Raw genomic sequence first — 56909 nt, forward strand, 5'->3', positions numbered from 1 at the left:
TTGGTTGCGGTGGATCGTGATTCGAGCGGACATCGTGTGTACGGCCCGGAATCTATTCGCAGGCTGGTGTTTCTGACCCGCATGCGTATCTCGGGCATGGCGATTCGCGACTTGCAGCACTACGTCGAACTGGTCGACGCCGGTGAAGGGACAGTTCCGGAGAGGCTCGACATGCTGCTCGAGCACCGGGACACCGTTCGTCGGCAGATCAAGGAGCTCACGTTGTCTTTGGCTGCGACGGAGTACAAGATTGCGACGTACGGCGGGCGGACCGGGGAGCAGGAGTAGCGCGGGCTACTTCTTGTCCTGCGTTCGATCCAACCCGCCTTCCATGGATAGCGCCAACTGCTCGAGTGCCGCGAGAATTTTTCCGCGGTCCCGTCCGAGTTTGGTGAATAATTCACCGTGAGCGGCGAGTTCGCGAGGAAAGACGTCATCGACGACAGCGTTTCCCTGGATCGTCATCGTGATCAGTGCAGATCGCCTGTCTTCGGGATTTCTCGTGCGGGAGACAAGGCCTCGCTTCTCCAATCGTGCGAGTGCCTTGCTGACTCCGGCCCGAGACATACCGAGGCGTTCGGCGAGACGAATCGCGGTGACCGGTTCCTCGGCGTATCGAAGCGGCACAAGCAGTTCGACTTCCGAAACGGTGAGGTCCGCGGATCGGTACACCGGTTCGACGGCGAGTTCGAGAAGCGCCGTGATCCGCTTGAGTTGCGCGACAACTTCCATGGGCGACGTGTCGAGGTCAGGATTGTTTTCGGCCCAAAGGTTGCACGTACGGGAGCGGAGTGTTGGTTCGTTCACGATTCCTCAGTTTTGTTAACTGGTAAACAAATTTGCTAGATTGCCAGAATAGCTCACCGTCTGGGGTGGGACGAACTGCGGGACTGGGGGAGTGCATGAGGTTCGATGTGGTGATTGTCGGTGGCGGTGCGGCGGGGTTGAGTGCCGCGCTTGTTCTGGCTCGGGCTCGGCGGCGAGTGATGATCGTCGATGCTGGTAACCCGCGCAATGGTGTCTCCGAGCACCTGCACGGGTACCTGACGCGGGACGGTGAGAGTCCGACGCAATTACTTGCGGCCGGACGCAAGGAGGTTCTCGAGTACGGCGGCGAAATGACGACTGGCACCGCAATCGGAATCGAGCAAACGGAGGACGGTGGATTTCTTGTGCAAACCGACGCGACTGCGTCGCTGGAGGCACGGACTGTTCTGGTGGCGACGGGGTTACGTGACGAGCTGCCGAACATCGCTGGGCTGCAGGATCGCTGGGGAGTCGACGTTTTGCATTGTCCCTACTGTCACGGGTACGAGGTTCGTGATACGCCGATCGGTGTACTCGGTGGTGACAACAGACCCTTCACGATTCATCAGGCGTCGTTGGTGCGCCAATGGTCGGACGATGTTGTCTTCTTTCCGAATCGCATCGAGCTGACCGGCACCGAGCGGGATCGGCTGACTGTCAGCGGGATTCGCATCGTAGAAGGCGACGTGGCCGGGGTCTCGGTGGCAGACGGTCGATTGGACGGCGTCGAGCTGGCCTCCGGTCAGGTTGTTCCGCGGAGTGTGGTGTTTGTCGGTCCACGGTTTGTTCCTCGCGACGCTTTGCTGACTGACCTGGGATGTGACGCTGACGAAAATGGTTGGGTGGTAACTGATCCTGCGGGAAGTACCAGCACGCCTGGTGTGTGGGCCGCCGGGAACGTGTCGGACTCGCCTGCACAGTTGATCACCGCCGCCGCCGCTGGGTCGAAGGCTGCGATTGCACTGAATCACTATCTGCTCGAGCAGGATATCGTGCGAGCGGGCGCGACCGCGACCGAACTTCAGCCAAGTGTCACCGGAAGCAGCCCTCGCGGGGTCTCCTGAGCGATCTGTTCCAGCGCAGACTCCAACGTCGGAAATTGATACTGGAAGCCGCTGTCCGCGAGCACCCCTGGTGAAACCCAGCGGCTCTTGAGTACCAACTCGGCCTCGGTGCGGATGATCCGAGCGCCGAATTCCAGCATCCAACCGGGCGTGGGCACACCGTACCGTCGACCCAACCCTGCGCGCACCTGTCGCATCATGTCGGTGTTGGTTACCGGATACGGGGATGCGATATTGACGGGGCCTGAGATCTCCGGATGCTCGTAGATGTGGATGATCGAGCGAACGACATCGGAAATGTGTATCCAGCTGAACATTTGTCGTCCGTCGCCCATTCGTCCGCCGAAGCCCGTTCGGGCCAGGTTGACGAAAGGGTTGATTGCTCCGCCGCCGGCTCCGAGAACGATCGACATTCGTAGCGCTACTTTTCGAACCGGGGTTGGGGCGGAGAACAATTCGTGCTCCCACGCTCGCGCGACAGCGACGGAGAATCCCTTACCCAGTTCGCCGTTCTTCTCGTCCATCAGTCGATCCCGCGCGTCTCGGTAGATCGTGCCGGTACTGGCATTCGCCCAGAGCGAAGGTGGCTGCGGCGTACGGGCCAGTGCGCGACCCAACAGTGCGGTCGTTTCCACGCGGGAGGAGAAGATTTCGTCGGCATTGCGCTTGTTGTATCGGCAGCTCACAGAGCGTCCGGCGAGGTTGATCAGCAGATCCGCGCCGCTGAGTACGTCGGCAACACCTTGCTCGTCGGACCAGGTGGCATCGCTCGTTCCTCCCCGGCCGATCGTTCGTACGTCCACCCCGTTGGGTTCGAGCGCTCGAACGAGAGATTGCCCTATGTAGCCCGACGCGCCGGATACAACGACAGTCTTCATGATTTTGTGTTCCCCTCTGGAGAAACGACTTTGGTCATCAGGGCGGCGACGTCACCGACCAGGCCGCGGGCCACCGGTAGCCGGGCGAGGGCGAGTGTTTTCGCGATGATCGGGACCAGTCCGTCGACCAGGGAACGAGTGCGCGTTTGCCCCGGAGACGAGTCGGTGACCCAATGCAGCGTCACGCCCAGATAGCTGAGCCACAAGAGTGTGGGGAGCTGGGTCTCCAATGACGCCGGCGTCTTCTGCTTGGACGCCGCCAGTGCTTCGCGCATCAATTCGACGGCCATCGATCTCGCATCGCTCGACTCGGCCGAGAACGGGCTGGACGGCGATGCGGTTGGTAGGGCAACGTGCAGAAACGCGCCACCGAACCCGTGATATGGCCCCATGACATCGAGTCCGGTGTGCAGAACGGTCGCGAGATTTTCCGCGAGTGAGCCACCTTGCCGCAGGAGTGGAAGCGCACGCTCTCGGTGATCACGTTGGATGACGAGATACAGCTCGTGAACCAGTTCGTCCTTGCTGGCGAAGTAGTAGTAGGCATTCCCGAGGGAGACCTCCGCTTCGGTCGCGATCTTGCGCATGGTCGTCGCTGCGAAGCCTTCGTCGCGGAAGAGCCGCAAAGCTGTTGCCACCAGCTTTTCCCTGGTTTCGATCCCGCGACTGCTCATGGGGTCCCTTCCTTTGAACGTGTTCAAGTTCAGCATACGCCCAGAAGTTGAACACGTTCAAGAGACGATCTGTTGCGCGGAATATAATAAGCGCGCATACTAAATTCATGATTGAACTTGCGATCGGTTCGCCAGGCGGTCGGCGATGAACGCCTGGTTGGGGGTTGTCTCTGCCGAACATGTGCGTCACGCAGTGGATCTTGGGATCGCGCAGATCGGGCACGGGAAGAGGTTCGGATTGGCGCGGATGAAGGCGGGCGATGTGCTTGTCTACTATTCGCCGGTCAAGTCCATTGGTGATCGAGATCCGTTGCGCGAGTTCACAGCCCTCGGTGTGATCGAAGAGGGTGAGATCTGGCAGGCGGACGAGGGGTGCTTCAAGCCGTTTCGGCGTCGAGTGCGATACGAGCAGTTCACGCCCGTTCCTCTCGGCGACGTACGGAGTCGATTGGCATTGACCTCGACACCGAACTGGGGGTATCAGCTCCGCCGAGGCTTGATTCCGTTGGATGGCAACGACGTCGAGATTCTGCGCTCGGCAACGAGCTGACACACTGACGCTGTGGCGAAGAAGCTGGAAACCGACTTCGAGGATGCGGGCGACAGTCCGGGTCTGATGTTGTGGCGTGTCACCAATGCTTGGCAGGCCTCGATTCGCGCGGCGCTGCGGCCCTTCGACCTGACTCACGTGCAGTTCGTTCTGCTCGCCGCTCTGACCTGGCTGGACGCGGAAACGCCGATAATTCAACGCGATCTTGCCGAGTATGCGCGCACCGATCCGATGATGACGTCACAGGTGATACGGACCCTCGAATCCAAAGGGTTTGTCGAACGACGTCCACACCCGACCGATGCCCGGGCACGCTCACTGGCGGTGACCCAGACGGGTGCGGCCCTGGCAGGCAAGGCGAATCGCTCGGTGGAAGCGTCGGACCGGGAATTCTTTGCCGCTCTCGGGGATCGTCAGGCGGCCTTCGTTGCGATGCTCGGCGTGCTCGACCGAAAGTAGCGACCCCTAGTTTTCTGAGGACTACTCTGAAGTGTGCTGCAGCAGTGCATATTTGGCTTCCAGCCCGTCCAACAGGGATTCCAGCGCGAGTTCGAAACTGGCACCGTCGATTTCCGCAGCACGCTCGCGTAGCAGGTGTGCTCGCGTGAGGTGCGGGTAACGCTCGGCGTAGATCGCCGGATCGTCCACGAATCCGCCGGAGAACGTCGCTGTCGCAGCACCCATGACCACGTACTTGACGGAAGCGCCGATCAGCGTTGCCGTGCGCTGCGGCCATCCGGCCCGCACCAGGCCGCCATGGATGGCGTTGGCGCGGTCAAGGGCGATGGGCCTGACGCTCGGACCGTAGGCCAAGTAGGGAACGATGTTGGGATGCTTGCCCAGGGCCGCATGGTAGGACCGCGCCCACGTGCGCAGCGCACCGCGCCAATCGTCTGAGTCGAAGCCGCTCACGTCGACGGACTCCATGATGACGTTCGCGACGTCGTCGAGCAATTCGTCCTTGTTGGCGTAATGGCTGTACAGCGACGGTGCCTGCACGCCGAGGACAGTGGCGAGTTTGCGCATCGAGAAGTCGGTCAAACCGTGCTCGTCCACCAGTTTCAGGGCGGTGTCCCTGATGATCGGCTTGCTCAGTAGTGGAACCCGCGGTCGCGCCATCGCACAGAAACCTTTCGTCTGAGTACTGGACAACCTTACACTGTGAGTTTATTATCCAATTAACCTAACAGTGTTCGGGAACGTGGAGGATCAGATGACACGGGTGTTCGAGAACAAGTCAGATCTCCTGGGGGCGGTCGGTGAAACGCTGGGCTCGAGCGAGTGGGTCGAGGTCACCCGCGAGATGGTCCATCAATTCGCCGACGCGACCGGTGATCATCAGTGGATCCACGTCGACGACGAAAGGGCAAGGCGTGAATCACCTTTCGGTGGTCCGATTGCCCACGGGTATCTGACCCTCTCGCTCCTGCCGCTTCTGTCGAAGTCCGTGTACCGCATCGACGGGGCGAAGATGGTCATCAACTACGGGTCCGACAAGGTTCGATTCCCGAGTCCGGTGCCGGTCGGAGCCATGGTTCGAAACACTGCAGTGCTCTCCGCGATCGAAGAGTTGCCGAACGGTTCGCTGCAGAGTCAGATCACCAACACCGTCGAGATCGAAGGCGTGGACAAGCCCGCCGTTGTTGCGCAGACCGTCGCACGAATCTTTTTCTGAATTCCTGACATAAGAAAGCAGACTCCACATGAATCTCGAATTGACCGGTGAGGAAGTTGCGTTCCGCGAGGAGATGCGAAGGTTCTTCACCACGGAATTTTCGCCCGAACTTCGTGCACGTGCAGCAGGATTCGGAAAGCTGACGCGTGAAGATATCGTTTCGGGCCAACAGATTCTGAACGCTCACGGACTGGCGGTTCCGCACTGGCCGGTCGAATGGGGCGGCAAGGACTGGACTCCGGTACAGCGCCACATCTATTCCGAGGAAATGCAGTTGGCGTCGGTACCCAACCCGTTGCCGTTCAACGTGAGCATGGTTGGGCCCGTTATCGCGGCCTTCGGCTCGCAGGAGCAGAAGGAGAAGTTTCTCCCGGCGACGGCCAACGCCGATATCTGGTGGTGCCAGGGTTTTTCGGAACCAGAAGCAGGCTCGGATCTCGCTTCACTCAAGACGGCCGCTGTCCGTGACGGCGCGGATTACATCGTCAACGGTCAGAAGACGTGGACTACTCTCGCGCAGCACGCCGAGTGGATCTTCTGTCTGGTGCGGACAGATGCCAGTGCCCAGAAGCGTCAGGCAGGAATTTCGTTCCTGCTCATCGATCTGGCGACTCCGGGCATCACGGTTCGTCCCATCAAACTGATCGACGGCAGCGTCGAGGTCAACGAAGTGTTCTTCGACAACGTCCGCGTACCTGCGGAAAATCTTGTCGGCGAGGAGAACAAGGGCTGGGACTACGCCAAGTTCCTGCTCGGCAACGAACGCACGGGGGTCACACGGGTCGGGTTCTCCAAAACCCTTGTCGCCACGGCAAAAGAGAAGGCGCGGGAGGTTCGCGTCGGAACGGGCACCCTCCTCGAGGATCCGTTGTTCGCGGCTCGATTGGCCGAGTTGGAAAACGAATTGCTTGCACTGGATCTGACTCAACTGCGAGTTGTGGCGAGTTCGGCAGACGGAAAGCCGAATCCGGCGTCCTCGCTGCTCAAACTCCGCGGCTCCGAATTGCAGCAGGCGGCAACGGAATTGCTGATGGACGTTGCCGGGCCGGACTCACTGCCGGTAGATATCGCCGACATCGACTCGCCGGAGTGGGCGCAGCAGGCGGCGCCGCGCTACTTGAACTACCGGAAGGTTTCCATCTACAGCGGATCAAGTGAGGTGCAGCGCTCCATCATTGCCTCCTCGATCCTCGGATTGTGAGCATCTGACATGAATTTCGAACTCGACGACGAACAGACGATGCTTCGCGACACAACACGCGAATTACTCAGCCGCAGCTACGACGCGGAGAAGCGCAACGCCACCTCGGCCACCGACGAGGGATGGACTGCCTCGGTGTGGAAGCAGTTCGCAGAGCTCGGGCTGCTCGGCCTACCATTCGCGGAGGCCGATGGCGGGATGGGCGCTGGGCCGGTCGAGACCATGGTGGTGATGACCGAACTGGGCCGCGCGCTTGCACCCGAGCCGTATTTGGGTGGTGTTCTGATCCCCGGCGGTTTGATTGCTGCGATCGGTTCGGCAGATCAGCGGGCGCGACTCCTGCCGGTGCTCAGCGACGGAACCACTTTGTCGGCCTTTGCCCATCCGGAACCTGGCACGCGCTGGCCGGTCGCCACTGTCACGACCGCGGCCTCGCAGGCGGGATCGGGGTGGACGATCACCGGCGTCAAGAACCCGGTCCTGCAGGGCGACAGCGCGCACGTCGTGATCGTCAGCGCCGCACTTCCAGGCGGCGGCACCGGGCTCTTCCTGGTGGATGCAGAAGGTGCGGGTGTCACCCGGACTGCGTACGCCACCCACGACGGCCGTCGCGGTGCGCAGTTCACGTTCACCGATGCCGCGGCCGAACAACTTGGTGAGGGCGGCGATGTCACGGCGGCGATCGTCGAAGCAGAGGTCCGGGCGCAGGCAGCTCTGTGTGCCGAGGCCATCGGAATCATGGCCGAGGCGCTCCGACTGACGACGGATTATCTGAAGCAGCGCAAGCAGTTCGGTGTTCCGCTCGCGAAGTTCCAGACGCTGACGCATCGTGCGGCCGACATGTACGTCGCTCTCGAACTGGCGAGCAGCATGAGTCTGTACGCCACCATGGCCATCGCCGACGGGGTGATCGATCCGACCATCGCGTCGCGAGCGAAGCTGGCTGTCGGTCGCGCTGCGCATCAGATCGGTCAGGAAGCAATTCAGATGCACGGTGGTATCGGAATGACGGCCGAGTATCCGGTCGGGCACTACGTCTCGCGGCTGGTGGCCATCGAACACACTCTGGGCGCTTCGGACGATCACCTCAGGGTGCTGGCCGGCGGCGTCTCGAACTATTCGATGGTGAACGTCACCGAGTAGATCGGTGGGTGAAGATAACGGGAGGTCATGCGCAGGTCGCGTGGCCTCCCTTGTCTGTGCGGGGGCCGGCCCGCGGTATTCGAGGTCGAGTAAAATCCCTGTGATCAGTCCGAGAAGAGAAAGGGATCGAAGTGACCGCGCATACCGAGCAGCTCGAGTTCCAAGCAGAAACACGTCAGCTGCTGGATCTGATGGTTCATTCAATCTATACGAACAAGGACAGCTTCCTTCGTGAGTTGATCTCCAACGCTTCGGACGCGCTGGACAAACTCCGCCTCGAGTCGTACCAGGACAAAGACCTCGACGTCGACGTCTCCGATCTGCATATCGAGATCGACATCGACAAGGCGGCACGCACCCTGACCATCCGCGACAACGGCATCGGAATGTCGCGTGACGAGGTCGTCGACCTGATCGGCACGCTCGCCAAGTCCGGCACCGCCGAGGTGCGTCGTAAGCTCAAGGAAGCCAAGGATGCAGCGGCATCCGAAGAACTGATCGGTCAGTTCGGCATCGGCTTCTACTCCACGTTCATGGTGGCGGACAAGGTCACGTTGCTGACCCGTCGCGCCGGTGAAGATCACGCGACGCGCTGGGAGTCGACCGGCGAAGGCACGTACACGCTCGAGCATGTGAACGAGGCGCCGCAGGGCAGCTCCGTGACCCTGCACCTGATGCCCGAGGATTCCGAGAACGGCCTGCACGACTACACGTCGGAATGGAAGATCAAGGAACTGGTCAAGAAGTACTCCGACTTCATCGCGTGGCCCATCCGCATGGATGTCGCTCGTACGTCGACGCCGGCGGAGGGCGAAGAGCCCGAGGTCACCATCGAGACCGAGACGATCAACTCGATGAAGGCTCTGTGGACTCGCTCCAAGGACGAGGTGTCCGAGGACGAGTACAAGGAGTTCTACAAGCACGTCAGCCACGCCTGGGACGAGCCTCTCGAGGTCATCCCGATGAAGGCCGAAGGTACTTTCGAATACCAAGCGCTGCTGTTCATTCCGTCGACGGCGCCGTTCGATCTGTTCATGCGTGAGCGCAAGGCCGGCATCCACCTCTACGTCAAGCGCGTCTTCATCATGGACGACTGCGAAGAGTTGGTGCCCGATTACCTGCGCTTCGTCAAGGGTGTGGTCGACGCACAAGACCTCTCGCTCAACGTCTCTCGTGAAATTCTGCAGCAGGACCGGCAGATCGCTGCCATCCGTCGTCGTCTGACCAAGAAGGTCCTCTCGACCATCAAGGACATGAAGGCGAACGAGCCCGAGAAGTACTCGACCTTCTGGACGGAGTTCGGGCGCGCGCTCAAGGAAGGCCTGATGGCCGATGTCGACAACCGTAAGACCTTGCTCGACGTCTCGTCCTTCGCCTCGACCAACAGCGAAGAGGGCGTGACCACTCTCGCGGAGTACGTGGAGCGAATGAAGGACGGTCAGGAACAGATCTACTTCATGACCGGCGAATCTCGTCACCTCATCGAAAGCTCCCCGCACATGGAGGCTTTCAAGGCCAAGGGCCTCGAGGTTCTGGTTCTCACCGACCCCGTGGACGAGATGTGGGTCGACGCCGTCTCGGACTTCGACGGCAAGACCTTCCAGTCGATCGCCAAGGGCGAGGTCGACCTCGACACCGAGGACGAGAAGAAGGCGGCCGAGGCCGAGCGCGAAGAGAAGGAGAAGGAATTCGGCGAGTTGCTGACGTGGCTGACCGAAACCCTGTCCGACGACATCAAGGAAACGCGTCTGTCGACGCGACTGACCACGTCGGCCGCCTGCATCGTCGGCGACGCGTTCAGCATGTCTCCGACGCTCGAGAAGATGTACAAGGCTTCGGGTCAGCCTGTTCCGCACAGCAAGCGCATCCTCGAGCTCAACCCGGAGCACCCTCTTGTTTCGGGGCTGCGGGAGGCGCAGGCCGCCAACGACAATGCGGAGAACCTGACGGAGACGGCTCAGTTGCTCTACGGCATGGCGTTGCTTGCCGAGGGCGGCGAGCTCAGCGATCCGGCGCACTTCACGCGTCTGCTGGCCGATCGTTTGGCCCGCACGGTCTGATCTCGCGCAGTCCTATTTCGTCGTAGCTCGCTCGTACTCCCGGCACTCACCTTCATGGGTGGGTGCCGGGAGTTTTTTCTTGATCGTTTTCTATTGAGGACCGTTTCTGTCCGCAATGACTTCTAACGTAGTTCTCACAGACAAGAACCCACGAGCGAAGGAAAACATCATGAACGCACCGACTGCCACCGTCACCGGCGAGCGCGCGGATCTCCTCCAGAGCCTGCGTCAGCATCGCGAATTCCTGCTCTTCACCGTCAAGAACCTCACCGACGACCAGGCTGCTTCGAGGCCGACCGTGAGCGAACTGTGCCTCGGCGGATTGGTCAAGCATGTAGGTCAGGCAGAAAAGGGTTGGGTCGACTTCATTCTGCAAGGGCCGGCCGGACTTGGTGGTGACTTCGACCCGACCCAGTGGTCGGAAGAGATGCAGCAGGAACGGGCGAACGAATTTGCCATGGTCGAGGGTGAGACCTTGGCAAGCATCGTGTCCGAATACGAGGGGATCGCGGCGAGGACCGACGAGTTGGTGGCCTCGCTGGACAGCCTCGACATCTCGCATCCACTGCCGTCGGCGCCGTGGTTCGAAGTGGGAGCTCGCTGGTCAGCGCGGCGCGCACTGCTGCACATCATCGCCGAGACGGCCCAGCATGCGGGCCACGCGGACATGCTTCGTGAAGCCGTCGACGGATCCAAGACGATGGGTTGATCGACAGCTCGATCAACCGGGATGTTTACACATCACACAAATATGTAACACTAGTGTCTATGAGCACCGAAAAGTCTGCCTTGCAACCGCCGATGCAGTGGGACGCCTGGGGCGATCCGGCCAAGAAGCGTGAACTGTCGGACGCAGTCACATCACTGTTGACCGGATTTCTCGGTGTCTCCGCACCGACGCGATCGCGCCTCGCGATCGAAGACGTCCAGGTGGTTCCGTCCGCTATGGCTCAGTCGCACGTCGAAGCGCTGGCCGGGATGGTCGGGGCGGAGTACGTCAGCACCAAGGATTCGGATCGAATCCTTCGGGCCGGTGGCAAGAGCACCCCGGATCTGCTCCGCCGTCGTAGCGCCGAGCCGCAGGACGCACCGGACGTAGTCGTCACTCCAGGGACAGACGCAGAGGTCGAACAGGTTCTCCGATACTGCTCTGCCAACCGGATCGCAGTGGTCCCGTTCGGTGGTGGCACCAGCGTCGTCGGCGGGCTCGATCCCATTCGTGACGGGTTCGACGCAGTTCTATCTCTCGATCTGCGCAGGTTCGATCAGCTCGTCGGGTTGGACGAGGAATCGGGTATCGCGACGTTCGGCGGCGGAACCACCGGTCCACGCGCCGAGGAGCTTCTGCGTGAGCACGGCTTCTCGGTGGGGCACTTCCCGCAGAGCTTCCTGTTCGCCACTCTGGGCGGGTTCGCCGCCACCCGTTCTTCGGGGCAGGCGTCGGCTGGATACGGGCGCTTCGAGGACATGGTTCAGGGCCTCACCGTTGTCACCCCGAGTGGCGTGATCGAGACCGGGCGTGCGCCGGCATCCGCTGCAGGCCCCGATCTGGGTGAGCTTTTTGTCGGCTCCGAGGGCACGTTCGGCGTCATCACGCACGTGCGTGTAAGGGTTCACCGCCTGCCCGAAACCACCGTGCGCGAGGGATGGAGCTTCCCCGACTTCGCTACCGGCGCAGCCGCATTGCGTGAGCTGGTTCAGGAAGGATCGGCTCCGACCGTCCTGCGGTTGTCCGACGAGGCCGAGAGTGGCGTGAATCTGGCGACCACCGACAAGATCGGTGAGAATGCCTTCACCGGTGGTTGCCTCGGCATTACCACCTACGAGGGCACGGCTTCGCACACCGCTGAACGGATGGCGGAGGCCCGCGCAATTCTCACCGCTCACGGTGGAACTTCGCTCGGTGAGGAGCCCGGAAACAGTTGGGAGCACGGGCGATTCGATGCACCGTATCTGCGTGACGCTCTCCTCGATGTCGGTGCGCTGTGTGAAACCCTCGAGACGGCAACCACCTGGGGCAACCTCGCGAACCTGCGCTCCTCGGTCACCGAGGCACTGACGAAGGCTCTCGTCGAGCAGGGTACTCAGCCGCTCGTCATGTGCCACATTTCGCACACCTACAAGACCGGCGCTTCGCTGTACTTCACAGTGGTCAGCGCGCAGACCGAAGACCCGATCGCTCAGTGGCACAAGGCGAAGACTGCCGCGGGCGATGCGATCATTTCGGCCGGCGGCACGATCACCCATCATCATGCAGTCGGCGCTGATCATCGCCCGTGGATGAAGGACGAGATCGGCGAATTGGGCGCGAATATCCTTCGCGCAGTGAAGAATGCAGTGGACCCTGCCGGCATCCTCAATCCTGGAAAGCTGATTCCGTGACCGAAACCCGCAGTCAGATCGAGAAGGTTACCGTCCTGATCAATCCGATGGCGGGACATGGTCACGCGCCTGCGGCAGGACGCAAAGGTGTTGCGCGGCTGCGCGCTCGGGGCGTTGCCGTCACCGAGATCATCGGAACCGACGCCGACGACGCCAAGAAGTTGGCGCGTCGTGCGATCGAGGAAGGTACCGACGCACTCGTGGTTGTCGGCGGCGACGGTGCCATCAGTATCGGACTGCAGGCCGCCGCGTTGACCGACACACCCATCGGGCTCATCCCGGCAGGCACCGGCAACGATCACGCCCGTGAGTTCGGGATTCCCACAGGCGATCCCGAAGCAGCAGCCGATGTGATCGCAGATGGTGTCGTGCAGCAGTCAGATCTGGCGAAGATCACGCTGGCCGACGGTTCCGTCGTCTGGTCGGGAACTATCATCGCCAGTGGATTCGACTCGCTGGTCAGCGAGCGGGCCAATCGGATGTCCTGGCCCAAGGGGCCGATGCGCTACAACCTGGCGATGCTTGCCGAGTTGGCGAAGATGAAGCCGTTGCCGTACCGGATCGAACTCGACGACGAGGTCATCACGGTGGACGCGACGCTGGTCGCAGTCGGTAACGGGCGTTCGTACGGTGGCGGCATGCTCATCACCCCGGGCGCGTCGAAGTCGGATGGGTTGCTGGATCTGACCGTCGTCGGGCATGGTTCGAGGTTGCGTCTGGTGCGCCTGTTTCCGCGGGTGTACAAGGGAACTCACGTCTCCTTGGATGCGGTGCAGACCTACCGATCGAAGAAGGTGCGGTTGGTTTCCGAAGGCATCATCGCTTACGCGGACGGTGATCGGGTGGGGCCGTTGCCCATCACGATCGAAGCAGTTCCCATGGCGCTCAACATCTTGACGCAGACTCGGATCTGAGTCGGTTCTGTCGGTCACGCGCAGGTATGGGGCACACCTCCGTCGAACCGCGAGGCCAACTGAACAGCATTGAGGCCGACCAAGGCTGGTCTGGTGCCCAACGAATTTCGTTCCGCACCAGACCAGTCCGCCAGACCACACCCATACTGAGGGTGTGAGAACATGTTTCAGTCGGCGCTTGCCGACTCCAGACTTCCCCACCCGGCGCCTTCACTGGATGCTGTGTTGAGGCCGAACAAACCGATGGTGATGAGACCGGCGATCAGCGCCGCTACATTTGAAAAGTAGTCAGACGACATCGTATTGCACCTCAGCCTTTCTTAGGATAGCGCGGGGATCAACTCAGCGATTGGCCCCAACGAGCCCATCCATGAGTCGAATACCACCGCAAGGAGGTCGAGAACTACTGCCTGCAAAGACATTGCGCGGTTGTTCCTTTCACTGGGGGATGAACCCGAACGATAGGTTCAGAGGGGTCCGGATCAGAAGATCGAACATCATAGGGAGCATCTGCGTCACCGTCTGGCCCAACGATGACGTGGCCTCGGCAATAGATCCCATCACTGCGCTCCGCTCGAATAATTGTTGGACGACATCGCGTTCAGGCCGTCGATCGAACCGCCCAGCACGGGTGCTACCCCGGAAATGAAAGCACCCATCAGGGCGACGAATACTGCAAGCATTCAAAGGTCCTTTACGAGACGGTGAAATGGAAGTTGTATGCCGACAGCCATATCAAGTGCTTGTGAGCAAGGAAGGTCGAGGTGCCGATGTGGGTGGTGCCCGCATTGGACCAGGGGTTAGCGCTCGTGACGGTTGTCGGCGGAGTCGTAGTTGGTAGGGTGGCAGTGTTGAGCGTCAGTTCGACGTATCCACCGTTGTTGACAACGACATCGGACAAGCTCGAATTCGCATTGACACAGTACTTTCCGTTGGCGTCGGTCGCCGTGGATGTGCCGGTAAAGACCGGTACGGTCGGGGTTGCCGACGTCGGGTCATACAAGTTACCGGTGATCGTGACACCCGCGACTCCGGTGGAGCCGGAGCCTGAGGGCGGAGCCGAGTTCGAATTCCAGGTCCCTTTATAGACGTTGCCGCACAGTTGGTAGTTGGTTGTGGGTACCGAGTTTGCCGCTGCTGCGGATGCGGGCCCTGCGAATGCGAGGGTGGCGACTGAAGCCAGTGCTGCGGCCCCGAGTCCGATCTGCTTGATTTTCATACTGATTGATTCCTCACTGGTGAGATCTCGTGCGTATGTACATTTCCTCTGCCTGCCTGCCTGCCTGCCTGCCTGCCTGCCTGTCTGCCTGCCTGCGTGCGGGTCGGGTCGATGTCGTGACCTCAGTTGCACCCCTCAGCGCGTCTGAATCAGGCCATGAATTCGATAGGCCCGATTTGTGACAAGCAAGACGATAACCCGAAAAACTGAAACCTGTATCTGTTTTTTAGATTCGTCTTTTCGAGCTGGATGCTGCCGATTTGCCGCTCGACGGAAACGTGAAGGATTGCCAAAGATAGGCCGTTTGGACGAGCCTCGAACTGGAAGCCATATGGCAAACGTGATGAAATATCACCTATGTGAACAGGGATGTAATTCTCTGTTGGGCGCCCGTGTCGAGTTCGACGTCCAGAATCGACTGTAAGGTTTGCCTCCTGCGGAAAATTCTGTGAGCAGCATCGAATCATTGAAAATTGTTCAAGAGAACTGTTAGAAGACGCTTGAAGTATATGTAGGTATGGAGTTTCAGTATTTGGAGATTGGGCGAAAAGTCGTGGGCGGACCTGTCGGCCAGAAGCCTTCTGAGAATTCCGTGTCAGCTCTGAGAACTTAAACATCAAGGTTTGCTTCGTTCCGGAAATTTCCCGCATATCACTAACGCTTTTGACGGGTAATGGTATATCGATTCTTAATACTTTTGGAGGATGTGAAGAAAGTTTGGTTGCAACTTTTGGTGGGGTCAGCCCATTCCGCAGTGAATTTGCGGCAGCGATCGAGGATGCCCTGGAAGATGGGATGAAGCGCACAGCGGTTGCGCTGCCATTTATCTGGCGTGGTGCAGACGTGCCGATCGAAGAACATTCGAAGTTCCCACGGCGCTCAACATCTTGACGCACACTCGGATCTGAGTCGGTTCTGCCGGGCACTAGGTAGCAGTGGTGTAAGACTTCTCGGATGAACGAATCGAGGAAGTCGGTGCACCGCCGCACTGCGTGGACGTCGGAGCGGTGGCAGCTCACCACCGACATCCCCTTGACCGCTGCGGCCTGCCTGTTCTTGGTGGCGTACGCGTACCAAGTCCTGGCGCAACCGACTGGCTTCCCGCATCGCCTGACCGAATGGATCATGTGGGCCGCGTGGTTCGTATTTGCCGTCGACTACGCAGTTCGCCTGTGGTTGGCTCCTGCACGCGGTCGCTGGTTCGTCAGGCATCTCTTGGATTTGGCGATGGTGGTGCTACCCATGCTGCGTCCCTTGCGCCTCCTTCGATTGGTCACCCTGCTTGCAATAGTCCACCGCTCGAGCGGGCAAAGCTTGCGTGGACGAGTGGTTGTTTACGCCACCGGGGCTACGGCCTTGCTGATCGGTGTCGCGGCACTGGCCATGCTCGACGCCGAGCGGCACGCTGAGGGCGCCGCCATCACGTCGTACGGGACGGCGTTGTGGTGGGCGATGGAGACGGTTACGACCGTCGGTTACGGAGACATGGCTCCTGTCACTACAACCGGGCGCCTGATCGCCGGAGCGTTGATGATCGGCGGAATTGCATTGCTGGGCATCGTGACTGCCACACTCGCTTCCTGGTTGGTCGAGCGAGTGGCGGAACAGGACGAGGCAGGGCAGGCCGCGACGCGTAAGCAGGTGGCAGATCTGTCCGTGGAGGTCCGAGCTTTGGCCACCCGCACGCACCGAGTCGATCTCGCGTCCGTCGATACCGATTCGCTGCGTCGCGAACTGGCGTCGAGGGGAGTCGTGGCGCAGCATGCACCTTCGGACAATTGACCCGCAGTACAGCAAACAATAGAACGATGGTCTGATAATCTTGCGTGATGGTGGCGACCCATGAATTCCAGCGCGCGCGCAGGCCCGAGCAGATCGAAGCACGTCGGTGCGCGATTCTCGACGCAGCTCGCGCGATGCTCGGGTCCAAGCCAGTCGCAGACATCAGTCTGCGTGAGCTCAGTGAGAGTGTCGGCCTCGCGAAGTCGAACGTGCTCCGGTACTTCGACAGTCGCGAGGCTATCTTTCTCGAAGTGCTCGACGAGAACTGGGTAGCGTGGCTGGACGGGTTGTCCGAGTCGTTGACTTCGACCGGTGGCGACTCACCGTTTGCCGCTGAAATTCATGTGGCATCCGCGGTTGCGGAATCGCTTGTCTCACAGCGATTACTGTGCGAGTTGATGAGTGTCATGGCCGGTGTCCTCGAAAGAAACATCTCCGTCGACTTCGCCCGTGACTTCAAGAAGCGGGCGACGGTCAACTCGGGAAGGTTTGCGTCGCTGGTTCATTCGCAACTGCCCCATCTCTCGGAGGGCGACGCCGCTCAATTCGCCAAGGTAACCCTGGTGATCGTTGCCGGCTTGTGGCCGACTGCCGAGCCGACTGAATCCATGGTCGTCGTACTGAACGAGATGCAGGCGCCCCCGGCCTCCGACATGTTCGCAGTCGGCCTGCGTGAAGGTCTGGTCAACCAGCTCGTCGGGTTGTCGGCGCGAGCGGCAACCCGAACGAGCTGAGAACGATCAGGCGCTGTGCAGCGTCAGAACGGTTATCTCGCTCGGTGCGAACACCCTGAAGGGTGGACCCCAGAATCCGGTTCCCCGGCTGGTGTACAGCTGCGTACGTTCTCCGTGCCTGGTAAGCCCGTGCACCGACGGTTGATCGAGTTTCACCAGAAAGTTGAAGGGCCAGATCTGTCCGCCGTGGGTATGACCGGCGAGCTGCAGATCCACTCCCGCGGAAGCGGACTGAGTAACCTGCTTCGGTTGGTGGGCGAGCATCAGGATCGGCAATTCGGGGTCGGAGCCGGCCAGGGCCATGTCGAAGTTCGCGCCGTGCCCGTCCAGTTTCGATCCCAACGCTGTCGCATCGTCGACTCCGGCGATGACCAGTCTGTCTCCGCCCTTGGTGACGACGAGGTGGCGGTTGTGCAGCGCGTCCCAGCCGATCGAGGTCATGTAGTCGAGCCACTCCTGAGCCTCGTGGAAGTACTCGTGATTGCCGGTCACGTAGACGCGAGCGAGCCCGGCTTCGACCGATGCGAGGGGGGTCGCTTGGCCGAGGCGCTGCTCTACCGTTCCGTCGGCGATGTCACCGACGTGGGCCACGATGTCGGCGTCGAGATCGTTGACTGCCGCGATCACGCGCTCGGACCACTTCTCGCGATTGATCGGCCCGAAGTGAGTGTCGGTGATCGCGACTACCCGAAGTTTGTCCATCCCCGCACCAAGGCGGGGGATGGTGACGTCGACCTGCTTGATCCGTGGCAGTCTCATGGCTTCCCGGTAGCCCCAGATCAGCAGAAGGGCCGAGATGATCAGTGCGGCAACGGCGACGATTCTCGATCGAAGCGGGTCATCCACGCCGCCGACGAGCAGTCCGAGCCTCAGAACTTCGCCGAGCAGGGTCCACACGAACACGACCCAGATGATTCCGAGGAGTGCGTCGCCGATCAGGCGAACTGGATCGCGGTCGGTGTGTCCGTGGCTGAGCACCATGCTCGCAGGCAGGGCGATCAAGAGGGCGGCAAACAGAACGGTGCCGAAAACTGCCACCGCCGTCGGCCAGTCCGGCCGGATGAACAAGCTCCACCATGGGTACACGAACAACAGAGCCAAGATCGACGCGACAATCGCGGATATGGCAACGATCCGCAACGGTCTGCGGCGCGGAACTCGAGCGACGTCGGTCGCCTGGGGTGTAGTCACCCCGTCCAGAGTAAAGGTCCACTGGTCTATTAACAAGGGGACAGTGGTCCGCTATCGGGATGTCGGTGTTCTCGGATAGGTTTCCGAACGTTGAAACTCGGCCAGTGATCAGGTGGGTGGCGCATGGAGAAGTACGACGTCAAGAAGGCATACAAGGATCTCTACTCGCCTGGGCGCCGCGATTTTGCCCTCGTGACCGTTCCCCGCTTCGGCTACTTCGGCGTCGACGGTCACGGCGACCCCAACACTGCCACCGAGTACTCCGAGGCGCTCGAAGCGCTGTATTCGGTGTCCTACTCGGCAAAATTCGCGAGCAAGAAGGAATTGGATCGCGACTTCGTCGTTGGCCCGCTGGAAGGGTTGTGGCGGGCAGATGACCCCGAGGTGTTCGTGACACGGGACAAGGCGTCGTGGGATTGGACGATGATGATCTCGCAACCGGAGTGGATCACGGCGGCCGAACTGTCTGCGGCGATTGCAGCAGTCCGAGCCAAAGCCGTCCGGGCCAAGAAGAACGTGGCCGCTCTGGACAAGGTCAGGTTCCTCGAATTGGAGGAGGGCCTGTCCGTCCAGATTCTTCACGTCGGCTCGTACGACGACGAAGCTCCCACCCTGGACCGGCTGCACAACACGTTCATCCCGTCGAACGGCCTGAGCTTCAACGGCGATCATCACGAGATCTATCTCAGCGACGCTCGCCGTACACCGCCCGAGAAACTGAAGACGGTTCTGCGTCAGCCTGTTTCGAGGTCGTGACGCGTTCGAGGCGGTGGTTACGGCTCGAGGCCGCGCAACTTCTCGAGGTCACGTCGCTCGCGCTTGGTCGGTCTGCCGGCGCCGCGATCACGTCGCGGAATGGACGCAATCAGTTCGGGCGGTGGTGGGGGCGGCGAATTGTCCTGCAGGCAATCGGCGGCCAGCACCGCGCTGACTCGCTTCGTGATCGGCTTGACCACGACGACAATGCGTTCGATGCCGGATACACGCACCCGCACCTCGTCGCCGGCTTTCACCTGCTGAGCCGCCTTTGCCGACGTTCCATTGACCCGAACGTGTCCCGATCGGCAGGCCGTCGCCGCCTGCGAGCGTGTCTTGAACAGCCGAACCGCCCACGTCCAGCTGTCCACGCGGACACTGATCGCGTCGGAGGGGAGTTGGGCTGGCACGCACTCCAGCCTACCGACGAGTGCTCACAGACCCTGCGCGCGGATGCCCGAGTAGGCGCGCGGCGCATACCGCAGTCGTAGCGGCAGCAGATGCCAGAACCGATCTGTCAATGTCAGGAAGCGGGCGAACCAGAAGTACATCCGTTCGTCGCGCGGCGTCCATTCCCATTCAAGGGTCTTGCGTGCCTTCTCCGGCATCAGTGCCTTGCCGATCCAGTTCGCCACGGCCATCGTGGGGCGAGAGCTAAGACGCCACAGCCACGTCGGAACCTTCGGAGCCGGTGCGATGTCGTGCTCGGCGATGCGCGTCGACCATTTTGTGGTGTGGGTGTTGATCAGGTGGTTGTCGAGCATGTCTTCCCAATACGTGCGGAAGCTGGCGTAGTCGTCGAAAGCCGGTCGATCGGTGAGTCCGTAACAGCGCCACCAGGTTACGGCCTCACGGACAAGTTGGTCCTTCTGCTCCTGCGTGAACTTCTTGTACGCGAATCGCTCGTTGAAATCGAGAATCACCTCGAAGAACGTGACGTGTGTCCACCAGAAAGTGTCAGGAGTGAGGGCGTGGTAGCGCCCGCCGGTTTCGTCGATTCCTTTGAGATCGGTGTGGAAGTTGCGAACGAGCGTGCCTGTGCCCTCTTCGGTCCGGTCGTACACGACGCCGTAGATGGGCGGCAGTGAGCGGAACAGGCGGTCGAGCGGGTTGTCGAAGAAATTCGAATGATCTTGCAGCGCTCCACTTACCGCGGGGTGCATGTTCTGCAGGGTGCCTGCGCGTCCGAGATACAGCAGACCGCGAATATCGCCGAAGTGTTTCCACGTCAGGGAACCGGGGCCGATCGGATCGGCTCGCAGTTCTCGGGACTTGGGTAGTTCCCGGGGCTTCGGCCGACGAGTACCGGTGTCTGCATCGCTGCTCATCTGGGTGACCCCTCCGCCTGCGTTCATGTGACAACGGTTGTTGTCACATGATGACTTTTGCCGCGCTACACGAATTTGTCAATCGATTCGACAAGATCTGTCCGAAAAACAACTCCGGCCCCTCACCTGCAACAGGTGAGGGGCCGGAAGAGTGAAGCGGTCGGACTCAGGCGTATTCGTAGAACCCGCGACCGGTCTTCTTGCCGAGACGACCGGCGTCGACCATACGGCGAAGCAGCGCCGGCGGAGCGTAGTGCGGCTCTGCGAATTCCGCGTACAGGGACTCTGCCGCTGCGAGGGCAATGTCGAGACCGACGGTGTCGAGCAGCGTCAGTGGACCCATCGGGTAGCCGCAGCCGCCCTTCATGGCCTCGTCGATGTCTTCTGCTGTGGCGTAGCCGGATTCGAGCATCCGGACAGCCTGGCACAGGTAAGGGATGAGCAGAGCGTTTACGATGAAGCCCGAGCGGTCGCCCGCGCGAACCGTCTTCTTACGCAACGTGTTCTTGGCGTAGTCGGTGACGGCGAGGACGGTCTCTTCGGACGTCGTGAGGCTGACCACGATCTCCACGAGCGGCATGACCGGCACGGGGTTGAAGAAGTGAACGCCCACAACCTGGCCGGGGCGCGAGGTGGCCTTGGCGATCTTGATGACGGGGATCGACGAGGTGTTGGTCGCGAGAATGCCTGCAGGCTTGACGATCTTGTCGAGCTTGCCGAAGATCTCGTACTTGAGAGCTTCGATCTCGGGAGCCGCCTCGATCACCAGGTCGCGATCGGCGAACTCTTCCATGTCCAGGGTGACGCGAACGCGTGCGATGGCGGCGTCGGCGTCTTCCTGCGTGATCTTGCCCTTGGCTACGCCGCGGTTGATCGACTTGGCGATCCGTTCGCGAGCAGCGGCGGCAAATTCTTCCTTGGTTTCGAGCACCAGTACCGAGCTACCGGCTTTTGCACAAACTTCGGCAATGCCGGCACCCATGGTGCCGCCGCCGATTACGCCTACGAGTTCCACGATTCTCCTCAAGATTCTTCAGACAGGGGTCAAGCCCCCGTGCGCGGTTAAGGAGTCTATGGACTGCCTGACCGCGCACAGGGCCGGAGGCCCTACTTCAGTAGCGCACGCGACATCACGACGCGCTGAATCTGGTTTGTGCCTTCGTAGATCTGCGTGATCTTGGCGTCGCGCATCATGCGCTCGACCGGGAAGTCGGTGGTGTAGCCGGCGCCTCCGAACAGCTGTACGGCGTCGGTGGTGACCTCCATGGCAACGTCGGAAGCGAAGCACTTCGCCGCAGCGGAGATGAAACCGAGGTTCTTCTCGCCGCGCTCGGCGCGAGCAGCGGAGGTGTAGACCATCAGACGTGCGGCTTCGACCTTCATTGCCATGTCCGCGAGCATGAACTGAACAGCCTGGAAGTCGCTGATGGACTTGCCGAACTGCTTGCGATCCTTGGTGTATGCCAGAGCCGCGTCGAGTGCGCCCTGGGCCAGGCCGACAGCCTGAGCGCCGATGGTGGGACGCGTGTGGTCGAGGGTCTCGAGTGCCGTCTTGAAGCCGGTGCCCGGTTCGCCGATGATGCGGTCACCGGGGATGCGGCAGTTCTCGAAGTACAGCTCAGCGGTGGGGGAGCCCTTGATGCCGAGCTTCTTTTCCTTCGGTCCGACGACAAAGCCCTCGTCGTCCTTGTGGACCATGAAGGAGGAGATGCCGTTTGCGCCCTTGTCGGGATCTGTGACAGCCATGACGGTGTACCAGGTCGACTTGCCGCCGTTGGTGATCCAGCACTTGGAGCCGTTGAGGATCCAGTCGTCACCATCAGCCTTCGCGCGGGTACGCATCGAGGCCGCGTCGGATCCGGCTTCACGCTCGGACAGCGCGTACGACGCCATTCCGCCGTTGACCAGATCCGGGAGCACCTTGGACTTGAGCTCTTCGGAACCCTTGAGGATCAGGCCCATGGTGCCGAGCTTGTTCACGGCGGGGATCAGCGAGGAGGAGCCACAGACGCGGGCGACTTCCTCGATGACGATGCAGGTGGCGACGGAGTCGGCGCCCTGGCCGTCGTAAGCCTCGGGAACGTGGATGGCGTTGAAGCCGGACGCGTTGAGGGCGGTGAGCGCTTCCTCGGGGAATCGTGCGTTCTCGTCGACGTCCTTGGCGTACGGCGCGATTTCCTTCTCGGAGAGTCCGCGGATAGCAGCCCGCAGTTCGTCGTGCTCTTCGTTCAGTGCGAAGAGATTGAAATCCGGGTTTCCTGCCATGGGAACGCTCCTTGGTGAAGGTTGCTTGAAGGCGGTCGGTGCGGCTCCGGCGTTACCAACGAGATTCGCGGACAGACCGGTGCCAATGACCCCAGTCAAACACGGCACTGAGTGCCAGGTCAAGGGATGGGAGTGTGAAGTTCCGGTGCACGAGCGGTGTCAGCCGAGTTGTTCGTGGATTTTTCTGCTGATCTCCTCGGCGGACGTTCCCGGGGGAAATGCTACTACCAGCACAGACTTCGATTCTGGCGTGCTGGTCTTGGACCCGGATGCCACGCCGTACGTCCGCCGAACGTCGAGCAATGCCTGGCTCAGCGCTTCGGCTGTGGCGTCTTCGTCGCCTTTGATCATGCTTCGCAAGAGGTAGTTGTGGCACGCGGTGACAGCTGCGGCAAAACCGACAACCTCGAGGACCGGTTCGCGGGGAACAGCGCTGCGCAGGTAGTCGACGAATAGGCGCTCATAGCGGAATCCGGTGACGAGTTCGCGGTCGCGAAGAGCCGGAACATGCTGTACGACGCGGTATCGCCGCATCGAAAGGTCACGGTTCCGGCGGAAGAAGTCGAAGACCAGTCCCGCGGCCTCGCACACCGACGCCCAGGGGTCGGCGGAATCGGACGCGAGGAACTCGGCCACGTGTTCGAGGAGGGACTCGTGATCGGCGAAGATCACGTCTTCCTTGGAGCGGAACTGCCGGAAGAACGTCCGGCGCGACACACCGGCGGCAGCGGCGATCTGCTCGACGGTGGTGGCTTCGTACCCGTTCTCCGAGAACAACCGGATCGCTTGAGACGCGACGTGTACCCGAAACTGTGCGGGGTCAGTTCCGGGCAGGTCTGCGCGTTCACTCATGGGGACAAGTATTGCGCCTGTTCGCGCCATCCCGGTGTGGCGGGCAGCAACCGCATGCCGATCGGTTCCATCTCAACGGTGTGCGGTGGACGTGAATTGGTAGGTTGCCGCCTCGACGATCTCGTCAGGGGTAATAGCGATCTCCTCGTTCAGCCACGCGGTGACCAATTCGGCAAGGCCCCCGACGAAGAGCAGTCCGTTGATCTGACCTTGATGAGATGGCCAAGCTCGGTCGCCGTACATTCGCGAGGCTTCGTCCGCGACCATTTGCGCGAAGCCGTGCAGTACCGCGCGCCGGTGTGCGCGAAGGGGCTCGTATGCAGCGGATTCGATCATTGCCACACGCCCCTTGCGGGGATCGTCGGTGAGGAGGGTGACGAACGACGTGATGGCATCTCGTACGCGCTGCTCGAGCGTTCCGTCGCTCGCTCGTAGTGCGGTCAGGCCGGCGTCGCGAACCTCGTCGGCAATTCCGTCCAGGATTGTTTTCAGCAGTTCGTCTCTGCTGGAAAAACTTTCGTAAAAGTAGCGTTCCGTCAACTTGGCTCGCGCACAGATCGCGGTCATCGTGGCGCCTCGACTGCCTGCGACAGCGAATAGTTCCAGCCCTGCCTCTAGCAAGCTCTCGCGCCGCAATGCTGAGCGCTGGTCGCCGCTGAGGCCGGCATACCGCCGCGGCGTCGGAGAAGTCATAGGTCGATATTGACAGACGCAACCACTGTGACGCAGACTACAGTCCATCTGACAGGATGCACTGTCAGATTGAGCGAGAGTAGAGGTCGCAGTGTCCAAGATCCTGGCTCGTCCCCCCGTGAACTCGCAGTTGCACCCGATTTCGGGCCGTTCCGGGCTGCCTCTCGTCGGGCACGCTCTTGCATACATCCGCGATCCACTCGCATTGATGCAAGAGAACTGGGATCGATACGGCGAGGTCTCTTGGTTCTCGATGGTCGGTCGGCAGTGGATCGCTGTTCTCGGACCCGACGCGTGCCAGGAAGTGCTGCAGAACAAAGATCGGGCTTTTGTGAACAGCGACGGCTGGTCGGTGCTTATCGGCCCCTTTTTTCACGGTGGGCTGATGCTTCTCGATTCGGAAGAACATCTACGGCATCGTCGAATCATGCAGCAGGCGTTCACTCGGACTCGGATCGAGAAGTCTGTCGACGTTCTCAATCCGGCAATCGACTCGGCGCTCGACACATGGACCCCCACTGACGGATTTCGTGCATACACAGCGCTGAAGACACTCACCCTCGATCTCGCCACCGACATCTTCATGGGCGGTGCGGAAGGAAGTACCGAAAGCGAAATATCTTCGGTGAAAAAGGCTTTCGTGGATTGTGTGCAGGCGGCTACTTCTCTGGTCCGCTACCGCGTGCCGGGGACCAGATGGAAGCGAGGACTCGACGGCCGCCGGGTCCTGGAAGACTTCTTTCGTCGCTACCTGCCGGCGCGTCGAGCTCGCGCAACCGATGATCTGTTCTCCGTGCTCTGTCACATCGAATCCGAAGCAGGACAACGCTTCAGTGACGACGAAGTGATCGACCATATGATCTTCCTCCTGATGGCCGCACACGACACTTCGACGATCACCCTTTCCACGATGATGCAATATCTAGGTCAACATCCGAAGTGGCAGGACAGGTGCCGTGCCGAGTCGCTCGCTCTGGGGACCTCGACGCCCAGCTATGCAGATCTCGACGGCCTGAGCAGCCTTGACCTGGTGATGAAGGAATGCCTCCGACTCGTCTCTCCCGTACCGGTCATGGCGCGGCGAGCGGTCCGCGACACTCAAGTACGGGGTCACTTCGTGCCTGCGGGAACGTATGTTTCTGTCGCCCCTCACTTCACGCACCACATGGCGCAGTACTGGCCTGATCCCGAGCGTTTCGATCCCGAACGTTTCGCCGAGAATCGACGCGAAGACAAGGTTCATCGGTACGCGTGGGAACCGTTCGGAGGTGGAGTGCACAAATGCCTGGGAATGCACTTCGCCGGCGCCGAGATCAAGGCAATCATGCACCACCTCCTCATGCGCTTCGACTGGAACGTCGACGCAGATTACGTCGCTCCGCTCGACTTCACGTCCTTGCCGTTCCCTTCGGACGGGCAACCTGTCGATCTGCGCCGACGTCACAGTTCGGTGCGCTGAGACCCTACGGCCGAATTACTTCGACGCACGCAATTGGAACTTGAGAACCTTGCCGGTCGGGGTGCGAGGAAGGTCGAGTGGAAAGACGATGTCGCGGGGAACCTTGTACCCGGCCAGCAATGCACGGGTGTGCTCGACGATGTCTTCGGCGGAAGCCTGTAATCCCTTGCCCAGCACCACGAATGCCTTCGGGCGCTCGCCCCACTTCTCGTCGGGAACGCCGACGACTGCCACATCGATCACGGCAGGGTGACTCATGATCGCCTGCTCCACCTCGACGGTGGAGATATTCTCACCGCCCGAGATGATGATGTCCTTCGCGCGGTCCTTGAGCTGGACGTAACCGTCGGGATGCATGACGCCGAGGTCGCCGGAATGGAACCAACCACCGGCAAATGCTTCGGCGGTCGCGGCCTCGTCACGGTAGTAACCGAGCATCACGTTGTTGCCGCGGAGCACGATCTCACCCATGGTCTGGCCGTCGGCGGGAACGTCGTTCATCTCGGCATCGACAACGCGAGCATTTTCGGCCTGCACCATGCCGACTCCCTGACGGGAGAGAAGTGCGGCGCGCTCGGACTGCGGCTTGTCGTCCCAGGCTTCCTGGTACTCGCAGATCGTGTACGGGCCGTATACCTCGGTGAGGCCGTAGACGTGGACGACGGTGACACCGATGTCTTCGAGTTTTCCGATGATCGTCGGTGACGGGGGAGCGCCGGCGGTGGTGATGTGCAAGGCTTCGACCTTGTGGGCCTGGTCCGCGTCGGCGATGGTGGAGCAGACGGTAGGAGCGCCGCACAGATGCGTCACGCCCAGATTGTCGATGGCGTCCCAGATCGCGTCGGCGCGGACCGCGCGCAGGCAGATGTGTGTGCCTGCGGCCTGAGTGACGGCCCACGGCGTGCACCACCCGTTGCAGTGGAACATCGGCAGTGTCCACAGATACTTCGTCGCTCCGTCGAAGCCGTTGTGGAATGTCTCGCCGAGCGAGTTCAGGTATGCCCCGCGGTGGGAGTACATGACGCCCTTGGGTTTTCCGGTGGTGCCAGAGGTGTAGTTGATGGCGATGCACTGCTGCTCGTCGTCGACGCCCCAGTGCAGTGGCTGATCGGTGAGAGCCTGACCTTCGGCAATCAGATCGGCGTACTGCCCGGTGACGATTCCGGTGGGAACCTCCGGGGACGGGACGGTGGAGTCCGGGATCTCGATGATCTCGCGCAGGCTCGTCACGTTCGCCTTGGACGAGGTGACCGAGCCGACGAATTCGGAGTCGACGAACAGGATCGTGGTTCCCGAGTGATCGATGATGTACTCGAGTTCGGGACCGGCGAGGCGTGAGTTAAGGGCGATCAGGACTCCGCCGGCGAGTGGGACGGCAAAATGCGCGAACAGCATCTCGGGAACGTTCGGCGCCAGGTATGCAACGCGGTCACCGGGCTGAATGCGTTGACGCAGGACGCGGGCCAGCGCTGCGACCTCGTCACCGAACTCTCGGTACGTGTAGCTCCGGTCGCCGTGAATGACGGCGGTGCGATCGGGGAACACCGCAGCGCTGCGCTCGAGAAAGCGCAGCGGACTGAGCGGGGTGTTGTTGGCTGCGAGAGCTGTCGAGACAGACACGGTTCCTCCGAAGGCGACGTGACACGGTTGGTGTCACGGTAGTTGTGATCGGCACTACAAATGGCCTGGATGCACGCTATTGCCCAGTCAAAGGTGCCGCTACCCTCTGAATTGGGTATGTGGAGGTGAGAGTGAGCAGGGTACTGAGACCGAGCGACGACGACGCGTTGCGCGCCGAACTGCGTCGACTGCACCCCCGAACCGAGTTGCCGGTTCTGTTCGGCGGTTGTGTCGACGACCGGTCGCTGACCATCACCGGCTACGTCGGGACTCGTAGCAACATCCTGCGAAATTTGAAGATCGACGCCGAATGCGGACTCGGTGGTCGTGCGATCGCAGAACAACGACCGGGCGCAGTCCAGGACTACGCGAACTCGTCGCACATCACTCACGACTACGACTACGAAGTGGGCACCGAAGCGATCGAATCCTTGATGGCGGTGCCGATCGTCGTACGCGGGGTTACCCGCGGAGCGATCTACGGAGGACTGCGCGCCAACCTGCCGATCGGAGACGTGATTGCCGAGACGATGATGCGATCGTCGTACGCGTTGGCCCGCGAATTCGAGATCCGCGACGAGGTGGATCGGCGGGTGGCGATGCTCGATACCGCTGCGGTGGAACATGGTTCGAACCGAGACGCCCAGATATCCGAAGGGCTGACCGAGAGCGTTCTGGCGCTCGGCGAGATCGCGGCGAACCTCGAGGACACGGCTCTCAGCGCACAGGTCCATGCCGTCGAGGCCAAGCTGCGTGCATTGGTGTCGCCGAAGCCTTCGACGAACACTCCAGCTGTGAACAGTGTCGTCCTGTCGCCACGCGAGCGAGAGGTGATGAGCTACGTCGCTCTCGGACTGCGCAACGCCGAGATCGCCGAGAGGTTGTCGTTGAGCGTCGAAACGATCAAGACGTACATGCGGAATCTGATGGGAAAGCTCGATGTCCGCAGTCGTCACGAAGCTGTTGTGGAAGCGCGGCGGCAAGGTTTGATTCTGTAGGGCTGACCCTGCGCGGCGGTCCCGCCAAGCGGAATTTCGACACCACGTCGAGGCTCCGATTGATATGACGGACCTCACTATCGGCAGAGTTCCACACGAGTGATGAGGGCATCGATGCAGGATTTGTTCGACAACAACGACATGACCGGCCTTGCCGAAGCGATCAAGAGCGGTGACGTCTCAGCCAAGGAAGTCCTCGAGTTCAGCCTGGACAGACTCGACGAGCGCAACCCTGCAGTCAATGCGGTGATCAGTGAGCGTCGCGAGGAAGCGCGCAACGAAGTATCGAACGGCCTGCCGGAAGGTCCATTGCACGGCGTCCCGTTCGTGATCAAAGACCTGGGCTTGGACGTCGCAGGATTGCCGAGCACCAACGGATCTCGATTGTTCGCCGACGCTGTGGCAGAAAAAGATTCGACGCTCGTGGAGCGATACCGTGAGGCCGGTCTGGTTGTCATCGGCAAGACGAACACACCGGAGTTCGGTAAGAACGCGAGTACCGAACCTGCGCTGTTCGGGCCCACCCGCAACCCATACGCCCTCGATCGTTCACCCGGCGGATCTTCGGGTGGCACGGCTGTAGCGGTTGCCGTCGGGATCGTGCCCGGCGGCCATGCCAGTGACGGCGGTGGATCGATCCGCATTCCCGCATCGGCCTGTGGCTTGGTAGGCCTCAAGCCCAGCCGCGGACGCACTCCGACGGCACCGGCGCGCACGCTGTTCTCGTCGCCGATGAGTGTTCATCACGCACTCACCCGAAGTGTCCGCGACACTGCGCTGCTTCTCGATCTGTCCGCCGGGCCGACAGTGGGCGATCCTTACGTGATCCTGGCGCCGAGGCGGCCGTACATCGAGGAAGTGGGTGCGGATCCCGGACGGTTGCGGATTGGTCTGAGCAACGTGCTGCCGGACGGCACCCCGGTGGACCCGGAGTGCGCGGCCGTCACAACCAGTGTTGCCGGCCTGCTCGAAGAACTCGGTCACGATGTCACCGAGGGCGCCCCGAACTTTCCACTCGATGCCCTTACTGCCGGACTTTCCGTGTTGATGGGCATTCCGATGACGATCGAGGTCGATGAACGACTGGAGACACTGAACCGCGCAATCCGCGACGACGACCTCGAGCCGATGGCTCGGATGATCTACGACCGCGCGAAGTCCGAAAGTGCGACGAACGTCGTCAAGGCATTGCAGGAACTCGAGCGGGCTGCCCAGGTGATCGGTGCGTTCTTTGTCGATCACGACCTGCTGCTGACTCCGACGATGGCTCGGCCGGCAGCTCCGCTCGGTTTGCTCGATACGGCAAATCCCATGTCGATCTGGGAGCATTCGGCCGGATACAGCGGCTTGACCAGTCCGTTCAACAGTTCCGGTCAGCCTGCGATTTCCTTGCCGATGGGTCATGACTCGGCCGGTGTGCCGATCGGCGTGCAGTTGGTCGGCGCGTTCGGGCGTGAAGATTTGCTGATTCAGGTTGCGTCGCAACTCGAAACGGCGCGTCCGTGGTCCATTGCGCCGGTGTGGCCGCCGGTCCAGGGATAGCAGTGGGCAAATGCGATCCGGCAGTCCGACTAGGCGCGCTGCACGCCCTTTCGTAGTGCGTCATGCGCGTTTGCAAGCTTGTCGAGAATCTCAAAGTATTTCTAATCGAAATATCACATGCTGAACTACCATTCTGCGTAGAATTCGCGATGAGCGGTAGTGAGTAGTCGCGCCAGTGTGGTGCGTGCAGACTTCGATCCGTGCCGACGTCCCACCCAACGCGGCCGAAATGCGTTGTCAGAGAAATGGTTCAAGGATGGTCGTTCAACCGGACATGCTAGACAGGCGCTCTTTAGCTGTGGCAGAACTGACGCGCCCGGGGCAGTTCTTCGAAGTGGCTGATGAGTCCGTGCGTGGGCACGTCATGCCGGTATTCAAGAATCGACCGCAGACACTTCGTGAGATATTGGCCGCATCAGCCAAGCATGGCGACACCGAGTATCTAGTATGCGACGAATCCCGGATCACGTTCACCGATCACTTCGGCCGCGTTGCGTCACTTGCGGAAGAGTTGCGCCGCACGTACTCGATCGGTAAGGGTGATCGCGTCGCGATTCTGTCCGCTAACAACGCCCAGTGGATCATCACGTTCTGGGCAGCGACGTCACTCGGGGCAATAGTGGTCGGGATGAACTCGATGTGGTCCGCTCCAGAGATCGACTACGGGCTGGATCATTCCACTCCGAAGCTTGTTGTTGCCGATGCTAAACGACGAAAACTACTCGGTGACATCGATGTGCCCGTTCTGTCGACTGAAGTCGACGTACCTCGGTTGTCTGCACTGCATGCAGGCGCGGGACTGTCGACGACCTCCATTGACGAGGATGACCCCGCCGTCATTTTGTATACCAGTGGCACAACCGGGCGGCCGAAGGGGGCGACGCATTCGCACCGGAACATCATCACGGCAAACGATTTTCACCGATTTAACGATGCATTGGCAACGCGATTAGGAAGCCCGCCCGCGAACCGGCGGTTTCTCTTGTCCAATCCGCTGTTCCACATCGCCTCGCTGCACAACCTTGCTGTGCCCAGGTTGTCGATCGGCGACACCGCTGTCATCTACAGCGGCCGATTCGAGATCGAACGTGTGCTGCGGTTGATCGAGCGTGAGCGTGTCACCAACTGGGGAGCCGTGCCGACCATGGCTAGTCGCCTTGTTTCACATGGTGATCTGTCTCGATATGATCTGTCCTCGCTCAAGACGATGTCCCTTGGATCGGCGCCGTCGTCAATTTCACTGAAAGAGAAGGTCCGCAAGCTTTTGCCGGTGGCGGGGCGTTCGTTGGGAACGACATACGGGCTCACCGAGTCGTCCACGGGAGCTACCTTGGCGACAGCTGCCGACCTGGAGGATTACCCCGATTCCGTGGGCCGCCCCGTCGTAACGATGAGTGTAGAGGTCCGGGACGACAACGGGCATCGGCTTCCAGACGGTTATGAGGGTGAGATCTGTCTTCGCGGACCACAGGTGATGATGGGCTACTGGAACAACGATGCGGCGACAGCCGCCGCGCTCGATGAGGAAGGGTGGCTGCGCACAGGCGATCTCGGGTTCGTCGCCGACGGTCATCTCCGCATAAGCAGCCGTCGTTCGGACTTGATTCTGCGTGGTGGGGAGAACATCTACCCGATCGAGGTCGAGAATGTTCTGAGCGAACATCCTGTGGTGCAGGAATGCGCCGTGATCGGAACTCCCCACGCCGACTACGGTGAAGAAGTCGCAGCAATTGTCGTTGTCGAGCAGCCGGGATCAGTGACTGAGACGGAGTTGCTCGAGTATTTGCGGGAACGGCTTGCGAAATACAAGGTTCCGTCACGATGGCGACTGACAACAGAACCTTTGCCGCGCAATGCAACCGGAAAGGTAATGCGTAATCAACTCGATGTCGATGCTGAACCGGCGATGGACTCGGAGAATCGTCACGCGTGGGCACCGCTGCTGACGGTACTCGACGAGCGACGCCGGGCGGCACGTGAGATGGGTGGCCCGGACAAACTAGTGCGGTATCGACGGTTCGGACGCGTTGATGCGCGCGATCGAGTAGCTAACTTCTTGGATCGGGGCACATTTCAGGAGATTGGCATGTTGGCCGGTGACGCGTCTATTCCGGCGGACGCCTTCGTGGCAGGGTCGGGTCTTGTCAACGGTCGCCCAGTTTTGGTCGGGTCTGAGGATTTCACAGTTGCCGGCGGGTCCATCGGAACTGCAGCGGCTACCAAGCGCGCCCGGATCGCCGAGCTCGCCAAGCGTGAACGGACTCCGCTGGTCATGATGCTCGAAGGTGCCGGGCATCGGGCAACAAATGCATTGCATCCACACCGGCCGGCACCCAACGATCTCCAGGCAATGGCGGAGCTTGCCGGCTTGGTCCCGACGGTCTCGATTGTGTGTGGCCCCTCTGCCGGTCACGGAGCCCTTGCCGCACCCATGTCGGATTTTGTCATCATGGTCAAAGACCATGGCGCGATGTTCACGGCCGGTCCACCGTTGGTGGAGGCGTCGCTTGCCGAGAAAGTGACAAAAGAAGACCTGGGTGGTTCGGCAGTTCACGCGATACAGAGCGGTATTGCCGACAACATTGCGCTGGATGTGAATTCGGCTCTCGAGTTGGCGCGCCGCTATCTGTCCTACTTTCCGTCGAGTGCATGGGACCACGCGCCGACGTCGGATCCTGACTCTTTGGTTGCCGCTCCGCGCCCGCTCGATGCCATTCTCGACATCGTTCCACCGAATCCTCGTATTCCCTACGACATGCACGATGTGTTGTCCGTGATGGTGGACGAGAACACGCTCCTCGAACTGCAGCCGGAGCACGGTTGTTCTGTCATCACAACGCTGGCTAGGATGGGTGGCAAAGTTGTCGCCGTAGTCGCCAACCAGCCCCTGGTACTAGCAGGTGCATTGGATGTTGCTGCGGCGGAAAAGGCGTGCCGATTCATCCAGATGACTGGCGCTTTCCATATCCCGTTGATCTTCCTGGCCGACAACCCGGGAGTTCTTGCCGGCAGCAAATCCGAACGGGACGGGATTCTTCGGGCGAGTGCCAGGATGTTTGCGGCGCAGCATCGGTCCACGGTGCCGAAAATGCATGTGACAGTCCGCAAAGCATTCGGATTCGGAGGCTCGGTCATGGGGCAGAATGCGTTCGACAACCAGACCGTGTCGTTGTCGTTCCCGGGTGGAATGCTGGGTGGGATTCCTGCAGCCGTGGGCGGGAGCACCTCGAAGGCAGACGCGCGAACACAGCGCGCCCTGATCGAGAACGAGGCTGCGGGTCCGTGGCGTCTCGCCAGCTCGGTGACCTACGACGACGTGATCGACCCTCGCGAACTTCGTAACGCATTGCTCGGGGCGCTGAGGCTCGCGAGTGTGCGGGATGCGGAAAAGAAGGCTCCGGTGATGCTCACCGGCTACCTGCCTTGACGAAACACCGGGTTACATGAGGAGCTTAGACCGAGTCGACGCCCGATTGTGGACCCGCTGGAGATATTCGACCCCGACCACGTGAAGAGCGGCAGAGCACTGTTGCCGCACTGCCGCCATTTGATCGTGGGAGCGCATGGACTTTCGAGACGATGCTGGGAGCCAGATGGGCTGTCGAACAATCATCGCGAGAGATGCCCCGACTGTCCCAATTACGGGGGCTCGTCGCAATTCGGACACGGTGAACCCGATTCCGTTCATTCACTGAAACGCAAAGCCTTTAAAGGAAGATCATTTTCACGGCGTGAACTCCTGGTCATGCGCGTATTGTTGGCAGCCTGTTCGGAGTTAACGTGCATGCTTGCTCCGTCCACCAGGGCTCTGGGCTCAATGCCGAGGAACTGAACGAGCAGTTCTCCGTGAAGGAATCGGTGAAACCGCTCGGACCGAGTGTGTGAGCGCCTGGACGAGAACATGGACGGATGTCTGGAGTGTGACGACATCTGAGAGAGGCACCGTTACTGCTCAACAAATCGGCCATCAGCTGTAGTTGACATCTGTTTTCGCCAGTCACTTTCCCGGTGATCGGGACTTCGACTGTTTTCTCCAGCACCGATTGCGATCCTCAAAACTGGTTCCAAAAAACGTATACCTAATAGTTATATCCAGGTTAGTCTGCCTGTGAGCCGAAGAGGCCGTGTGCGTGGGGTTTCTCGCCGACTTTGATCTACCTCGAGAGGGAATTCGATGAGCGGAAAATGGAACGGCAAAGGCAAAATTGCCGCAGTGTCGCTGGTGACTGCCTTGGCCGTCGCGGGATGTGGTGGAGGTGGCGGCACCGGCACTGCAGGCGGCTCCACTGCATCGGCCGCGGATATCGACCGAGCGGCCGTACTTCGCGTCACCGCGTCTGCGCCGACCCGAAACCTCGATCCGTACCTCCAGACCAGCTACGGCGGCTGGGGATATCTGACTCCGATGTTCGATCGCTTGACCATGGTGGACAAGGACGGAAATCTTGTTCCGGGACTTGCGGAGTCGTGGGAGTTTTCCTCTGACGGTGGCTATCTCGAGCTGAAATTACGAGACGACGTTTCGTTCCACGACGGCACCAAGTTCGACGCCGCCGCCCTCGCCGCAAACGTCCAGCGTGGAAAGACGATGGCAGGCAGCACTGTTGTCGCCGCACTCGACGACATTACGTCCGTCGATGTTGTCGACCCGACTACTGCCCGGCTGAACCTGACCAAGGGTTCCGGTGTGGAGCTACCCGGGCTGTTCAGCACCAATGTCGGCATGATGGTCAGCCCCAAGACCATCGAAGCCGGCACGGACATCCGAAACGATCCGGGCCAGAGCGGATCCGGACCGTACACCATCACCAACTACGTACCCGAGGAATCTCTCGAGGTTACTCGTGCAGAGGGCGACTACTGGGATCCAGCGGCCGGACTGCTCGGTGGAATCAGCTTCAAGACCATGCCGGACGCGACAACGCGTTTGAACGGAATGCAGACCGCCGCCACCGATATCAGCTGGGTGAGCTCGGCCAACGAGATCGTTCAGGCGCAGTCGCTCGCAGACCGCAACGTGCTGGGTATCGACAAGGTGAAGTTCCGCAATGTGCTTGGTGTCTTCATGCGAGCGCGTGACGATCTCGCGAAACCCGAAGTGCGTCAGGCTGTTGCACACGCCATCGATCCCGAGGCCATCAGCGCGCTCTTCTCGGGAACCTGCACCCCGTACCGACAGATGTATCCGGAATCGAGCTGGGCGGCCGACCCGTCGTACCAGTACCCGTACACCTTCGACGTGGACAAGGCCAAGAGCCTGGTCTCCAGTGCCGGTGGAGCCAAGATCACACTGACATTCGGTGCCGGAACAAATACCGAAAAGCCTGCCAACGTTATCCAGTCCTCGCTGGCAGCAGCAGGATTCGAGGCGGAGCTCAATCCCGTTCCGAATACCCAGAACGAGCCCGGCTACATCGCCGGCACCTTCCAGTCGATGGTGTCGAACAGCTTCAGCCCCAAGGTAGACCCCGCTGAGACCGTCAATACCTTTGTCGTGGGTCCCTACGACTTCGGTAACGGCAATCCCGAGATCGCCGCACTGGCGACAAAGGCTGCCAACCCGACGTTGTCGCAGGACGAGCGGGCCGGGCTGTACCACGAGATCTGGTCGAAGACACTGGCCGAGGCCATGTTCGTCCCGATCTGCAATCAGACGAACGCGACGATCTTCAGTGACAAGGTAGTCAACGCCGACAACATCCCGTGGGTTGACACCGGAATCTTCGATCTGCGCTACGTCGGAATGACCAAGTAGCACTGCAGATTCAGAAATCTTGCTGATAGACCGATCTGCTTCGCAGGTGATGCGACAAAGAATTCACGCAGACGCATCACCTGCGAAGGGGAACCGCCGACAAGACCGGCTGTAAGCGCCGGTGAGGGGTGCTTATGTTGCGTTACGCGGGGCGACGGCTGCTGGCGGCGGTGCCGCTGTTGTTGATTGTGCCTTTGATGATTTTTCTGTTGATCGATTTGGCGCCGGGGGATCCGGCTGCGATTCTTGCCGGTGATGATCCGACTCCGGAGCGGTTGGCGGAAATCCGGTCGACACTTCATTTGGACGACAACATCTTTCTGCGGTACGTCCGGTGGGTGGGCGGTGTTCTGCAGGGTGATCTGGGTACGTCGTTTCTGTCGAATCAGTCGGTGACGGAGCTGATCTTCCGCCGGATGGCGACGACGTTGTCGCTGGTTGTTTTTGCGATGGTGCTTGCGGTGACGATCGGGTTGATCTTGGGTGTTGTCGCCTCGCTTCGTCCCGGCGGAATTGTCGATCGTCTGGTGAATGTGGTGGCGTCGATTGCGATCGCGATTCCCGCGTTCTGGTTCGGTCTGGTGCTCGTGTCGGTATTCGCGGTGACCAATCAGATCTTCCCGGCCTTCGGGTATGCGCCACTCTCAGACGGGTTTGTGCCGTGGATTCAGCACCTCATTCTGCCGGGTACTGCGTTGGCGTTGTTGCCTGCGGCGGAGGTGACGTTGCAGTTGCGGTCGTCGCTGGGGCAGGTACTCAAGAGCGACTACATCCTCAACGCGGAGGCGAAGGGTCTCGGGCGCGGACGTGTCGTGTTCAAGCACGGACTCAAGAACGCGTGCATCCCGGTGGTCACGGTGCTCGGTTTCCGTGTCGCGGAAGTGCTGGGCGGGGCGGTGACCATTGAAATCATCTACAGCATGCCGGGGTTGGGCTCTCTGGCCGTGAACAGTGTCCAGAACCACGATATTCCGGTGTTGCTCGGGTTTGTCCTGTTCACCACCGTGGTGGTGGTGCTGGTGAACCTGCTTGTCGACATTTCCTACGGCTACTTCAACCCTAAGGTTCGCGCATGACTGATCCGAAGGTAGTGACCACATCCGAGACGGCGGAGCGGCCTGCGAGGGGCCAAGGCTTGAAGGCTGTTCTGCGTAAGCCGGTGACGATGGTCGCGGGTATTTTCATCCTGCTTCTGGTGATCATGGCGGTGTTCGCTCCAATTCTGGCGCCGCACGATCCGTATGTGCAGGACCTGGTCAACCGATTGCAGCCGCCGAGTGCAAATCATTTGCTCGGCACCGATGATTACGGCCGAGATGTGTTGAGCCGGTTGATCTACGGCGCGCGGATTTCGTTGACGGCGTCGTTGCAGGCGGTGAGTGTGGCGCTGATCCTGGGACTTCCACTCGGTGTCATCGCCGGTTATCGCGGCGGCTGGGTCGATTCGCTGATCACCCGGGTGATGGATGCGTTGATGTCGGCTCCGTCACTGGTGCTGGCGATCACGATCGTCGCGGTCCTCGGTTCGGGAATCACCAACGCGATGCTCGCCATCGGTTTGGTCATGGCGCCCAGGTTTTTCCGGGTTGCGCGGGCGTCGACGATGGATGTGCGGCACGAGACGTACATCGAGGCCGCAATCGCGTTGGGCTGCCGTCCGGGCAGAACCATTATCAGGCATATCCTTCCGAACGTGATGCCGCCGGTGGTGCTGGTCATCTCCGTCTCTCTCGGTGCTGCGGTTGCGGCGGAAGCGAGCCTGAGTTTCCTCGGCCTCGGGGCGAAGGCTCCGGCGGCGAGTTGGGGTTCGATGCTCAGCACCGCGGCGTCGAATATGCAGTTGGCGCCGTACCTGGTGTGGCCTCCCGGCGTGATGATTTTCTTGACGGTCCTGTCCTTCACCTATCTGGGCGACGGTGTTCGCCGATCTTTGCTACGGAGTCGTAATGGTGACAATGACTGATCTGATGCGTAAAGAGCAGTTCGATGCGAGCACTGAACCACTGTTGCGGGTTCGGGATCTGACCATCGAATTCCCCAGCGGTGGAGGCGGTTGGCAGACGACGGTCGAAGGTGTCTCGTTCGACGTCGGTGCCGGCGAGTCGGTGGCGTTGGTCGGTGAGTCCGGATCAGGCAAGACGGTGTCCTCGCTTGCGGTGATGGGTTTGACGCAGGCTACCGGCGGCCGGATTTCGCGAGGTTCCATCGAATTCGACGGTCGTGATCTGACGAAGGTTCCGGAACGGGAGTGGCGCAAGCTCCGCGGTACCGGGATGGGCATGATTTTTCAGCAGCCTATTCGCAGTCTCAATCCGGCCTACACGGTAGGTGATCAGATCGCTGAATCCGTGCGCAAGCACTTGGGTTTGAGCCGCAAGGAAGCAATGGCTCGGGCGGTGGAGATGCTCGAGTTGGTGCAGATTCCCCGGGCGAAGGAGCGGGTAGGCGATTATCCGCACGCGTTCAGTGGTGGCATGTGTCAGCGTGTGATGATCGCGATGGTGATGGCATGCAATCCGCGGTTGCTGATCGCGGACGAGCCGACCACTGCGCTGGATGTGACGGTGCAGGAGAAGATCCTCGATCTGTTGCGGGATTTGCAGGAGCAGACCGGTGTGGCGTTGCTGTTCGTCAGTCACGATCTTGCGGTGGTGGCGGAATTGTGTCAGCGGGTGGTGGTGATGTATGCCGGTGAGATCGCGGAAAACGCTGCGGCAGAAGAAGTGTTCTTCCGTCCCCAGCATCCGTACACGTCGGGTTTGCTGGCTTCGATTCCGCAGCCGGGACTGAATGCGGATCGTCGGCTGCATGCGATCCCGGGCGGGATTCCCGCGGCGGCCGATTGGCCGACAGGATGCCGGTTCTCGCCGCGGTGCCCGCATGTGGCGCCGGGAGTGTGCGATGTGGAGCATCCTGCGATGGCGCAGGTTCCGACCGGAGAGGCGCGATGCCTGCGTGTGCAGGACCTCGATCTGCAGGGAGTGAGTGTGCGATGAGTCTTCTCGAAGTGAAGAACGTGTCGAAGTCGTTTGCATCGGGCCGCGATTTTCTGGGCCGTCGCACCAAGTGGTCGCATGCGGTCAAGGACGTCAGTTTCAGTCTCGAAGCCGGTGAATGTCTTGCCGTGGTCGGGGAGTCGGGTGCGGGTAAGTCGACGGTGGGCCGGATTGCCTTGCGGTTGATCGAACCGGATACCGGTTCGATCACGTTCGATGGCGTTGACGTGCGGGCCGCAAAACCTGCCGAGTTGCGTTCGATGCGCCGCGGTATGCAGATGATTTTCCAGGATCCGCACAGTTCTCTCAATCCGAGGATGACCGTTGTTGATGCTGTGGTGGAACCGCTGATCGTGCATACCGACATGGGTCGGGGTGAGCGTGAGAAGTTGGCGACGGCGATGTTGGACAAGGTGGGGATCGGTTCGCGTTATTTCGGCCGGTATCCGGCGGAGCTTTCGGGTGGTCAGCTTCAGCGTGTTGCTATTGCTCGGGCGTTGACGTTGAATCCGAAGATGATCGTCTGTGATGAACCTGTTGCTGCGCTGGATGTTTCGGTGCGTGCTCAGGTGCTGAACTTGTTGCGGGATCTGCAGGAGGAGTTGGGTCTTGCGTATCTGTTCGTGTGTCATGATTTGGCGTTGATCGAAGTGATCGCCGATCGTGTGCTGGTGATGGCGCGCGGTGAGGTTGTGGAAAGTGGGTCGGTGGAGGACATCTTCCGTCGCCCGCAGCAGGAGTACACCCGAACATTGCTCGACGCTATTCCGGTACCCGTTCCACGATCTGTCCGTGGGCAGGAATTCGAGGGCGTCCGAGCCGAACCTGTCAGTTGAGGAGAATTCGATGACATCGGCACCGATGGCAGTGGCACCCGCACAGTCTCGAACCATATTGCGTACCACGGAGTCCGGCGACTTCCTGATGAGTGACTATCTAGGTGAGCACTCCGACGGTTCGGCAACCGGGGGCTTTCAGGCGTATCTTGTCGGCCAGAAGGCGGAAAAGCTTCGGCCCCACTATCACGAGGTGGATCAGTTTCAGGTAGTTCTCGACGGCAGTGGACGCCTCGGTAGGCACGCCATCGGCGCGGGCACTGTGCATTACAGCGATGCGTACACGGTGTACGGGCCGATCTTCGCCGACGCTCCCGACGGTCTGTCGTACTTCACCCTTCGGCTCGACCCCGCCGCTGGATTGAACTACATGCCGGAATCACGCGTCAAAGGTGAGACGCGAGCCGGCGAACATTTCACCTGTGCGATCGACGACGCCGCAGGAGAGACGGGAAAGCTGGATCTACTGGCCCGTACCAGACGTGGCGCCGCAGCATTCGGTGTTGCGCTCGACCTCGGTGGGGTATTGACCGCCGGTGCACTCGCCGAATGTGTGGGCCGGGGGTATGCAGTTGTGTTGTCCGGCAGTGTTGCGTTCGGCGACCGTACATTGCCGTCGGGAAGTCTCATTCCGTTCGAGTCTGCTGTTGAACTGGAGGGGCTTTTGGGACAGTCCGATCGCACGAACCTGGCCCTGGTTGTCTTCGCGACGCTGAGTGAGCCCACTCAGTAGGAGCCGCCGAGTTGATCCGCCGCCGATCGGAGCAGTTCGCCGTACCGCGCGAAGTACTCCTCGGTGAGTCGAGTCGCCGGCCCACTGATCACGATCGCAGCCAGTGGCGATCCCGACGCATCCAGCACCGCTGCGGCGAGGCTGGTTGATCCTTGCTGGACGGCTTCCTCGCTTGCGGCCCATCCACGGCTGCGAATCTCCTGGTACTCGGCATCTGCGAGGAGGAGATCGGGCTGACCCGAGCTGTTCATGCGTTCTTCCTGCGACTGGTACGCGTGGATGACCCGTCCCGCTGCACTTGTCTCGGGTACGTGTATCTGCCCGGGCTTCAGGCCTGTCCGAACCATGTGGGTACCTTCAACCACCCCGAGGACGATCATGTGTTCTTCCTCCGCGACAGCGAGATGTACTGTCTCGCCGGTTGTATCCCGGATCTTGGTCATGACGGGTTGTGCTCGGGCAGCCAGCGACGAGCCGTTGTAGACCTGTCCGGCTACGACAACACAACGGGTGGAGAGCTCCCAGCGGGGTGGAGCCTCGCCGACAGGGTGGATCCATTGCGCTTCATGGAGGGTTGCCAGGGTGCGTTGCATGGCGCTTTTGTCGACCTCGAGTAGCCGTGAAAGCGCGGTCAAGCCGATTGGCTGATGGGCAGCAATGGCTTCGATGACGCGGAGTCCACGCGTGAGTCCACTGATTGTCTTGACTGCGATCTGAATCACCCCTACTGTGATTAAAGAATTGATACACAGTATCACATAGAGATACTTGCTGTGAAGACGATCTTCCTGAAAGTTCGCACTTTCCTTCCCGCTGGCGGTCCAGTGCACTACCGAGAGGTTGCTGTGAAGAAGTTCAAACCCACTGTTGATCAATTGATCCCGAACCTGACTCCGGCGGAGGAGATAGTTCTGCTTGCGCGAGCTCTGTGGGCCGAGGGGTACCGGGATCATCTCGCCGGGCACATCACGTACAACCTCGGTGACGGCACCATGCTGTGCAACCCGTGGCTTCTCACCTGGGAGGAGATCCTCCCCGCCGACATCATTCGTATCGACGTCGACGGCAATGTCGTACAGGGCGATTGGCCTGTCCCGCTGGGAATTCCTCTGCACCTTGCGCTTCACCGAGCACGTCCCGATGTCGGCATTGCGCTACACAATCATTCGGAGTTCGGAACGGTCTGGGCTGATCTGGGCGAGGTTCCACCCGCTTACGATCAGAGTTCCAGCCTCGGCGGCGGTGAGGTAGTGCTGGTCGACGAGTACGACGGCGGCGTCGACAACATGGAGGCAGCCGAGGCCGCGATCCGGTCGATCGGGCCCGCTGATCGCGCACTCCTGGCAGGACATGGCGTTTTTGTCACCGGAAGTACCGCCGCAGCAGTCTATTTGCGGGCGGTCGCTCTCGAACAACGTTGTAAGAATGCCTGGATGATCCGGGTGGCCGGTGGACCGGAGAAGACAGCTCTGCCCGACTGGTGGCTCGATCGAATGGCCGGTAGTGACGGAAACAGTTACCACGGCTTCTGGGAGGCTGCGGTGCGCGCTGCGTTGCGCTCGGATCCTGAACTGGCCGAGAGCCTTCAGGTCTCCCAATGAACAACCAAGGCTCTGCGGCCATCAGCCACTCCGGAACGGATACTCATGGATTTTGAACTAGATGCAGATCAGCGAGCGTGGCGAGAGGAGATACGCACGTTTCTTCGCGACAATGTCACACCGGAATTGCGTGCGGAGATGGCCGAGCACGATCTCGAGTTCATCGGCGGCGAGCTCACGGCCTTTCGCCGGAAGATCGGGGCAAAAGGGTGGTTCGGGCTCAATTGGCCCAAGGAGTTCGGTGGGCTTGGACTCGGTGCGGTGTATCAGCATCTTCTGGTCAGCGAATTCGAGTACTGGGGCGTGCCGGGACCGGACTTGACGGTCACGTCGGTGGCTCCGATGATCATGCGCCACGGCACGCAACAGAACCGGGAAGAATTCCTGCCGCCCATTGCACGAGGTGAACTGACCTGCGCCGTCGGTTATTCCGAACCCAATGCCGGAACAGACCTTGCGAGTCTGAAAACCCGGGCGGTGCGTGAGGGCGACGAGTGGGTGATCAACGGTTCCAAGATCTGGAACAGTATGGCGCAGCGCGTCACTCACGAATGGCTGTGTGTTCGCACCAATACCGAGGTGCCCAAACACAAGGGTATCTCGGTGATCATCGTGCCGATCGACGCTCCCGGTGTTGTGATTCGTCCGATCACTGCGTGGTCCGGATATCGAACCAACGAGACGTTCTTCGACAACGTCCGTGTCCCAGCGACCAACCTGATCGGTGAAGTCGACAAGGGATGGAAGTACATCACCGGTGCACTGGATCTCGAACGTGGTGCCCTCACGAATGCAGGTGACCTGCGCAGAGCCGTCGACGATCTGTTGATTCTCGCGCGTGAGATCCGAGAAGACGGAACACGTCCGCTCGACAACGCAGATGTACGACGCAAGCTCGCTCAGTTGGATGCGGATGTCGAACTCGCGCAGCTCATGGGATTCGAGGCGTCGTCCCTGCTCGAAAGTGGAACCATTCCGTCGGTGCTCGTCAGCGTCGAGAAGATTTTCTCCAGTGAACTCAGACAACGGATTGCCGATGTCGGAACGGCGATGCTCGGTCCGGCAGGTTTGATCGCGGGATCGGACCCTCACGCAGTGATGGCAGGAAAATTCGAGCGACTGTACCGCGCCGCGCCACTGCTGCGATTCGGTGCCGGAGCCAACGAAGTTCTGCGAGATGTTATCGCCCAGCGCGGGCACGGCCTACCGAGTTACGGACGCTGACATGATTCCGACCTTCCTTGACGGCGTAGGAGTTTGCCGATGAAACTTGTTGCTAACCAAGACCAACTCGATCTGCAGGCAATGTCGGCTGCCGTCCTGGCCAAACAATGCCCGATCAGTATGGTACGAGAACTGGCAGAACCGATGTCCGGAAGCAGCCCGGACAAACTGATGACGGCGCTTGCCGAGGTTGGTGTACTTGGCCTGGCGAACGATGAAGAATACGGCGGCGGTGGAGCCAGCCTGTACGAACTCGGTGTGTTCTTTCGGGAGGCCGGCCGGGTTCTCTGCCCGTCGATTGTCTACAGCACACTGAAATTCGGTATTGCCGTCGGGCGACTGGCTACGTCGGAACAACGCAGGCGTTATCTGCCTGCGCTGGCCGAAGGTCGACTTCGCGCCGGCGTTGCCGCCTGGAATCCCGGGGACGCCGGCGATATTCGACCCACTCTGACCGCAACACCAGCTCCGGGTGGGTGGCTGCTCAACGGAACCCTGCCATTTGCCGTGAACGCCTCGATGTCCGACGTGGTTCTCGTGACCGCTCGCACATCGGTGTTTGCCGAACCGGTACGGTTGATCTGCGCCTTCGTCGAGCCGACAGCCGAAGGTTGGAATGCCGTCCCATTGTCGAACATGTCCGGAGAGAGGCTATCTCGCGTCGAACTTGTCGACGTGTTCGCCTCGGACGCGGCCGTTTCTCTCGGGGGCAGTGGAAATGGGCTGAGCGCCGACGATCTTCGGTGGGTCGCCAATGCGGCAGTGGCGCTTCAATGCATGGAGATGGCAGGCGGCGGCGCCGCAGTTCTGGATCGCACCGTCGACTACATTGCCCAGCGTGAGCAGTTCGGGCGTCCGATCGGTAGTTTCCAAGCCGCACAACACATTGTCGCGGACATGCACATCGCGCTCGAAGGTGCCCGCTTGGCTGCCGCGCACGCGGTGTGGTGGGTGGCTCGCGGTGAATCCGCCACCCGTGCGGTCGCGATTGCAAAAATGCAGTGCAACGAGGCCTACAAGCGCGCGACCCTGGATGCACATCAATTGCACGGTGGTATGGGATACGTCCTCGAGACTGATTTGCACCTGTGGTCTGAGCGGGCGAAGGTCACGGAAATCCGATACGGCACAGCAGATATTGCGGCGGGTTGGCTGCAGAAGGAGCTGAACCTTGCCTAGCGAAGCGAAACCCGGACCGCGGCAGGCACTTCAGGATCTTCGGATCGTGGATTTGTCGAGGTGGGTGGCAGGAGAATACGCAACAAAGATGTTCGCAGATTTTGGTGCGGACGTTGTCAAAGTCGAAAAGCCGGAGACGGGCAGCTTGACGCGGGCGTGGGGACCGTTCCCCGGCGACGTTCCGAACGTCGAGCGAAGCGCACTCTTCCTGCATCTGAACACCAACAAGAAATCGCTTGTCCTCGACTTGACTTCGGATTCCGATCGGGAGGTTCTCCTGAACCTCGTGGACACGGCGGACGCGGTGGTGGAGTCCTTCCGTCCCGGCCAGCTGGAGAAATTGGGCCTGGGACCGGAAGTGCTGCACGCGCGCAACCCATCGCTGGTGATCACGCGGATCAGTGCTTTCGGCCAGACCGGACCGTACCGGGATCGTGAAGCGAGCGGCCTGGTCCTTCAGGCTGCCGGTGGCCCGATGAACGCAACTGGTGCGGCTGATCGTGCGCCGCTGCGTAAACCGGGACTGCTCGAGCACTACACGATCGGCCGTACCGCCGGCGAAGCCACGATGGCGGGAATCTTCAGCGCCAAGCGCACAGGAGAAGGTTCCGTGATCGACGTGTCCGGGCAGGAGGTTCTGCTCGCCGGCGCCGACCGGCGAGCGTCGTACCTCGTTTCGGCGGCGTATTCCGGCATGAATGCTCCACGCGGAGTGCGAAGCCCGCACCGGCACGGCGCGACGTTCACCGGACCGTTCCGGGCCAAGGACGGATTTGTGATGCTGTACGTGACCAATCAGGCTTTCTGGAATCGGTTGGTCGACATAGTCGGCGAGCACGACGACGCGTTCCATACGCGGTACCACGGGCGCGAGACGATCATGGGAAGGGATCGTGACGAGTTCATGGACTATGTCACCGAGTGGTTCGCGCAGCGGCCCAAAGTCGCCATCATGGAACAGTGCGAGGCGGCACGTATTCCCGTCACGGCGTATCTCGACGTCTCGGAATTGTTGAGTCACGATCACTTTCGTAGCCGAGGCGCATTTGTCAGCGGTACACATCCGGTTGCGGGCACGTTGGAGTACACGGGTGCGCCGTGGCGGATGGCCAACGGGTACCAGTTGCGTCATACCGCACCAACTCTCGACCAGCACGGCCCGCAGATCCGTGAGTCACTGACACAAACAGGGGAGCGAGTATGAGTTATCCGCTCGAAGGGATTCGTGTTGTCGACCTGACGGTTGTGTGGTCCGGCCCCGGTGCGACAGCGATGCTGGGGGACTTGGGCGCAGAAGTGATACGCGTGGAGGGGAACAACCGTGTCAGCCGACAAGTTTCGGCAAAGACAACGAAGGAATCGATCGCGCAGACCGGGTATCACGGCGGCACCTATCCGGAGAAGGATCCCGGCGAGCGACCGTACGACCGCACAGCTCTCTTCAACTGGCATTCCCGGAACAAACTGTCGGCGTGCATGAATCTCGATACCGCTGAGGGACACGCAGCTGTGATCGAACTGATCAAAGTCAGTGATGTTCTGGTGGAGAACAATTCCAACGGAACTCTCGAGAAGTTGGGGCTTGGGCACGAGCGTTTGCTCGAACTCAACCCTCGATTGATCGTCGCTCGCATGCCACCCCTCGGAATGGCCGGACCGATGAGTGACTATCTCGGTTACGGCCCCAATTTCAACTCGCTGGTGGGGATTGCCGCGATGGACGGTTACGAGGGTGAGGAAGCCGACTCGGCCGGCGAGAACTACCACATGGACGAGGCAGCTCCGGCAGGTTTGGTCTTTGCGGTGATGGCCGCGCTGTCGGACCGCGAGCACACCGGCGTTGGGGGACTTGTCGAGTTTGCGCAGGCGGAGAACGTTATGGCGGAGATCGGGGAGTTCGTGCTCGACGCGCAGGTGAACGGGAGAGTTCCGGAGATCCTCGGCAACTCCGATCCCCATGTGCTGCAGGATGTTTACCTCAGTGCGGATGAGGATCGGTGGGTGGCGATATCCGTTCGCAGCGATCGCGAGTGGACGGCATTGGCCTCGGTAATCGGCGGGGACGAACTTGTCGAAATGGGCGCCGATACAGTCGCCAGACGGACAAACTCCGCGTCGATCAGGGATCGAATTGCGAAGTGGGCCCGTTCGATGTCGGCTTCCGAGGTTGTTTCGGTGTTGCAGGAGTGTGCCGTTCCCGCAGGTGAAGTGATGAGCGAAACCGGATTGCTCGAAGACCGTCATCTGCGCGAGCGTGACTGGTTCCAGGAGCGGTCACATCCGTCGGTGGGAACCTATCGGTATCCAGGACATCCCTGGCGGGTAGAGGGATTCGATCTGGCATTCGGACGGGTACTCCCAGGGTTCGGTGAAGACAACGAGTACGTCTACAAGAAGATCCTCGGCTATTCCGATGAGAAGTATGCAGAACTCGAGAATTCCGGACTGGTCACCGACCATCAAATAGCGTGAGAGAGAAAGAACATGACTGAAAACGTAGCCGTGATTCCGGATTCGGAATCTCTGATCCCCGACAATGTTGCCGAGCGTGTCGGGGAGGTGGTCTCCCAGGCGAGCGGAGCTGTGGTCGCGCGGGACTGGCAACGGTGGGCTGTGTCCGTCGGCGAAACCAACCCGCTGTACTTCGACAGCAACTATGCCCGTGAGCACGGCTATCGCGATATTGTCGCTCCGCCGCTGTATTTGCAGTACGCGATTCTCGGGGTGACGCCGATACCGGAACTTCGGGTCGACGGCTCATCCGGTGCTGCCTCCGGGAATCTTGTTTTCCCGTTGTGCCCCAAGCGAATGGCAGGTGGCGAGAACACCACCTTTCTTCGGTCGGCCTACGACGGAGATGTGATCACCAGTGTGCGCGTTGTGGATTCGGTGGTCGAGAAGCGCGGTCGGTCCGGCCGATTCGTCCTGGTGACGTGGAAGACCACGTATACCAATCAGAACGACGAGGTTGTTGCCGAAGCGGCCACCTCGATGATCGCCCGACCGTAGCGCGAGGAGTTGAAAGTTATGTCAACACAAGTATATTTCGATGATATCAACACCGGCGACACGATTCCGGTGTTGGCTGTTAGTGTCACTGCACTGCAGATGTTCCTCTTCAGCGCAGCGACGTACAACGGGCACCGCATTCACTACGACCGGAGTTGGGCTGTCGACGTCGAGGGCTATCAGGACGTCGTTGTACAGGGTCCGCTTCAGGTGGCGCTTCTGGCGCGCGTTGTCACCGACTGGATCGGTGGCGGGGGATCGTTGGTGAACTTCTCGGCCTCGAACCGGGCTGTGGCCTTTCCCGGCGAGCCGTTGGAATTCACCGGGACAGTGACCGGTAAACGCGACGAGAACGGTAGAGCGCTGGTCGATTTGGACCTTGCCGGAGTGCGGGGTGGCGAGGTGCTGATGCCGGGAACGGCCACCGTGCTGCTGCCACGCCGTGACAGTGCTGTCTCCGCCGGAGCGTCCTGATGGCGGGACTGCGCGGTGAGGCCGCCATCGTCGGGTTCTGTGAATTGCCCGCCCAGCGCAAGCAGACCCGTCCTGAGTTGTTCACCATCGAGCAGTGGGCAATGCTCTCGAAGCTGGCAATCGAGGATGCGGGTCTGAAGGCGTCGCAGATCAATGGTCTTGTCACGCATGGTATTGCTGAATCCGATATGTTTGCCCCGGCCACGCTGTCCGAGTATCTCGGGATTCCCTTGAACTTCGGTGAGCGAGTCGACCTCGGCGGCGCAACGGCGGCAGGGATGGTGTGGCGAGCTGCCGCAGCCGTCGAACTCGGTATCTGCGACGCGGTACTGGTCATTGTTCCTGGGTCATTCATGACACCGAAGTCGCAGATTCAGCCCGCTGTGGATCCAGGGTATCTCGGTGCCTCGAGTGGCAAGTTCGGTTCTCCTCAAGCCGAATTCGAGATTCCGTACGGTAATCTCGGCCAGAACGCGCCGTACGCCCAGATCGCTCGGCGGTATGCGTCGGAATTCGGGTACGACGACCGTGCCACCGCCAAGATCGCGGTGGACCAGCGAACCAACGCTTGCAGTACTCCCGGTGCGATGTTCCATGGAAAGCCGATCACGATCGACGACGTTCTGGCGAGTCCGATGATCGCCGATCCCATTCGGATGCTCGAGGTTGTGATGCGGGTGCAAGGTGGAGCAGGCATTGTCGTGGCGAACGCTGACATCGCGCGTCGCGGTCGCAACAGGCCGGTCTGGGTCAAGGGGTTTGGCGAACACCTGTCGTTCAAGACACCGACCTATGCAGAAGACATGGTGCGCACCCCGATTGCGAAGGCTGCGGACACGGCATTCGACATGGCGGGTATCTCACGCTCGGCAATCGATGTCGCGTCGATCTACGACTGCTACACGATCACGGTGGTGATGAGCCTCGAAGACGCGGGTTTCTGTGAGAAGGGGAAGGGTATGGAGTTCGTGTCGTCGAGAGACCTGACCTTCCGAGGGGACTTCCCGTTGAATACCGCCGGCGGCCAATTATCCTACGGGCAAGCAGGAATGGCGGGCGGGATGCACCACGTATGCGATGGCGTACGTCAGGTGATGGGCCGATCCGGGGCGGCGCAGGTTGCCGACTGCAATACCGCTTTCGTGACCGGGAACGGCGGCATCATGAGTGAGCAAGTCGCACTGATACTCCAGGGAGATTAGGGATGTCGAACGAAAAGCCGTTTCCGGAACCTACTCCGGTGTCCGCACCGTTCTGGAATGCTTTGCGAGAAAGCAAGATAAAGATTCAGTACTCGCCGTCATCGGACGAATTTGTCTTCTATCCGCGATTGCTGGCTCCGCGCACGTTGGCCGACGACCTCGAGTGGCGTGAGATCAGTGGATTGGGCACTCTCTACACCTATACGGTGGCTGACCGTCCCACAGCACCGCCGTGGTCGGATGCGTTGCCGCAGATGTTGGCGGTGGTGCAGTGGGACGAAGGCCCGCGGTTCAGTACCGAACTGGTCGATGTCGGCAATCTGGAAATTACCGTCGGTATGCGCGTGGAACCTGTGTTCTGCGACGATCCGGATCGTGACATTACTATGCTGAGATACCGGCCGGAATCGCGCTGAACCGGTGAGTCAGTGCGATCCGAGCATCAGCCTTCGTGTTTGCGAAGTGAGTCAGGCGAACGCGGTACAGGCTTCTTTCGTTTGGTACGGCCACGCGAGGTCTTGTCAGTTGCCAGACGGGCGAGATTCTCGAGCATCCAATCAGCGCGGTCGCGTTCGGACTCGTAGTACATTTCCGACCACCGAAGGACCAGTTCCGGATATGCCCACCCAGGTTCCTCAGAAGCGCCCTCGGCGTCGGCCACGGCGCGGACGCGCATTTTCTCAGACAGATCACGATGCTCGGTGAGAACCGCCTGCAGTTTGTCCGGGTCCCCGAGGTGGCCGAGCCACATTCTGAGCATTACGCCGTGCTTGAGTACAACCGCTTCTACCGGTGACTCGTTAGCCCACTGAGCTACCGCGGCAGTCCCGGCTTCAGTAATTTTGTAAAGGCGCTTTCCTTTGACGTCATTGGTCGTGACAACTCGCGAGGTCGCGAAGCCATGAGATTCGAGATTTCGGAGTTCGCTGTAGATCTGACTGAAGGATGGTGCCCAGTAGAAGAATCGCAGGCTCCAATCGGCCCACTTCTTGAGGTCGTATCCCGAGAGTTCAGATCCGAAGGAGAGCAGCCCGAGAACCGCCCAACTTGTGGGACGCAACGAGGGCAATCCTGGGCGCGCTTCTTCCTTTGCCATGACCGAAGGTTACCTGTGACCCCATCGAAAACTAGTTCGGTTTGGAATATGTCGAAAGGTCGGCGAGGCCAGTCTACGAAAGGGGCGAGGTGTCGAGGCTCCGCCTGCGTCCATACCGAGGCGTTCAGTCGGTCAGCCTGGATATCCACTCAATGAGAGGGCGGCTGAAGGTGAGTTATACGGAATGCTTTAATCCCGGCATGCGCCGTGACCGTGCTGAAGGAACACTCGTCGAGCTGGTGCTGACTCAGGCACATACGCAAGGAGATCGAACCGCGATTCTCGACGGTACGCAAGCCATCTCATACGGCGAACTGGCAGAAAGTGCCCTGTGCGTGTCTGACGTCCTGAGAGACCTCGGCGTGGAGCGAGGCGACCGTGTAGCCATCAGTGGTCGCAACAGCATCGCTTGGGTGTGCACTGCTGTCGGGATTCTCTGTGCAGGTGCGATTGTCGTGCCGATCGGGTACGGCGTCAGTGAATCCGAGTACGCGCGGATCGTCAGGGTTACTCGTCCGAAGATGATCATCACCGAATTCACCTGCGATCGGAATTCTGATGGGCCGACGATTTCCGAAATTGTGGAGGCAGCGCGGCATTACACCGCATGCCGTGACCACGGACTACCGGACGCGGGCGATACTGCGCTGATCTTGTCCACCTCGGGTTCCACGGGTATGTCCAAACAGGTTCCGATGACGCACAGGCAACTGACGCGGTTGTACTCCTCTGTCGCCGCCAGACTCGGTATGACAGCTATGGATCGCATTCTTGGAGTTGTTCCGCTCGCGCACTCGTTCGGATTCAATGGTGTCCTGCTTACTGCGATAACAGCGGGGGCCTCCGTGCGGCTGGTCGAGTCTTACGACCGCGGCGATCTTGCCGATCTTGTGATCCGGGACCGGGTCACCGTGATCATGGGCCCGCCGACCGTGTTGTTCGATCTCATTGCCAGTGGACGCGAAGACGTCGGTCTGGTCTGCCGAATGGCCGTCAGTGGCGGCTCCGACGTGCCGCTTGGACGTATGCGCAAGGCCTGTCAGGAGTTGGGGATAGTGAGTATGTTTGTCGGCTATGGGCTGACCGAGGCGTGCGGCACTGTGGCCATAGGTAGCGTTACCGAAGGTCGGTCGGGCTCTCTCGCGATGCTGACTCCGATCGAGGGTCTCGAGGTCCGAATTGTCGATGAATACGGGTACTCCGTCCCTTCCGACGTCGATGGACACGTCATCTGCTCGGGTTACAACGTTTTCACTGGCTATCTGGAAGACCCGGATACCCGTCTAGAGCATCAGGAAGGCCGCGAGATGATGTCACCCACAGAGGGGGACGTAGCGGACGGATGGCTTCGAACTGGTGACATCGGTTGGACAGATGACGAGGGGCACTTATACATCGTCTCGCGCGCCAAAGACACCGTGATTGTGAGCGGATTCAACGTCTACCCACAGGAAGTCGAGCTCGCCCTCCTGGAACACGAGTTGGTTTGTGAGGCAATTGTGATCGGGGTGGTGGACGACAGGCAGGGCCAACGCCTGATCGCCTGCATAATTCCCGTTGCGGGTCGGAGCGTGGATGTCGACGAACTGACAGCCTTTTGCCGGAAGCGTCTGAGCGCCTACAAAGTGCCGAAGGCCTTTGTCGAACTCGAGATGATTCCGACCACACACGCGGGAAAGCCGTCGCGTGAGATGCTCCGTGAGAAGTATTCGGATCGACTGTGATGCACCCACCAAGGGCAAAATACTCAGGCGATGATGCGAATCGGCCACTGGCCGTTCACATCTGCCACGTCCCTCCCTTGGCTGAGTAGGTACTCGGCGAAATCGCGTTGCCGCTCGGCATGCCAATCGGCCTGATCGACCATGAGATCGAGCCCCAGGATGTCGGGGAACTGTACGGCGAGCTCGCGGGCCAACGCCGCCGCTGCTTTGGCATCGGCCTCGGCTTCGTGGGCGGACTCGAGGGAAATCCCGTAGTGCTCGCACACGGCTGCGAGCGTTCGTTTGCCCTTGCGGAACGTGTCCATCGCGCGATCGATCACGTACGGATCGATGACCAACCCCGGAACGAAGGCGGGCTTACCGATGCGCAGACCCTCGGCATGCATGACCGTCAGATCGTAGGAGGCGTTGAACGCTACGACGGCGTGATCGCGCGCCCAGGAATTGTGCAGAGCCTCGCGAATCTCTTCGTAGCCCTCGGAGTAGTTCTGGCCGTGTTGCGCCGCGTACTCGGTGCTGATGCCGTGAATGGCCGAGGCACCGGCGGGGATGTCGACGCCGGGATCGAGTAGCCATGTGCGTGTTTCGACCTTCCCACCGTCGATCACCGCGACGCAGGCACTGACGATGCGGGCGGTCGACGGATTCCGTCCCGTGGTTTCGAGGTCGAACGCGCAGATCGGGCGATCGGACCAGCTACTCATCGGGGGCCTTTCGGTGCAGTACGTCATGTCCGAATCACTATGCACCGAGCTACCGACACAAACGACGAACAGTCACCTCCACCGGGTGAGGTGGAGGTGACTGCAGCTGACGCCGGGAACCTACAGAATCTCGGTTCCGACGGTGAAGCGCTCCATGACGTCTTCACGCGGAGTCACACCGAAGCCCGGTCCCTGCGGCACGGAGATGTGGCCGTCCTCGATGACAAACGGTTCGGTGATGTCTTCCTTGTAGAAGCGATCGGACGCCGAGATGTCACCGGGCAGTGTGAAGCCGTCCAGTGCTGCGAGTGCGGCGTTGGCGGCGCGTCCGATTCCGGTCTCGAGCATCCCGCCGCACCACACCGCGATTCCGTGCGCCGAGGCGAGATCATGGATCCGCTTGGCTTCCAGGTATCCACCGACACGGCTCGGCTTGATGTTGATGACCGAAGCGGCACCGAGCGTGATGGCATCCGCTGCATCCTTGGCCGACTCGACCGACTCGTCGAGGCAGATCGGAGTCGAGAGAGACTGGGCGAGCTTGGCGTGCTGCACCAAATCGTCTTCGGCCAGCGGCTGTTCGATGAGGAGCAGTGCAAATTCGTCCAGGCGACGCAGCAACTGTGCGTCGACGAGGGTGTACGCGGCGTTCGCATCGACCTGTAGGGGCACGTCGTAGCCGAACTCCTTGCGCACCGCCGCCACGGGAGCGATGTCCCAGCCCGGCTTGATCTTCAGTTTGATTCGCACGTATCCCTGCGACAGATAGTTGCCGACGGTCTCGAGCAACTGCGGAATGCTGTCCTGGATGCCGACGGATACTCCCGAGGGAACTCGTGTGCGCGTTGCACCGAGGTATCGAGCGAAAGATTGTCCACGAGCGCGCAATTCGGCGTCGAGGATTGCCATTTCGATGGCCGACTTGGACATCTGGTGACCCACGATGTGGTGAAGCACGCTGCCGACGGTCTCGGCGGTGAGCGGCTGATCCGACTGCGACTTACGCAGCGTCGGAACGAGATACTCGCGAAGCATCGCGCGCGCACCGGCGGTGTACTCCGAGTTGTAGTACGGATCGCTCAGCGAGCCGCACTCGCCCCAGCCGACAGTCTCCACCGGGCCATTGGGGCCGTCGGTGGTGCCACTCACCTTCAGGACGAGGGTGTTGCGCTCGAGTTGTGTGCTGAACGACGTGGTGAAGGGGGAGACGAGAGGGATGCGCAGTTCGCGCAATTCGACGGACTCAATGTGCATGGACTTGCTCTTCTCCGGTTGTCTCGCAGATTTTCGTGAACATGTAATAGCCGCTGGGGTCGAAGCCGGTCGATTGCCATTCCTTCGAGGCGATCAGTGGTTCGAGGTACTCGCGAAGCGCGTGTCGCCAGGCGAAGGCAGAAGCGCGGTCGACGGTTCTCAGATGCTCTATGTCTCTGGGTATTCCGACCGCGATGTCGACGCAGTTGGGTGGGATCGGGAGCATCCGAGGCGTCCCGTCTTCGGTGGGTTGGAGCACTTTGAATGTATCATCAACGGCCACAGAAGAACTCGGAGCTCCGTCGGCGTCGAGATCCCAGCTGACCAGCATGCGGTCGCTGGCGTCGCCGGCGTTGATGCCATCTGCCATCGATCCGTAGAAATCCGGGTTGTATTCGGCGGGTTCGGCACCGAGACGCTGGATGTTGAAGTAGGCATTTCGTGCGACGAGTGGATCGAAGGTCCACCGGATCGTCCTGACGCCGCGCTCGATGCACCAGTCACGCTGATGATGCTTGAGAGCGCGGCCGATTCCCTTGCCTGCATGCCCGGGTAGAACTCCGGCGATGTGTGAGTGCAGGACCTCGCCGAGAGGCTCGACGAAGAATCCGACGCAACCTCCGATCATTTCGCCTTCAGAGAAGGCTCCCACCACGTAATGACCACCGTGGTGAAGCGCAACCAACATCGCCGTTCCGAAATGAGCCGGTCCGGGACTTGTAGCCCAGATCTCGTCGAAAACGGCAGACAGATCAGCTATTTCGCGGGTGTCGACCAGTTCTCGAAACTCAACCGCTTTGCTTTTCGACACGAGGGCCCCCTTCAGACGTGATCGAACGAATAAGGCCCGCAACCAACGCCGTTCTCGGGGCGATAGCGGACACGAGCGCATGCTCGGTCTCGGCGTGTGCACCGCCGCCGACGCCACCGAGGCCGTCGAGGGTGGGGATGCCGATGCCGGCAGTGAAGTTTCCGTCCGAGGCTCCGCCGACGGCGAGTCCGACGGGAGGAGTCAGATCATGCTCGAGCGCAACGCGTTCCGCCAACGCCAGCAACGGTGCGGACATCGTCGCTTCGAGAGGTGGACGGTTGACGCCACCCGAGACCGTGACTACGGCTTCGGGGTGGATTGCCTGCAGGGCTCGGATGTTCGAATCGACGCGCTCCTGCTCGGCAGCGCTGGTTGCGCGTACGTCCACGTCGACAAAGGCTTCTGCCGGAACGGTGTTGGTTGTGGTTCCGGCTGAAATGACGGTCGGGGTGACAGTGGTTGCCTGCGCCGGCGAGGACAAGTCGTTGATCGCGATCACGAGGCGAGCCAGTTCGACTGCGGAGTTGATGCCCTTTTCCGGTTCCAACCCGGCGTGCGCTGCGCGACCGGCAACATGGATCCGATACAGCGACACTCCCTTGCGGACGGTCTTGAGTTCGCCACCGTCGCCGCCGGCTTCGAGGACGAGCACCGCGCCTGCGGCAAGTTCCTCGATGAGGGTTCGCGATGTGGGTGAACCGATTTCTTCGTCACCGGTGACCAGGAGTGTGATTCCATCGAGTGCATCGTCGCCGTGCAACTCCCGGACGATCGACAGGGCGTGAATTGCCTGAACGACACCAAGTTTCATGTCGAGTCCACCCGGACCCCGAAGGGCTCCGTCGGTCACCGCTGCGGGTAGACGCGTCAGGGTGCCGATCGGCCACACGGTGTCGTGATGACCGAGGAGCATCAACCGCGTCGGGGAATCACCGAAGCGGGTCACCAGGTGGGTTCGGCCTTCCGTCACTATGGACCCGGGTGTCACTCCGAGTCGTTCGTGGACAAGGTCTGACGTCCACTTCGCGCTGCGGGCAACAGCTTCGAGATCGTGCGACGGCGACTCGACTTCGATGAGCGCGATGACGTCCTCGAGGATCTGAGGAAGTTGGCGCTCGGCCAGATCGCGGAGAATGGTCATCGGTTGTTCACTCGCGGATACGCGCGGCTTCCGACGTGTAGCAATTGTGTACTCCCGGTGTCGGAGAAAGTGATCCGGATCCAACCCGCTGATTGAGGTAGTTGGGTCGCGAATACTCCAGGGTGAACTTCGATCAGGCTGAGAGAGACGGACTCTGCGCTTTCGGCGTTGACCGAAGGGTCGATGTGATCGGTGCGGCGGGCGGTCAGGGAACTCCCGGTCCTTTCCAGGACGAAATCGGCAGCAGCATCGCGGTACAGACCGCACAGCGCATCGAGTTCCTCAGGTGAGGACGTGGTGCGGGCGGCGGGGTCTCCAGGCGAAAATGCCGGTGTCACGGCGACGCCGCCGATGGAACCGATCACTTCGGTGAGAAGGTCGCCCGAGAGAGCGTCCATCGCACCGCCGTTGGCCATCAGGACTACCGCAATGCCGCAGGACGGGACCACCCGCAAGAAGGACTGCTGTCCGAGGGTTCCACCGTTGTGACCATGCGCCAGCACCCCGTCCCAATTGTGCAGCAGCCACGTGGTTCCCATGATGTCTGCAGACGACACGTCTCCGATCTGGCGGCGCTCCTCGAGCATCGCCAGATGGGTGGACCGCTGAAGCAGAATCGGATCCTCGCGCATCGAATCCTGCGCGAACAGAAGAAGGTCCTCGGCGGTGCTGTTGATGAGACCGGCGGGGCCCATCGAGCGAGGGATGAGGAATTGTGGTGTCTGCGCGAGATTGTCGGCACCGCCGACATGCCCGACCGCAGCGCGGTGCAGTGCCGTCTCCTCGGGCAAGGTCGTGGTCTTGGTCAGGCCGAGCGGCTCGATGATCCGCTCACGCAGAACCGCGTCCCAACTCTTGCCTCGGAGAACCTCGATGATTCGTCCGGCGATGACGAAGCCGGTGTTGCAGTACGACCAATCGGTACCGGGTGCGAAGAGCTGCACCGTCGATGCCAGGGCTGCGACGTATCGCTCGACGCAGTCGTCGCCGCGTCCGCCGTCGATGAAGACGTCACCGTCGATGCCACTGGTGTGAGTCAACAGGTGGCGAGTGGTGACCGTTTCAGTGGCTACCGCGTCGGCAACTGCGAAGCCCGGCAGAATGTTCCGGACAGGCGAGTCGAGGTCCAGTAATCCTTCTTCGACGAGTTGCATGATCAGGGTGGCCGTCCAGACCTTGCTGATCGAACCCATCTGGAACAACGTGTCGGGAGTGGCCGCGACACCGGTGCGGGTACTGACGACACCGGACGTCACCACGGTGCGGTCGAAACCGCTGCGGGTAGTGGTCAGAATTCCGAGCGAAGCACCGGGTACCCCGTACTTCGCGCTCAGGGTGTCGAGTCGGTACTGCCAGTAGTCGGGATCGACCGTGGTCAGTGCC

The 56909-nt window shown here is 60.7% G+C and carries 55 protein-coding genes and 2 pseudogenes (2 of these 57 cut by a window edge); 35 read left to right on the forward strand and 22 right to left on the reverse strand.

The window, feature by feature from the left end; genetic code table 11:
- Positions 1-288: the 3' portion of a MerR family transcriptional regulator gene (locus tag R4P70_RS04740; RefSeq protein WP_283384101.1), read on the forward strand. It extends 186 nt beyond the left edge of the window; 288 of the gene's 474 nt are visible here — the last part of the coding sequence; its start codon lies off the left edge, out of view; it ends in the stop codon at positions 286-288.
- Between the two features lie 6 nt (positions 289-294).
- Here R4P70_RS04740 and R4P70_RS04745 read toward each other — a convergent pair whose 3' ends face one another.
- A complete protein-coding gene (locus R4P70_RS04745; protein ID WP_182261484.1) occupies positions 295-807 on the reverse strand; it encodes a MarR family winged helix-turn-helix transcriptional regulator in 513 nt (170 codons plus the stop codon).
- A gap of 95 nt (positions 808-902) precedes the next feature.
- On the opposite strand from R4P70_RS04745, the gene R4P70_RS04750 reads away from it, so the two are divergent.
- On the forward strand, positions 903-1871 hold the full coding sequence (locus R4P70_RS04750; RefSeq protein WP_283384099.1) for an NAD(P)/FAD-dependent oxidoreductase: 969 nt from the start codon (positions 903-905) through the stop codon (positions 1869-1871).
- Here R4P70_RS04750 and R4P70_RS04755 read toward each other — a convergent pair.
- Together R4P70_RS04755 and R4P70_RS04760 are read right to left on the reverse strand one after the other, a co-directional pair.
- On the reverse strand, positions 1829-2749 hold the full coding sequence (locus R4P70_RS04755; RefSeq protein ID WP_283384098.1) for a TIGR01777 family oxidoreductase: 921 nt from the start codon (positions 2747-2749) through the stop codon (positions 1829-1831). The two genes, R4P70_RS04750 and R4P70_RS04755, sit on opposite strands and share 43 nt — an antisense overlap.
- A complete protein-coding gene (locus tag R4P70_RS04760) occupies positions 2746-3423 on the reverse strand; it encodes a TetR family transcriptional regulator (RefSeq protein ID WP_279164263.1) in 678 nt (225 codons plus the stop codon). Before R4P70_RS04760 ends, R4P70_RS04755 begins: the two co-directional genes overlap by 4 nt.
- Positions 3424-3568: 145 nt before the next feature.
- Between R4P70_RS04760 and R4P70_RS04765 the strand changes: the two genes are divergently transcribed.
- Both R4P70_RS04765 and R4P70_RS04770 read left to right on the forward strand, forming a co-directional pair.
- Positions 3569-3973, forward strand: a complete 405-nt coding sequence (locus tag R4P70_RS04765; RefSeq protein ID WP_279164264.1) for an EVE domain-containing protein — start codon at positions 3569-3571, stop codon at positions 3971-3973.
- Between the two features lie 12 nt (positions 3974-3985).
- Entirely contained in the window at positions 3986-4432 is a 447-nt protein-coding gene (locus tag R4P70_RS04770) for a MarR family winged helix-turn-helix transcriptional regulator (protein WP_283384097.1), read from the forward strand.
- 21 nt (positions 4433-4453) lie between these two features.
- On the opposite strand, the gene R4P70_RS04775 is transcribed toward R4P70_RS04770, so the two are convergent.
- Positions 4454-5092: a TetR/AcrR family transcriptional regulator gene (locus tag R4P70_RS04775; RefSeq protein ID WP_214883112.1), complete on the reverse strand. Its 639-nt coding sequence runs from the start codon at positions 5090-5092 to the stop codon at positions 4454-4456.
- A 94-nt stretch (positions 5093-5186) separates the two neighbouring features.
- Between R4P70_RS04775 and R4P70_RS04780 the strand changes: the two genes are divergently transcribed.
- The 7 genes from R4P70_RS04780 to R4P70_RS04810 all read left to right on the forward strand — a co-directional run bounded on the left by R4P70_RS04780 (position 5187) and on the right by R4P70_RS04810 (position 13348).
- Positions 5187-5648, forward strand: coding sequence for a MaoC family dehydratase (locus tag R4P70_RS04780; RefSeq protein WP_283384096.1), 462 nt, complete (start codon positions 5187-5189; stop codon positions 5646-5648).
- 28 nt (positions 5649-5676) lie between these two features.
- Positions 5677-6849, forward strand: coding sequence for an acyl-CoA dehydrogenase family protein (locus R4P70_RS04785; RefSeq protein ID WP_124567787.1), 1173 nt, complete (start codon positions 5677-5679; stop codon positions 6847-6849).
- A gap of 9 nt (positions 6850-6858) precedes the next feature.
- On the forward strand, positions 6859-7992 hold the full coding sequence (locus R4P70_RS04790) for an acyl-CoA dehydrogenase family protein (protein WP_020970752.1): 1134 nt from the start codon (positions 6859-6861) through the stop codon (positions 7990-7992).
- A gap of 131 nt (positions 7993-8123) precedes the next feature.
- On the forward strand, positions 8124-10052 hold the full coding sequence (htpG, locus tag R4P70_RS04795; protein ID WP_095968529.1) for a molecular chaperone HtpG: 1929 nt from the start codon (positions 8124-8126) through the stop codon (positions 10050-10052).
- Between the two features lie 169 nt (positions 10053-10221).
- Positions 10222-10761, forward strand: coding sequence for a DinB family protein (locus R4P70_RS04800; RefSeq protein ID WP_317830463.1), 540 nt, complete (start codon positions 10222-10224; stop codon positions 10759-10761).
- 92 nt (positions 10762-10853) lie between these two features.
- Positions 10854-12434, forward strand: coding sequence for an FAD-binding oxidoreductase (locus R4P70_RS04805; protein ID WP_133727401.1), 1581 nt, complete (start codon positions 10854-10856; stop codon positions 12432-12434).
- A complete protein-coding gene (locus R4P70_RS04810; RefSeq protein ID WP_095968531.1) occupies positions 12431-13348 on the forward strand; it encodes a diacylglycerol kinase in 918 nt (305 codons plus the stop codon). Before R4P70_RS04805 ends, R4P70_RS04810 begins: the two co-directional genes overlap by 4 nt.
- Before the next feature lie 167 nt (positions 13349-13515).
- Here the strand turns inward: R4P70_RS04810 and R4P70_RS04815 are convergent, their stop codons facing one another.
- The 3 genes from R4P70_RS04815 to R4P70_RS04825 all read right to left on the reverse strand — a co-directional run bounded on the left by R4P70_RS04815 (position 13516) and on the right by R4P70_RS04825 (position 14567).
- Positions 13516-13647, reverse strand: a complete 132-nt coding sequence (locus R4P70_RS04815) for a hypothetical protein (RefSeq protein ID WP_256063007.1) — start codon at positions 13645-13647, stop codon at positions 13516-13518.
- 261 nt (positions 13648-13908) lie between these two features.
- Positions 13909-14031, reverse strand: coding sequence for a hypothetical protein (locus tag R4P70_RS04820; protein WP_256063008.1), 123 nt, complete (start codon positions 14029-14031; stop codon positions 13909-13911).
- Positions 14032-14042: 11 nt separating this feature from the next.
- On the reverse strand, positions 14043-14567 hold the full coding sequence (locus tag R4P70_RS04825) for a hypothetical protein (RefSeq protein WP_133727071.1): 525 nt from the start codon (positions 14565-14567) through the stop codon (positions 14043-14045).
- 954 nt (positions 14568-15521) lie between these two features.
- On the opposite strand from R4P70_RS04825, the gene R4P70_RS04830 reads away from it, so the two are divergent.
- On the forward strand, positions 15522-16349 hold the full coding sequence (locus R4P70_RS04830; protein WP_029256219.1) for a potassium channel family protein: 828 nt from the start codon (positions 15522-15524) through the stop codon (positions 16347-16349).
- A 47-nt stretch (positions 16350-16396) separates the two neighbouring features.
- Positions 16397-17083: a TetR/AcrR family transcriptional regulator gene (locus R4P70_RS04835; RefSeq protein ID WP_317830464.1), complete on the forward strand. Its 687-nt coding sequence runs from the start codon at positions 16397-16399 to the stop codon at positions 17081-17083.
- A 6-nt stretch (positions 17084-17089) separates the two neighbouring features.
- On the opposite strand, the gene R4P70_RS04840 is transcribed toward R4P70_RS04835, so the two are convergent.
- Complete coding sequence (locus tag R4P70_RS04840) at positions 17090-18274, reverse strand: metallophosphoesterase (protein ID WP_020970747.1); 1185 nt, start codon at positions 18272-18274, stop codon at positions 17090-17092.
- A gap of 123 nt (positions 18275-18397) precedes the next feature.
- Here R4P70_RS04840 and R4P70_RS04845 point away from each other — a divergent pair, with 123 nt between their 5' ends.
- Complete coding sequence (locus R4P70_RS04845; protein WP_020909081.1) at positions 18398-19030, forward strand: GyrI-like domain-containing protein; 633 nt, start codon at positions 18398-18400, stop codon at positions 19028-19030.
- Positions 19031-19047: 17 nt separating this feature from the next.
- On the opposite strand, the gene R4P70_RS04850 is transcribed toward R4P70_RS04845, so the two are convergent.
- The 6 genes from R4P70_RS04850 to R4P70_RS04875 form a co-directional block, all read right to left on the reverse strand.
- Positions 19048-19440, reverse strand: a complete 393-nt coding sequence (locus R4P70_RS04850; protein ID WP_029256216.1) for an RNA-binding S4 domain-containing protein — start codon at positions 19438-19440, stop codon at positions 19048-19050.
- 24 nt (positions 19441-19464) lie between these two features.
- Positions 19465-20385, reverse strand: coding sequence for an oxygenase MpaB family protein (locus R4P70_RS04855; RefSeq protein WP_317830465.1), 921 nt, complete (start codon positions 20383-20385; stop codon positions 19465-19467).
- 139 nt (positions 20386-20524) lie between these two features.
- Positions 20525-21373 (reverse strand): 3-hydroxybutyryl-CoA dehydrogenase, encoded by an 849-nt coding sequence (locus tag R4P70_RS04860; RefSeq protein WP_020909078.1) that lies wholly within the window; start codon positions 21371-21373, stop codon positions 20525-20527.
- A gap of 92 nt (positions 21374-21465) precedes the next feature.
- Positions 21466-22623, reverse strand: a complete 1158-nt coding sequence (locus R4P70_RS04865; RefSeq protein WP_003939784.1) for an acyl-CoA dehydrogenase — start codon at positions 22621-22623, stop codon at positions 21466-21468.
- 159 nt (positions 22624-22782) lie between these two features.
- On the reverse strand, positions 22783-23475 hold the full coding sequence (locus tag R4P70_RS04870; RefSeq protein WP_020909077.1) for a TetR family transcriptional regulator: 693 nt from the start codon (positions 23473-23475) through the stop codon (positions 22783-22785).
- A 72-nt stretch (positions 23476-23547) separates the two neighbouring features.
- The gene (locus R4P70_RS04875) at positions 23548-24168 is read right to left on the reverse strand and encodes a TetR/AcrR family transcriptional regulator (protein ID WP_021345503.1); all 621 of its coding nucleotides are present in this window, start codon (positions 24166-24168) and stop codon (positions 23548-23550) included.
- A 91-nt stretch (positions 24169-24259) separates the two neighbouring features.
- Here R4P70_RS04875 and R4P70_RS04880 point away from each other — a divergent pair, with 91 nt between their 5' ends.
- Positions 24260-25627 carry a cytochrome P450 gene (locus tag R4P70_RS04880; RefSeq protein ID WP_060938012.1) on the forward strand — a complete coding sequence of 456 codons (1368 nt, stop codon included), beginning with the start codon at positions 24260-24262 and terminating at the stop codon, positions 25625-25627.
- A 15-nt stretch (positions 25628-25642) separates the two neighbouring features.
- On the opposite strand, the gene R4P70_RS04885 is transcribed toward R4P70_RS04880, so the two are convergent.
- Positions 25643-27247, reverse strand: coding sequence for an acyl--CoA ligase family protein (locus tag R4P70_RS04885; RefSeq protein WP_021332023.1), 1605 nt, complete (start codon positions 27245-27247; stop codon positions 25643-25645).
- 131 nt (positions 27248-27378) lie between these two features.
- Here R4P70_RS04885 and R4P70_RS04890 point away from each other — a divergent pair, with 131 nt between their 5' ends.
- The 10 genes and pseudogenes from R4P70_RS04890 to R4P70_RS04935 all read left to right on the forward strand — a co-directional run bounded on the left by R4P70_RS04890 (position 27379) and on the right by R4P70_RS04935 (position 40107).
- Positions 27379-28245, forward strand: coding sequence for a response regulator transcription factor (locus tag R4P70_RS04890; protein WP_317830466.1), 867 nt, complete (start codon positions 27379-27381; stop codon positions 28243-28245).
- A gap of 114 nt (positions 28246-28359) precedes the next feature.
- Positions 28360-29787, forward strand: a complete 1428-nt coding sequence (locus R4P70_RS04895) for an amidase (RefSeq protein ID WP_317830467.1) — start codon at positions 28360-28362, stop codon at positions 29785-29787.
- A gap of 256 nt (positions 29788-30043) precedes the next feature.
- Positions 30044-31678: pseudogene (locus R4P70_RS04900) on the forward strand (class I adenylate-forming enzyme family protein); the annotation flags it as partial.
- A 141-nt stretch (positions 31679-31819) separates the two neighbouring features.
- Positions 31820-33214: pseudogene (locus R4P70_RS04905) on the forward strand (acyl-CoA carboxylase subunit beta); the annotation flags it as partial.
- 747 nt (positions 33215-33961) lie between these two features.
- Positions 33962-35542 carry an ABC transporter substrate-binding protein gene (locus R4P70_RS04910; RefSeq protein ID WP_095968539.1) on the forward strand — a complete coding sequence of 527 codons (1581 nt, stop codon included), beginning with the start codon at positions 33962-33964 and terminating at the stop codon, positions 35540-35542.
- A gap of 134 nt (positions 35543-35676) precedes the next feature.
- Positions 35677-36618 carry an ABC transporter permease gene (locus R4P70_RS04915; RefSeq protein WP_033232363.1) on the forward strand — a complete coding sequence of 314 codons (942 nt, stop codon included), beginning with the start codon at positions 35677-35679 and terminating at the stop codon, positions 36616-36618.
- Entirely contained in the window at positions 36615-37505 is an 891-nt protein-coding gene (locus R4P70_RS04920) for an ABC transporter permease (RefSeq protein ID WP_080711646.1), read from the forward strand. The genes R4P70_RS04915 and R4P70_RS04920 overlap by 4 nt, the downstream gene beginning before the upstream one ends.
- Positions 37489-38538 carry an ABC transporter ATP-binding protein gene (locus R4P70_RS04925; RefSeq protein WP_095968540.1) on the forward strand — a complete coding sequence of 350 codons (1050 nt, stop codon included), beginning with the start codon at positions 37489-37491 and terminating at the stop codon, positions 38536-38538. The genes R4P70_RS04920 and R4P70_RS04925 overlap by 17 nt, the downstream gene beginning before the upstream one ends.
- Positions 38535-39374: an ATP-binding cassette domain-containing protein gene (locus R4P70_RS04930; protein ID WP_051730357.1), complete on the forward strand. Its 840-nt coding sequence runs from the start codon at positions 38535-38537 to the stop codon at positions 39372-39374. Before R4P70_RS04925 ends, R4P70_RS04930 begins: the two co-directional genes overlap by 4 nt.
- A gap of 10 nt (positions 39375-39384) precedes the next feature.
- Positions 39385-40107, forward strand: coding sequence for a hypothetical protein (locus R4P70_RS04935; protein ID WP_143538621.1), 723 nt, complete (start codon positions 39385-39387; stop codon positions 40105-40107).
- Here the strand turns inward: R4P70_RS04935 and R4P70_RS04940 are convergent.
- Positions 40101-40829, reverse strand: a complete 729-nt coding sequence (locus R4P70_RS04940) for an IclR family transcriptional regulator (RefSeq protein WP_095968542.1) — start codon at positions 40827-40829, stop codon at positions 40101-40103. The two genes, R4P70_RS04935 and R4P70_RS04940, sit on opposite strands and share 7 nt — an antisense overlap.
- Positions 40830-40880: 51 nt before the next feature.
- Here R4P70_RS04940 and R4P70_RS04945 point away from each other — a divergent pair, with 51 nt between their 5' ends.
- The 9 genes from R4P70_RS04945 to R4P70_RS04985 are packed head-to-tail and all read left to right on the forward strand — an operon-like array spanning position 40881 to position 49212.
- A complete protein-coding gene (locus tag R4P70_RS04945; protein ID WP_253252750.1) occupies positions 40881-41708 on the forward strand; it encodes a class II aldolase/adducin family protein in 828 nt (275 codons plus the stop codon).
- Positions 41709-41753: 45 nt separating this feature from the next.
- On the forward strand, positions 41754-42932 hold the full coding sequence (locus tag R4P70_RS04950) for an acyl-CoA dehydrogenase family protein (protein ID WP_095968543.1): 1179 nt from the start codon (positions 41754-41756) through the stop codon (positions 42930-42932).
- A 39-nt stretch (positions 42933-42971) separates the two neighbouring features.
- Positions 42972-44111 carry an acyl-CoA dehydrogenase family protein gene (locus tag R4P70_RS04955; protein WP_317830469.1) on the forward strand — a complete coding sequence of 380 codons (1140 nt, stop codon included), beginning with the start codon at positions 42972-42974 and terminating at the stop codon, positions 44109-44111.
- Entirely contained in the window at positions 44104-45315 is a 1212-nt protein-coding gene (locus tag R4P70_RS04960) for a CoA transferase (RefSeq protein ID WP_317830470.1), read from the forward strand. The genes R4P70_RS04955 and R4P70_RS04960 overlap by 8 nt, the downstream gene beginning before the upstream one ends.
- The gene (locus R4P70_RS04965) at positions 45312-46583 is read left to right on the forward strand and encodes a CoA transferase (RefSeq protein WP_317830471.1); all 1272 of its coding nucleotides are present in this window, start codon (positions 45312-45314) and stop codon (positions 46581-46583) included. Before R4P70_RS04960 ends, R4P70_RS04965 begins: the two co-directional genes overlap by 4 nt.
- Before the next feature lie 12 nt (positions 46584-46595).
- Positions 46596-47120: a MaoC family dehydratase N-terminal domain-containing protein gene (locus tag R4P70_RS04970; protein ID WP_095968547.1), complete on the forward strand. Its 525-nt coding sequence runs from the start codon at positions 46596-46598 to the stop codon at positions 47118-47120.
- 18 nt (positions 47121-47138) lie between these two features.
- Complete coding sequence (locus R4P70_RS04975; RefSeq protein WP_095968548.1) at positions 47139-47594, forward strand: MaoC/PaaZ C-terminal domain-containing protein; 456 nt, start codon at positions 47139-47141, stop codon at positions 47592-47594.
- On the forward strand, positions 47594-48796 hold the full coding sequence (locus R4P70_RS04980) for a thiolase family protein (RefSeq protein WP_317830472.1): 1203 nt from the start codon (positions 47594-47596) through the stop codon (positions 48794-48796). Before R4P70_RS04975 ends, R4P70_RS04980 begins: the two co-directional genes overlap by 1 nt.
- Before the next feature lie 2 nt (positions 48797-48798).
- Positions 48799-49212 (forward strand): Zn-ribbon domain-containing OB-fold protein, encoded by a 414-nt coding sequence (locus R4P70_RS04985; RefSeq protein WP_095968549.1) that lies wholly within the window; start codon positions 48799-48801, stop codon positions 49210-49212.
- Positions 49213-49238: 26 nt separating this feature from the next.
- On the opposite strand, the gene R4P70_RS04990 is transcribed toward R4P70_RS04985, so the two are convergent.
- Positions 49239-49892 (reverse strand): PadR family transcriptional regulator, encoded by a 654-nt coding sequence (locus R4P70_RS04990; protein WP_095968550.1) that lies wholly within the window; start codon positions 49890-49892, stop codon positions 49239-49241.
- Between the two features lie 170 nt (positions 49893-50062).
- Between R4P70_RS04990 and R4P70_RS04995 the strand changes: the two genes are divergently transcribed.
- Positions 50063-51616: a class I adenylate-forming enzyme family protein gene (locus tag R4P70_RS04995; RefSeq protein ID WP_317830473.1), complete on the forward strand. Its 1554-nt coding sequence runs from the start codon at positions 50063-50065 to the stop codon at positions 51614-51616.
- Between the two features lie 23 nt (positions 51617-51639).
- On the opposite strand, the gene R4P70_RS05000 is transcribed toward R4P70_RS04995, so the two are convergent.
- The 5 genes from R4P70_RS05000 to R4P70_RS05020 all read right to left on the reverse strand — a co-directional run.
- Positions 51640-52320 carry a 3'-5' exonuclease gene (locus R4P70_RS05000; protein ID WP_095968552.1) on the reverse strand — a complete coding sequence of 227 codons (681 nt, stop codon included), beginning with the start codon at positions 52318-52320 and terminating at the stop codon, positions 51640-51642.
- Between the two features lie 120 nt (positions 52321-52440).
- Positions 52441-53574: an o-succinylbenzoate synthase gene (gene menC, locus R4P70_RS05005; protein WP_095968553.1), complete on the reverse strand. Its 1134-nt coding sequence runs from the start codon at positions 53572-53574 to the stop codon at positions 52441-52443.
- Positions 53564-54385 (reverse strand): GNAT family N-acetyltransferase, encoded by an 822-nt coding sequence (locus R4P70_RS05010; protein ID WP_317830474.1) that lies wholly within the window; start codon positions 54383-54385, stop codon positions 53564-53566. The genes menC and R4P70_RS05010 overlap by 11 nt, the downstream gene beginning before the upstream one ends.
- Positions 54363-55526, reverse strand: a complete 1164-nt coding sequence (locus R4P70_RS05015; protein ID WP_317830475.1) for a M20/M25/M40 family metallo-hydrolase — start codon at positions 55524-55526, stop codon at positions 54363-54365. The genes R4P70_RS05010 and R4P70_RS05015 overlap by 23 nt, the downstream gene beginning before the upstream one ends.
- Positions 55523-56909, reverse strand: the 3' end of a protein-coding gene (locus R4P70_RS05020; RefSeq protein WP_317830476.1) for a serine hydrolase. Its footprint extends 1973 nt past the window's final position; the window shows 1387 of its 3360 coding nt (coding positions 1974-3360); its start codon lies beyond the right edge, outside the window — the gene reads right to left on this strand; it ends in the stop codon at positions 55523-55525. The genes R4P70_RS05015 and R4P70_RS05020 overlap by 4 nt, the downstream gene beginning before the upstream one ends.

The organism is Rhodococcus sp. IEGM 1241 (genome assembly GCF_033142365.1).
GTDB lineage: Bacteria > Actinomycetota > Actinomycetes > Mycobacteriales > Mycobacteriaceae > Rhodococcus_F > Rhodococcus_F erythropolis.

Excerpts from the sequence above, each read along its gene's own strand:
- R4P70_RS04780 (WP_283384096.1), top strand. The coding sequence starts at position 5,187 with ATGACACGGGTGTTCGAGAACAAGTCAGATCTCCTGGGGGCGGTCGGT.
- R4P70_RS04825 (WP_133727071.1), bottom strand. The coding sequence starts at position 14,567 with ATGAAAATCAAGCAGATCGGACTCGGGGCCGCAGCACTGGCTTCAGTC.
- R4P70_RS04975 (WP_095968548.1), top strand. The coding sequence starts at position 47,139 with ATGTCAACACAAGTATATTTCGATGATATCAACACCGGCGACACGATT.
- R4P70_RS04965 (WP_317830471.1), top strand. The coding sequence starts at position 45,312 with ATGAGTTATCCGCTCGAAGGGATTCGTGTTGTCGACCTGACGGTTGTG.
- R4P70_RS04865 (WP_003939784.1), bottom strand. The coding sequence starts at position 22,623 with ATGGCAGGAAACCCGGATTTCAATCTCTTCGCACTGAACGAAGAGCAC.
- R4P70_RS04845 (WP_020909081.1), top strand. The coding sequence starts at position 18,398 with ATGGAGAAGTACGACGTCAAGAAGGCATACAAGGATCTCTACTCGCCT.
- R4P70_RS04990 (WP_095968550.1), bottom strand. The coding sequence starts at position 49,892 with ATGGCAAAGGAAGAAGCGCGCCCAGGATTGCCCTCGTTGCGTCCCACA.
- R4P70_RS04800 (WP_317830463.1), top strand. The coding sequence starts at position 10,222 with ATGAACGCACCGACTGCCACCGTCACCGGCGAGCGCGCGGATCTCCTC.
- R4P70_RS04955 (WP_317830469.1), top strand. The coding sequence starts at position 42,972 with ATGAAACTTGTTGCTAACCAAGACCAACTCGATCTGCAGGCAATGTCG.
- R4P70_RS04760 (WP_279164263.1), bottom strand. The coding sequence starts at position 3,423 with ATGAGCAGTCGCGGGATCGAAACCAGGGAAAAGCTGGTGGCAACAGCT.
- R4P70_RS04920 (WP_080711646.1), top strand. The coding sequence starts at position 36,615 with ATGACTGATCCGAAGGTAGTGACCACATCCGAGACGGCGGAGCGGCCT.
- R4P70_RS04775 (WP_214883112.1), bottom strand. The coding sequence starts at position 5,092 with ATGGCGCGACCGCGGGTTCCACTACTGAGCAAGCCGATCATCAGGGAC.
- R4P70_RS04935 (WP_143538621.1), top strand. The coding sequence starts at position 39,385 with ATGACATCGGCACCGATGGCAGTGGCACCCGCACAGTCTCGAACCATA.
- R4P70_RS04815 (WP_256063007.1), bottom strand. The coding sequence starts at position 13,647 with ATGTCGTCTGACTACTTTTCAAATGTAGCGGCGCTGATCGCCGGTCTC.
- R4P70_RS04790 (WP_020970752.1), top strand. The coding sequence starts at position 6,859 with ATGAATTTCGAACTCGACGACGAACAGACGATGCTTCGCGACACAACA.
- R4P70_RS04925 (WP_095968540.1), top strand. The coding sequence starts at position 37,489 with ATGGTGACAATGACTGATCTGATGCGTAAAGAGCAGTTCGATGCGAGC.
- R4P70_RS04750 (WP_283384099.1), top strand. The coding sequence starts at position 903 with ATGAGGTTCGATGTGGTGATTGTCGGTGGCGGTGCGGCGGGGTTGAGT.
- R4P70_RS04820 (WP_256063008.1), bottom strand. The coding sequence starts at position 14,031 with ATGCTTGCAGTATTCGTCGCCCTGATGGGTGCTTTCATTTCCGGGGTA.
- R4P70_RS04870 (WP_020909077.1), bottom strand. The coding sequence starts at position 23,475 with ATGAGTGAACGCGCAGACCTGCCCGGAACTGACCCCGCACAGTTTCGG.
- R4P70_RS04985 (WP_095968549.1), top strand. The coding sequence starts at position 48,799 with ATGTCGAACGAAAAGCCGTTTCCGGAACCTACTCCGGTGTCCGCACCG.
- R4P70_RS04895 (WP_317830467.1), top strand. The coding sequence starts at position 28,360 with ATGCAGGATTTGTTCGACAACAACGACATGACCGGCCTTGCCGAAGCG.
- R4P70_RS04950 (WP_095968543.1), top strand. The coding sequence starts at position 41,754 with ATGGATTTTGAACTAGATGCAGATCAGCGAGCGTGGCGAGAGGAGATA.
- R4P70_RS05000 (WP_095968552.1), bottom strand. The coding sequence starts at position 52,320 with ATGAGTAGCTGGTCCGATCGCCCGATCTGCGCGTTCGACCTCGAAACC.
- R4P70_RS04910 (WP_095968539.1), top strand. The coding sequence starts at position 33,962 with ATGAGCGGAAAATGGAACGGCAAAGGCAAAATTGCCGCAGTGTCGCTG.
- R4P70_RS04830 (WP_029256219.1), top strand. The coding sequence starts at position 15,522 with ATGAACGAATCGAGGAAGTCGGTGCACCGCCGCACTGCGTGGACGTCG.
- R4P70_RS04855 (WP_317830465.1), bottom strand. The coding sequence starts at position 20,385 with ATGAACGCAGGCGGAGGGGTCACCCAGATGAGCAGCGATGCAGACACC.
- R4P70_RS04930 (WP_051730357.1), top strand. The coding sequence starts at position 38,535 with ATGAGTCTTCTCGAAGTGAAGAACGTGTCGAAGTCGTTTGCATCGGGC.
- menC (WP_095968553.1), bottom strand. The coding sequence starts at position 53,574 with ATGCACATTGAGTCCGTCGAATTGCGCGAACTGCGCATCCCTCTCGTC.
- R4P70_RS04835 (WP_317830464.1), top strand. The coding sequence starts at position 16,397 with ATGGTGGCGACCCATGAATTCCAGCGCGCGCGCAGGCCCGAGCAGATC.
- R4P70_RS04875 (WP_021345503.1), bottom strand. The coding sequence starts at position 24,168 with ATGACTTCTCCGACGCCGCGGCGGTATGCCGGCCTCAGCGGCGACCAG.
- R4P70_RS05015 (WP_317830475.1), bottom strand. The coding sequence starts at position 55,526 with ATGACCATTCTCCGCGATCTGGCCGAGCGCCAACTTCCTCAGATCCTC.
- R4P70_RS04765 (WP_279164264.1), top strand. The coding sequence starts at position 3,569 with ATGAACGCCTGGTTGGGGGTTGTCTCTGCCGAACATGTGCGTCACGCA.
- R4P70_RS04755 (WP_283384098.1), bottom strand. The coding sequence starts at position 2,749 with ATGAAGACTGTCGTTGTATCCGGCGCGTCGGGCTACATAGGGCAATCT.
- R4P70_RS04915 (WP_033232363.1), top strand. The coding sequence starts at position 35,677 with ATGTTGCGTTACGCGGGGCGACGGCTGCTGGCGGCGGTGCCGCTGTTG.
- R4P70_RS04980 (WP_317830472.1), top strand. The coding sequence starts at position 47,594 with ATGGCGGGACTGCGCGGTGAGGCCGCCATCGTCGGGTTCTGTGAATTG.
- R4P70_RS04805 (WP_133727401.1), top strand. The coding sequence starts at position 10,854 with ATGCAGTGGGACGCCTGGGGCGATCCGGCCAAGAAGCGTGAACTGTCG.
- R4P70_RS04970 (WP_095968547.1), top strand. The coding sequence starts at position 46,596 with ATGACTGAAAACGTAGCCGTGATTCCGGATTCGGAATCTCTGATCCCC.
- R4P70_RS04785 (WP_124567787.1), top strand. The coding sequence starts at position 5,677 with ATGAATCTCGAATTGACCGGTGAGGAAGTTGCGTTCCGCGAGGAGATG.